The organism is Endozoicomonas sp. ALB091 (assembly GCF_049310265.1).
In the GTDB taxonomy this organism is placed as follows: Bacteria; Pseudomonadota; Gammaproteobacteria; order Pseudomonadales; family Endozoicomonadaceae; genus Endozoicomonas.
This window is the reverse complement of record NZ_JBLYNQ010000017.1, coordinates 173,015-230,685: the sequence shown is the minus strand read 5'-3', so window position 1 is coordinate 230,685 and position 57,671 is coordinate 173,015. Positions and strand designations below refer to the sequence as shown.

Annotated in this window: 50 protein-coding genes, 8 tRNA genes and 1 pseudogene (1 of these 59 cut by a window edge); 18 read left to right on the top strand and 41 right to left on the bottom strand. The window is 47.8% G+C overall.

The features are described 5' to 3' along the window. The first annotated feature begins 542 nt into the window (after positions 1-542). Positions 543-3,857, top strand: a complete 3,315-nt coding sequence (locus ACO6UX_RS25010) for a hypothetical protein (protein ID WP_422451105.1) — start codon at positions 543-545, stop codon at positions 3,855-3,857. Between the two features lie 179 nt (positions 3,858-4,036). Here ACO6UX_RS25010 and ACO6UX_RS25005 read toward each other — a convergent pair whose 3' ends face one another. From ACO6UX_RS25005 to ACO6UX_RS24990, 4 genes are all read right to left on the bottom strand, one after another. Then, positions 4,037-5,440 carry an alpha-amylase family protein gene (locus ACO6UX_RS25005; RefSeq protein ID WP_422451103.1) on the bottom strand — a complete coding sequence of 468 codons (1,404 nt, stop codon included), beginning with the start codon at positions 5,438-5,440 and terminating at the stop codon, positions 4,037-4,039. 96 nt (positions 5,441-5,536) lie between these two features. Then, positions 5,537-5,821: a zinc ribbon domain-containing protein gene (locus ACO6UX_RS25000; protein WP_422451133.1), complete on the bottom strand. Its 285-nt coding sequence runs from the start codon at positions 5,819-5,821 to the stop codon at positions 5,537-5,539. Between the two features lie 19 nt (positions 5,822-5,840). Further along, on the bottom strand, positions 5,841-5,993 hold the full coding sequence (locus ACO6UX_RS24995; RefSeq protein WP_422451102.1) for a hypothetical protein: 153 nt from the start codon (positions 5,991-5,993) through the stop codon (positions 5,841-5,843). Between the two features lie 191 nt (positions 5,994-6,184). Further along, positions 6,185-6,472, bottom strand: coding sequence for a hypothetical protein (locus ACO6UX_RS24990; protein ID WP_422451100.1), 288 nt, complete (start codon positions 6,470-6,472; stop codon positions 6,185-6,187). 157 nt (positions 6,473-6,629) lie between these two features. On the opposite strand from ACO6UX_RS24990, the gene ACO6UX_RS24985 reads away from it, so the two are divergent. Beyond that, complete coding sequence (locus tag ACO6UX_RS24985) at positions 6,630-7,307, top strand: HNH endonuclease (RefSeq protein WP_422451099.1); 678 nt, start codon at positions 6,630-6,632, stop codon at positions 7,305-7,307. Positions 7,308-8,781: 1,474 nt separating this feature from the next. Here the strand turns inward: ACO6UX_RS24985 and ACO6UX_RS24980 are convergent. Genes ACO6UX_RS24980 through ACO6UX_RS24970 form a run of 3 tightly spaced genes read right to left on the bottom strand, consistent with a single transcriptional unit; the run spans position 8,782 to position 10,579 of the window. Further along, positions 8,782-8,988 carry an RloB domain-containing protein gene (locus tag ACO6UX_RS24980; protein WP_422451131.1) on the bottom strand — a complete coding sequence of 69 codons (207 nt, stop codon included), beginning with the start codon at positions 8,986-8,988 and terminating at the stop codon, positions 8,782-8,784. A gap of 6 nt (positions 8,989-8,994) precedes the next feature. Continuing rightward, positions 8,995-9,222: a hypothetical protein gene (locus ACO6UX_RS24975; RefSeq protein WP_422451098.1), complete on the bottom strand. Its 228-nt coding sequence runs from the start codon at positions 9,220-9,222 to the stop codon at positions 8,995-8,997. Further along, on the bottom strand, positions 9,215-10,579 hold the full coding sequence (locus ACO6UX_RS24970; RefSeq protein ID WP_422451096.1) for an AAA family ATPase: 1,365 nt from the start codon (positions 10,577-10,579) through the stop codon (positions 9,215-9,217). Before ACO6UX_RS24970 ends, ACO6UX_RS24975 begins: the two co-directional genes overlap by 8 nt. A gap of 396 nt (positions 10,580-10,975) precedes the next feature. Between ACO6UX_RS24970 and ACO6UX_RS24965 the strand changes: the two genes are divergently transcribed. The 3 genes from ACO6UX_RS24965 to ACO6UX_RS24955 are packed head-to-tail and all read left to right on the top strand — an operon-like array spanning position 10,976 to position 12,017. Continuing rightward, complete coding sequence (locus ACO6UX_RS24965; RefSeq protein ID WP_422451095.1) at positions 10,976-11,419, top strand: hypothetical protein; 444 nt, start codon at positions 10,976-10,978, stop codon at positions 11,417-11,419. Beyond that, complete coding sequence (locus ACO6UX_RS24960) at positions 11,419-11,706, top strand: ankyrin repeat domain-containing protein (RefSeq protein ID WP_422451129.1); 288 nt, start codon at positions 11,419-11,421, stop codon at positions 11,704-11,706. Before ACO6UX_RS24965 ends, ACO6UX_RS24960 begins: the two co-directional genes overlap by 1 nt. Next, entirely contained in the window at positions 11,697-12,017 is a 321-nt protein-coding gene (locus ACO6UX_RS24955; protein ID WP_422451094.1) for a hypothetical protein, read from the top strand. Before ACO6UX_RS24960 ends, ACO6UX_RS24955 begins: the two co-directional genes overlap by 10 nt. A gap of 27 nt (positions 12,018-12,044) precedes the next feature. Here ACO6UX_RS24955 and ACO6UX_RS24950 read toward each other — a convergent pair whose 3' ends face one another. The 3 genes and pseudogenes from ACO6UX_RS24950 to ACO6UX_RS24940 all read right to left on the bottom strand — a co-directional run bounded on the left by ACO6UX_RS24950 (position 12,045) and on the right by ACO6UX_RS24940 (position 13,248). Beyond that, the gene (locus tag ACO6UX_RS24950) at positions 12,045-12,506 is read right to left on the bottom strand and encodes an ATP-dependent DNA helicase (RefSeq protein ID WP_422451127.1); all 462 of its coding nucleotides are present in this window, start codon (positions 12,504-12,506) and stop codon (positions 12,045-12,047) included. A 9-nt stretch (positions 12,507-12,515) separates the two neighbouring features. Continuing rightward, positions 12,516-12,677, bottom strand: coding sequence for an AAA family ATPase (locus ACO6UX_RS24945; RefSeq protein WP_422451093.1), 162 nt, complete (start codon positions 12,675-12,677; stop codon positions 12,516-12,518). A gap of 60 nt (positions 12,678-12,737) precedes the next feature. Beyond that, positions 12,738-13,248 (bottom strand): annotated as a pseudogene (locus ACO6UX_RS24940) (ISAzo13-like element transposase-related protein). A 362-nt stretch (positions 13,249-13,610) separates the two neighbouring features. On the opposite strand from ACO6UX_RS24940, the gene ACO6UX_RS24935 reads away from it, so the two are divergent. The 3 genes from ACO6UX_RS24935 to ACO6UX_RS24925 all read left to right on the top strand — a co-directional run bounded on the left by ACO6UX_RS24935 (position 13,611) and on the right by ACO6UX_RS24925 (position 15,266). After that, positions 13,611-14,657: an ankyrin repeat domain-containing protein gene (locus ACO6UX_RS24935; RefSeq protein WP_422451091.1), complete on the top strand. Its 1,047-nt coding sequence runs from the start codon at positions 13,611-13,613 to the stop codon at positions 14,655-14,657. Positions 14,658-14,761: 104 nt separating this feature from the next. Beyond that, positions 14,762-15,094, top strand: coding sequence for a hypothetical protein (locus tag ACO6UX_RS24930; RefSeq protein WP_422451089.1), 333 nt, complete (start codon positions 14,762-14,764; stop codon positions 15,092-15,094). Next, positions 15,081-15,266, top strand: a complete 186-nt coding sequence (locus tag ACO6UX_RS24925) for a hypothetical protein (protein WP_422451087.1) — start codon at positions 15,081-15,083, stop codon at positions 15,264-15,266. The genes ACO6UX_RS24930 and ACO6UX_RS24925 overlap by 14 nt, the downstream gene beginning before the upstream one ends. 315 nt (positions 15,267-15,581) lie before the next feature. Here ACO6UX_RS24925 and ACO6UX_RS24920 read toward each other — a convergent pair whose 3' ends face one another. Continuing rightward, entirely contained in the window at positions 15,582-16,277 is a 696-nt protein-coding gene (locus tag ACO6UX_RS24920; RefSeq protein ID WP_422451086.1) for an aspartate/glutamate racemase family protein, read from the bottom strand. A gap of 799 nt (positions 16,278-17,076) precedes the next feature. Between ACO6UX_RS24920 and ACO6UX_RS24915 the strand changes: the two genes are divergently transcribed. Further along, a complete protein-coding gene (locus tag ACO6UX_RS24915; RefSeq protein WP_422451084.1) occupies positions 17,077-17,616 on the top strand; it encodes a DUF6155 family protein in 540 nt (179 codons plus the stop codon). 243 nt (positions 17,617-17,859) lie between these two features. Here ACO6UX_RS24915 and ACO6UX_RS24910 read toward each other — a convergent pair whose 3' ends face one another. Further along, positions 17,860-17,991: a transposase domain-containing protein gene (locus ACO6UX_RS24910; protein ID WP_422451082.1), complete on the bottom strand. Its 132-nt coding sequence runs from the start codon at positions 17,989-17,991 to the stop codon at positions 17,860-17,862. Positions 17,992-18,116: 125 nt separating this feature from the next. Here ACO6UX_RS24910 and ACO6UX_RS24905 point away from each other — a divergent pair, with 125 nt between their 5' ends. Next, complete coding sequence (locus ACO6UX_RS24905; protein WP_422451080.1) at positions 18,117-18,395, top strand: type II toxin-antitoxin system RelB/DinJ family antitoxin; 279 nt, start codon at positions 18,117-18,119, stop codon at positions 18,393-18,395. A 282-nt stretch (positions 18,396-18,677) separates the two neighbouring features. Here the strand turns inward: ACO6UX_RS24905 and ACO6UX_RS24900 are convergent. The 7 genes from ACO6UX_RS24900 to ACO6UX_RS24870 all read right to left on the bottom strand — a co-directional run bounded on the left by ACO6UX_RS24900 (position 18,678) and on the right by ACO6UX_RS24870 (position 19,535). Next, positions 18,678-18,754, bottom strand: a tRNA-Asp gene (locus tag ACO6UX_RS24900). A gap of 38 nt (positions 18,755-18,792) precedes the next feature. Then, positions 18,793-18,868 (bottom strand) — tRNA-Val (locus tag ACO6UX_RS24895). Positions 18,869-18,912: 44 nt separating this feature from the next. Further along, a tRNA-Asp gene (locus ACO6UX_RS24890) sits at positions 18,913-18,989 on the bottom strand. 38 nt (positions 18,990-19,027) lie between these two features. Further along, positions 19,028-19,103 (bottom strand) — tRNA-Val (locus tag ACO6UX_RS24885). Between the two features lie 44 nt (positions 19,104-19,147). Beyond that, a tRNA-Asp gene (locus tag ACO6UX_RS24880) sits at positions 19,148-19,224 on the bottom strand. A gap of 120 nt (positions 19,225-19,344) precedes the next feature. Then, positions 19,345-19,421, bottom strand: a tRNA-Asp gene (locus ACO6UX_RS24875). A 38-nt stretch (positions 19,422-19,459) separates the two neighbouring features. Further along, a tRNA-Val gene (locus ACO6UX_RS24870) sits at positions 19,460-19,535 on the bottom strand. Between the two features lie 314 nt (positions 19,536-19,849). Between ACO6UX_RS24870 and rdgC the strand changes: the two genes are divergently transcribed. Further along, entirely contained in the window at positions 19,850-20,821 is a 972-nt protein-coding gene (gene rdgC / locus ACO6UX_RS24865) for a recombination-associated protein RdgC (RefSeq protein ID WP_163372131.1), read from the top strand. 126 nt (positions 20,822-20,947) lie between these two features. Here the strand turns inward: rdgC and ACO6UX_RS24860 are convergent, their stop codons facing one another. Then, positions 20,948-21,865, bottom strand: a complete 918-nt coding sequence (locus ACO6UX_RS24860; RefSeq protein ID WP_422451078.1) for a hypothetical protein — start codon at positions 21,863-21,865, stop codon at positions 20,948-20,950. A gap of 169 nt (positions 21,866-22,034) precedes the next feature. Next, positions 22,035-22,898, bottom strand: a complete 864-nt coding sequence (locus ACO6UX_RS24855; RefSeq protein ID WP_422451076.1) for a co-chaperone YbbN — start codon at positions 22,896-22,898, stop codon at positions 22,035-22,037. A gap of 775 nt (positions 22,899-23,673) precedes the next feature. On the opposite strand from ACO6UX_RS24855, the gene ACO6UX_RS24850 reads away from it, so the two are divergent. Further along, positions 23,674-24,783: a phosphoribosylaminoimidazolesuccinocarboxamide synthase gene (locus ACO6UX_RS24850; protein WP_422451074.1), complete on the top strand. Its 1,110-nt coding sequence runs from the start codon at positions 23,674-23,676 to the stop codon at positions 24,781-24,783. Between the two features lie 82 nt (positions 24,784-24,865). Here the strand turns inward: ACO6UX_RS24850 and bamC are convergent, their stop codons facing one another. After that, on the bottom strand, positions 24,866-26,053 hold the full coding sequence (gene bamC / locus ACO6UX_RS24845; protein ID WP_422451073.1) for an outer membrane protein assembly factor BamC: 1,188 nt from the start codon (positions 26,051-26,053) through the stop codon (positions 24,866-24,868). Then, on the bottom strand, positions 26,053-26,928 hold the full coding sequence (gene dapA / locus ACO6UX_RS24840) for a 4-hydroxy-tetrahydrodipicolinate synthase (protein ID WP_422451071.1): 876 nt from the start codon (positions 26,926-26,928) through the stop codon (positions 26,053-26,055). Before dapA ends, bamC begins: the two co-directional genes overlap by 1 nt. 261 nt (positions 26,929-27,189) lie before the next feature. On the opposite strand from dapA, the gene ACO6UX_RS24835 reads away from it, so the two are divergent. After that, positions 27,190-27,702, top strand: coding sequence for a peroxiredoxin (locus ACO6UX_RS24835; protein ID WP_269674951.1), 513 nt, complete (start codon positions 27,190-27,192; stop codon positions 27,700-27,702). A 60-nt stretch (positions 27,703-27,762) separates the two neighbouring features. Here the strand turns inward: ACO6UX_RS24835 and ACO6UX_RS24830 are convergent, their stop codons facing one another. Beyond that, a complete protein-coding gene (locus tag ACO6UX_RS24830; protein ID WP_422451069.1) occupies positions 27,763-28,827 on the bottom strand; it encodes an AI-2E family transporter in 1,065 nt (354 codons plus the stop codon). 58 nt (positions 28,828-28,885) lie between these two features. Further along, positions 28,886-29,113 carry a sulfurtransferase TusA family protein gene (locus ACO6UX_RS24825; protein ID WP_101746343.1) on the bottom strand — a complete coding sequence of 76 codons (228 nt, stop codon included), beginning with the start codon at positions 29,111-29,113 and terminating at the stop codon, positions 28,886-28,888. Positions 29,114-29,514: 401 nt separating this feature from the next. Between ACO6UX_RS24825 and ACO6UX_RS24820 the strand changes: the two genes are divergently transcribed. Then, positions 29,515-30,981: a M48 family metalloprotease gene (locus tag ACO6UX_RS24820; RefSeq protein WP_422451067.1), complete on the top strand. Its 1,467-nt coding sequence runs from the start codon at positions 29,515-29,517 to the stop codon at positions 30,979-30,981. Positions 30,982-31,106: 125 nt separating this feature from the next. Here the strand turns inward: ACO6UX_RS24820 and ACO6UX_RS24815 are convergent, their stop codons facing one another. Next, the gene (locus ACO6UX_RS24815) at positions 31,107-32,582 is read right to left on the bottom strand and encodes an F-box/WD repeat-containing protein (RefSeq protein WP_422451066.1); all 1,476 of its coding nucleotides are present in this window, start codon (positions 32,580-32,582) and stop codon (positions 31,107-31,109) included. 326 nt (positions 32,583-32,908) lie between these two features. Here ACO6UX_RS24815 and ACO6UX_RS24810 point away from each other — a divergent pair, with 326 nt between their 5' ends. Continuing rightward, positions 32,909-34,588: a hypothetical protein gene (locus ACO6UX_RS24810; RefSeq protein ID WP_422451064.1), complete on the top strand. Its 1,680-nt coding sequence runs from the start codon at positions 32,909-32,911 to the stop codon at positions 34,586-34,588. 595 nt (positions 34,589-35,183) lie between these two features. Next, positions 35,184-36,176, top strand: a complete 993-nt coding sequence (locus ACO6UX_RS24805) for an ankyrin repeat domain-containing protein (RefSeq protein WP_422451062.1) — start codon at positions 35,184-35,186, stop codon at positions 36,174-36,176. Between the two features lie 63 nt (positions 36,177-36,239). Here ACO6UX_RS24805 and nadA read toward each other — a convergent pair whose 3' ends face one another. The 15 genes from nadA to ruvC all read right to left on the bottom strand — a co-directional run bounded on the left by nadA (position 36,240) and on the right by ruvC (position 54,199). Then, on the bottom strand, positions 36,240-37,277 hold the full coding sequence (nadA, locus tag ACO6UX_RS24800; protein WP_422451061.1) for a quinolinate synthase NadA: 1,038 nt from the start codon (positions 37,275-37,277) through the stop codon (positions 36,240-36,242). A 256-nt stretch (positions 37,278-37,533) separates the two neighbouring features. Beyond that, positions 37,534-37,609, bottom strand: a tRNA-Lys gene (locus ACO6UX_RS24795). Positions 37,610-37,657: 48 nt separating this feature from the next. After that, a complete protein-coding gene (gene queC / locus ACO6UX_RS24790) occupies positions 37,658-38,353 on the bottom strand; it encodes a 7-cyano-7-deazaguanine synthase QueC (RefSeq protein WP_422451060.1) in 696 nt (231 codons plus the stop codon). A gap of 176 nt (positions 38,354-38,529) precedes the next feature. Then, complete coding sequence (gene queE, locus ACO6UX_RS24785; RefSeq protein WP_422451058.1) at positions 38,530-39,168, bottom strand: 7-carboxy-7-deazaguanine synthase QueE; 639 nt, start codon at positions 39,166-39,168, stop codon at positions 38,530-38,532. A 22-nt stretch (positions 39,169-39,190) separates the two neighbouring features. Continuing rightward, positions 39,191-40,039, bottom strand: a complete 849-nt coding sequence (gene ybgF, locus ACO6UX_RS24780; RefSeq protein WP_422451056.1) for a tol-pal system protein YbgF — start codon at positions 40,037-40,039, stop codon at positions 39,191-39,193. A 106-nt stretch (positions 40,040-40,145) separates the two neighbouring features. Further along, on the bottom strand, positions 40,146-40,706 hold the full coding sequence (locus ACO6UX_RS24775; protein ID WP_422451055.1) for an OmpA family protein: 561 nt from the start codon (positions 40,704-40,706) through the stop codon (positions 40,146-40,148). A 233-nt stretch (positions 40,707-40,939) separates the two neighbouring features. Further along, positions 40,940-42,274: a Tol-Pal system beta propeller repeat protein TolB gene (gene tolB, locus ACO6UX_RS24770; protein WP_422451054.1), complete on the bottom strand. Its 1,335-nt coding sequence runs from the start codon at positions 42,272-42,274 to the stop codon at positions 40,940-40,942. Then, positions 42,271-43,119 (bottom strand): TonB family protein, encoded by an 849-nt coding sequence (locus ACO6UX_RS24765; protein ID WP_422451052.1) that lies wholly within the window; start codon positions 43,117-43,119, stop codon positions 42,271-42,273. Before ACO6UX_RS24765 ends, tolB begins: the two co-directional genes overlap by 4 nt. Then, complete coding sequence (tolR, locus tag ACO6UX_RS24760; RefSeq protein ID WP_269674966.1) at positions 43,120-43,581, bottom strand: protein TolR; 462 nt, start codon at positions 43,579-43,581, stop codon at positions 43,120-43,122. 15 nt (positions 43,582-43,596) lie between these two features. Beyond that, entirely contained in the window at positions 43,597-44,265 is a 669-nt protein-coding gene (tolQ, locus tag ACO6UX_RS24755; RefSeq protein ID WP_422451051.1) for a protein TolQ, read from the bottom strand. Between the two features lie 214 nt (positions 44,266-44,479). After that, positions 44,480-47,680 carry an ATP-binding protein gene (locus ACO6UX_RS24750; protein ID WP_422451049.1) on the bottom strand — a complete coding sequence of 1,067 codons (3,201 nt, stop codon included), beginning with the start codon at positions 47,678-47,680 and terminating at the stop codon, positions 44,480-44,482. Between the two features lie 254 nt (positions 47,681-47,934). After that, positions 47,935-51,831: a hypothetical protein gene (locus ACO6UX_RS24745; RefSeq protein ID WP_422451047.1), complete on the bottom strand. Its 3,897-nt coding sequence runs from the start codon at positions 51,829-51,831 to the stop codon at positions 47,935-47,937. A 181-nt stretch (positions 51,832-52,012) separates the two neighbouring features. After that, positions 52,013-53,014 (bottom strand): Holliday junction branch migration DNA helicase RuvB, encoded by a 1,002-nt coding sequence (gene ruvB / locus ACO6UX_RS24740; protein ID WP_422451046.1) that lies wholly within the window; start codon positions 53,012-53,014, stop codon positions 52,013-52,015. Positions 53,015-53,034: 20 nt separating this feature from the next. Further along, entirely contained in the window at positions 53,035-53,652 is a 618-nt protein-coding gene (gene ruvA / locus ACO6UX_RS24735; RefSeq protein WP_422451044.1) for a Holliday junction branch migration protein RuvA, read from the bottom strand. A 22-nt stretch (positions 53,653-53,674) separates the two neighbouring features. Further along, complete coding sequence (gene ruvC, locus ACO6UX_RS24730) at positions 53,675-54,199, bottom strand: crossover junction endodeoxyribonuclease RuvC (protein ID WP_101746360.1); 525 nt, start codon at positions 54,197-54,199, stop codon at positions 53,675-53,677. A 347-nt stretch (positions 54,200-54,546) separates the two neighbouring features. On the opposite strand from ruvC, the gene ACO6UX_RS24725 reads away from it, so the two are divergent. Beyond that, the gene (locus ACO6UX_RS24725; protein ID WP_422451042.1) at positions 54,547-54,840 is read left to right on the top strand and encodes a hypothetical protein; all 294 of its coding nucleotides are present in this window, start codon (positions 54,547-54,549) and stop codon (positions 54,838-54,840) included. 195 nt (positions 54,841-55,035) lie between these two features. Beyond that, a protein-coding gene (locus ACO6UX_RS24720) for a DUF1601 domain-containing protein (protein ID WP_422451040.1) crosses the window boundary here: on the top strand, positions 55,036-57,671 show its 5' portion. The gene runs 241 nt beyond the window's last position; the window shows 2,636 of its 2,877 coding nt (coding positions 1-2,636); it begins with the start codon at positions 55,036-55,038; its stop codon lies off the right edge, out of view.

Here is a 57,671-nt window from a genome sequence, read left to right as displayed (position 1 = left end):
TACCATTTGAATCCGGTTTATCTATTAATCAACCTTCCTGACGAAGTCTCTGAACCACAAATGTCACCACCAGCTACTGCAATAACCCCACTAAACCTGAACCAGACTTCAAGTGATAACATCCAGGCAAAAAAAATAGTTGAAGCTCCCCCTTCAATAATGAAGCGCCAAAACAAGCTCAGAAGTGAGCGCCAAAAGGCGCGTTACCAGAATGATCCCGCTTTCGCAGAGCGAGAAAAGAAACGTTCCAGGGAGCAAAGAATACAGCGTCGCAAAAATCAGGGAATTAGATATCCGGGTTCGTCCGCCTGACCTGCCTGGCTCCGGATTTTAAAGAACCTTTCGGTATTTTTTTTGTCTGATGCTTATATTCGCTTGAATTCAGATTACGTTATGGTGCCCCCATGCAAAAGGCAGTGCATTGAACCGGGCAAGGGTCTTTCGGGTTTGATCAGCACGACATGCTTAAACATCAATAGACACTCTGAAACAACAATAAAATGTAAGTCGGATACGATTTTAAATGCAAGGAGATCATTGATATGTCCATACCTCAGCAGGGAACAGGCCCAGGTTCACCGGTATTTAATGAATCACAATCGGCAGGTGACAATTATCACCCTGTTACTGCATTAAACGGTCAGTTTGCCGGAATGATGGTCCGTGTTGTCAATGCGTCAAAAGAAGCGGGTTCCGGAAATCAATACAGACCGATAAGTTTATTGCGCCGGGGTTCCCGATATGCCCTAACCACTCACCATAAGCGCTTTGATGAGTTTCTGATGGGATCAGACCGGGTCCTTACTATTCTGAAACCTGAACGCGGCTGCGATATGCGCTGGGCTTTTAAACAAGATGTTGCTTCAGATGCCAATGGAGAACCCCAACATCTGCACTCGAAACGTATCAAGAAAATTACCAGTTGGGATGTGTTAACAACGAAAATGGATGAGTGGGAACGCAGATGGCATTCGTTATTTGACGGATCACCTTTTAGATTATCCTCAGGTCACATTGGCAAGAATGGCTATTTACTCCACAAAGCGCATCCCACATTCCGTACGAAAACCGGCAAATATCCCGAGATTATCTGTCAAATTAATTTTGACCGCATGCACTATGGCTATCTTCTTGACTTTGGCAGGGAACTTTCTTTTCGTCGTATTGAAGAAGTTATGGGCAATATCCTGACGCTTGAGCAAAAGAAAGGTAACCTGTCCGGTGGTGAGTTTCGTGAACCGGTTAAACTGTGCCTGTTCAACAGCTTTCAGGGCGTGGTTCACTCCCCGGTGACACTCAGCCGTGCACAGGTGCAACAGCTGCAATACCACACCCATGCTTTTTCCCGATATGGGAGCGTCATTGGTTATGAGCATAACCTTTACCAGTTATTGAGCCAGTCCGGCTGTGAGCGATTCCTGAAGCTGTTGGCAAATATCCCACAGCAGGTCAGCACGGTAGCTGTGGAGTTTGGAGAAGAGAATATTGATATCAACGCCCTCCTGACAGCCATTGAGCACTACGATTCAGCAAAATTCATGAACGCACTTTCAACCCTGGACGACAGGGTTAAAAGTCCGGTCGGTTTACCCAATCTATTGATGGAGGCGTTGATCAGGCAATGCCCGATAAAAGAACATTTTCCCGGAATCCTGTACGACGGAGCAGATAATACTTATGAACAACGGCGCGTCAAACTCAGCTGGGATTACCTCCTGCAGCAAACCAAATCCCACTTTGCGGCACAAGCTGTTATTTGTCGGGAGCTATTAAAACACAAATTGTTTGTACCATTATTATCAGGGTCACCAGAGTGTTCAGGAGTCTCCCACAATAATCCGTTGGTGTGCTGTCTTCTGATCGCATACGGTACAAGAGTCCATCTCACTCCAGCCCTGAACTTGCCTGACTGTACCTTGTTAATATCTGCCAAACATTTTCGCAGGGCGAATCTGCTGACAGCAGATGAAGCCGATATCATACGACACGAGATGCTGTGGTCACTTCTTTGCCAAAGTGACGATGGCCCCGTTACTGATCCTGACGAGATTATCAGTCGCTTGTCGACCTTAAAGAAGCTATTGCTCAGGTATCATGACAACTACAGGAGGAAGTTCGGTAGTATCCATCTTCATCAGATGGTCGATGAACTGTTTGGCATAGAGTTTTATTATCGCTTTGTTGTCAACCGATCTGATAACGGGGGTGCAGTCAGGGAATTTCTGGAACAGCGATTATCACCCCGGAGCTACAGTGATGAACAGTTACGTGCACATTTAGAGCTTATAGCGACGCGCAAATCCTCTGTTAGCGATAATGTTATTATGTTCCTGGGTAAGGCCTATTGCTTTTCTATTCCAGCTGTGGTCCGGTCAATAGAACACGGTGCAAACCAGCTTGCCTGGCTGGAGACATTTCTGGCATCCCCGCCAACCTTTGAGAGCAGGGAAAACCTGCCTGATAGCCGCTATGGGTCAATTACCCAGGTGGTCGGTCAGCATTATTACCAGTTTCCCCATCCCTACAGGGCACAAACCATCCTGACGGAGGGCATACAACCCTTTTATCGCAAATGGCACGGACTGGATCACGCCCTGCGCACCCAGCTGGCCACCGAATTCCTTATGGATCAAACGGTGTTGCCGCACTTTCATAAGCCATTCCGGGAGTTACTGCTTAAGCATCCCCAGTTGCTGGAGTTGCTGCCCATTGCCGAACTCTACCACGATGCTGTCGCTGAAGATGAGCATAAAGAGGTTGAAGAGCTTCGGGCAGCGGAACTGTTCCAGCGTGATATGACCGGGTTGCAACAGTACCCCGGGCAGCTGGTTACTCTGGTGGCCAGCGCCCTGAGAAACAAAAATTGTAAAATGATGGATGTAGATAACCCGTCGTTTACCCCTGACCACCAATGCCCGGAGGATGAGTTACTGCTGCGCCAGGTGCTGCGCTTTGGGGATATAGTGGATATCCTTCGGGTCAAACCGCCCCGGGAGGACTTTCCGACAATCAGACTGTCAACTGACTCAGCCGCAATGGACACCCTGGAAATGATCCATGATGGCCATTTTCATCCGGAAATGATCGAACTGTTGGCCGTGGTCAATAACCCGCAATTCACCCTGCTGATCCAGTCAGCTTTGTTGAGTTTTCGGGATCTGGCCAGCATTACCGGTGGCTGGCATCACCAGATGACCAATCCGTTCACCCGTAAATACCATCTCCCGGTTGATAACCATAAACGACGATTACTGATTGAACAGGCACCGAATCCCTACCAGTGTTTGCGTGAGTGTCTGGACGATCTGGTCCGGTTCGTTATCGCTGAGAAAGCCGGTATCTCAGCCTGCTTCGCAGAACACCCAAGGCGCGAAGATTCCCGGCTGCCTGACTGCTGGGATCCGGGTATCGGCTCCGGTGGCGCTTATCGAAGTCTGCACAATGAAGAGGAACTTCGACAAATCAAGTTACCCGAAGCCATGCCCCTGGCAGATAAGATCATCGTGGCGGCTGATCAACCCGGGCTGGAAGATCGGATTTCCGCTGGCATCCGTGATGCTCTGGAAACTGAGGCGTTGCGGCTCCAGCAGGAGGCTATCCTGCCCGCTGTTGGTACCCCGGCACAATCTGAACTGGAGCAGATGCTCCGACAGCCGGACTCTCCGGGTGCCCGTCTACTCAATGAGCGCGGTTATATCGTGAAGTCACGTGCACATGAAGGGAGAATTTTTTACCAAATGGTGCCCAATTCCGGGCTTGCAAGGGACTCTTTGCTCCTGCCACCACAGTATGATGACAAGACAACGGGCCCCACTGCTAACCTGCCGCCACTGGCAAACATATGCAGGTTGCTGTAGAAGACACGACCACACAGCTCAGCCGTCAGTACCAGGGCGATCTAACCGTTGCCAGACCAACCGTTTTGATGGCAGGTTCTCACAGACGTCCCCTGCCCCCATTGCACAGGCCTGAACCGCAGCCCTTTTTTCACTCTGCTGCAAAGCATATAAAAGCGAAAATTTTTCAGGTTAGACCATCACTGCCGCATCCACATTTTTGCCTTGCGCCCCGGTATGTAGAGCCGGTGAAATTGGCTGCTGACTATGAATGTGTCAGCAGGTTCCAGTACATCAAAGTAAGTTTGGTGCCAAAAGAATTTATGTTCCTGAGTGTTTACCCAGTATTCCTGGCCATGTTCACACTTGTTGATACCAACCACCCCGGTAGCGTCAGACTCTCCCCGGCTAAACAGCAGAAAACAGTCACCATGCCCTATTATTTTCATGGGTTGCCCCTGGTTGGCCCTGTGGAATTCAAGCATGGCTGTTAAGCTGCCGGACCTGTACGCTTCTGCCCAGCGGTTGTCCCCGCTCTCGTTATGATCGGAAAACACCAGGGGGACGCCACCGTCACGTCCCATGATATAGGCATAGGCCAGCTGCTCATCAGCCTCGTCCATGATCAGGTAACGAAAGCCCTGGTTATTGGGAATGTCATGGGTGGTAACAAAAGTAATGGCTCTTCCTGGCTGAAGAGCCTGACCATAGGCAAGGGGATCAACAAGAAGGTTCAGGCTTCCGCCGATTTTGAAAGCATTATACAGGCTACTGAATAGCGGGAAATCGTAAGCGGCAAAGCCTGTACCATCCAGGTAAGGTTTCAGAAACCTGTCGTATTCAGAGTTTCCCGCCCCACCACTGGTAATGATCTCTCCAAAAATGTGCATATCATGCTTGATGTCAGCTGTGATGACCTGGTTTACATGTTCAAGGGGCATATGCTTTGCTGCGTCAATCCTGAAGCCCTTAACCCCCATGTCACGCAAACTCCGAAGATAGTTTTGTTGCTGTTCAACAACCCAGTCATTGTTAACCAGGTCCGGCAGACCGGTATCCGGGGGAGCACCACAAAGCCGCCAGTTTTGAACCTCATAAGTCGAGTTATAGTTATTGATGCAGGTTGCAGGATTAAAGTCCGAGGCAGAGAAAAGGTTCTTGCCCAGGTCGCCAAAAAGCCGCAGGGAGGAGTACTTTGTGGGGCTGGCTGCGTATTGTGCAAGGATTTTTTGCCCGGGAAAATTAAGATCATCCCGTTCATAAGCTTCGTTGGCCATGTGATTCAGGACGATGTCGGCATATACGACCACATCATGCTGTTTAAGGGTATTAAGCATTTGCCTGAAGTCATTGGTGTCCCCCAAAGGGTTTTCTATCACACGATAGTCCTGGGGCTGGTAACGAGCCCACCATTCTTCACCGGTGCTTTTCAGTGGCGGGGATACCAGGACCATCTGGTAGCCCAGCTTACTTAGCTCATCAGCTTTTTCGCTGACTTCCGAGTACTTCCAGTTGAAAGCATGAAGAATAACGTTGGCGCTACTGTCTTGAAGAATAAGGAGAAAGAGAAAAAGGTAGACGAGGTGACGTATGAATTTATACATAATGGAACCAACCTGGTCGAGAGAAAGGAATGTTGAAGAATGGAGGCAGGCTTGAGGGTGACATTACCCGCCCTATCGGGCTAGACTTCTGACTTCTCAGGCTGCAACCGGCGATAAGCCGGATTTACGCAAGCCTCCATCAGCAGAAACGGAATGCCCTTCCGCCTTTAATCTAAGGATGCCTTGCTGCCGAATGTTTCCGGCAGCGTTAATATCCCTGTCGTGGATTGCTCCACAGGAACAGACCCATGACCGGACTTTCAATGGCATCTCATTTCGTTTCTGGCCACAGCAAGAACAGGCTTTTGACGATGGAAACCACTGGTCAATCTTGACCAGGTGATCTCCTGTCTGCTTTGCCTTGTACTCCAGCCTGGTGATCAGCGATGACCATCCGGCATCAGAGATAGCTTAGGCCAGTCGTCTGTTCCTGACCATGTTTGGATTTGAAGCGAGGCTTACCGGCTTCAAGTTTGAGGCTAAAGAAGTTCTGAAATGCCCTATCCAGATTAATGATGGCCTGCTGCAAGGCAATGGAATCAGCATCTTTCAACCATTCTTACCGGCGGCTTTTCCTGGCCATGGCCAACAAGGGTGATTGAATCGTAGCGGTTTTCTTGTTCACTTCCAGAGTTACTTTGCGTGCTTTACGGGCATTTCGCCCTATGTCATTCTGGTTCAAAAATCATAATCAGAGAATATAATGGTCATAGAATTGGGAGCCTCTGGTTAGTTATCTATGGATTACAACCTAAATATAGTTAAATCATATTTCTCTGCCTGCTCATCAATTAACCGCCGTATAGCCTCAACACCAATTTTTTCATCGTACCACTTCGCAAAAAACTCTTTCATATCTCCGCCACAAATTATATCAACAGCACTAATACCATACCTCTGGTAAGCATATTCATCAGCGTACTTGAGAATTTCCTGATCTCCAGAACCGTATGCCCCATCGTTATAAAATTCTGAAAACTCATCATTTACTTCTTCTATGGAAGCTTTATGCCCATCAATTAGTTTGCTCATATTTTGACCTTCTATAACTATCCCTTAACGAAAACCAGTAAGTATCATTAGCAGCTTGTAACAAGATCAATTAAAATTGTAAAATTATAGAAACTTACAACTTTTATCAAATTCAGATTACACCATTTTTACCAAATTAAATTTTAGGGAAATAACTGTGACAACAATATGGACTGAAGAAGAACTTGAAGCTTCTGTGCTTGCCTATATGGACATGCATAAAAAAGACACAAAAAACGAACATTATATTAAAAAAAATTACTACTCCGACCTATCAAAACGGTTCGGCAGAACCGAAAAAGCATTTGAGTATCGAATGCAGAATATCTCTTATGTTATGTCTCTTATGGGACGAAAATGGGTTAAAGGACTAAAACCTGCAAAGAATGTTGGCTCCAACCACATAGAACTTATCGAAAGACTGATATCAAAAGCAGAAAGCAAAAGTTATGTTGGTCAAGCGACGTTTGAAAGCCAGGTTTCTGAGTTAAAAAAGAAAAAAACACTTTCAAAACCACTTGGAGAGTTTAAGCCTCAAATTGTTACTACTCAAGTAACCCAGTACCAGCGAGACCCAAAAGTAAAAGCCTGGGTTCTTAAAGAAGCAAATGGCTATTGTGAGTGCTGTGACAGTGAAGCTCCATTTCTCACTGCTGAAGGTGAACCTTTTTTGGAAGTACATCATTTGAGACACTTGGCAGATGGAGGGTCCGATAGGGTAACTAACGCCATAGCCTTGTGCCCTAACTGCCATCGAGAATTTCATTACGGTCAGTCTATGACTACCAAACTGGTAGCTTTGTATGCTAAGCACAGCCGACTTATCCGCGAGTAACATTGCAATTTTGCGTAATTGCTGATTTTCAATAATACTCAGTCCAAATTTTAAGCACCCTATACGACTGCGTTTTCTATGGCCTGAATATCGGGATCAGCCCAAAGTGGATGGCTCATCATCTCCACCAGTTTGAGAAAGCCATCAGCCAAAGACTCATTCACAGAGGAGAGAAATGTAAGGAGTTGTCTGGAAATAACTTCCCTATTTTCATTGCCTGACTCCGTTCGGACTGAGCTTGTCAAAGTTCGGTGGCACTACCCTTCGACAAGCTTCAGGGTGAACGGAAACCGGGAACTTATTAAAAGACAATTCCTTAAAATGGACTGGCCTGCATTCAGGTGATCTCATCAAACGCCATGACTTTGCGGGAAAATATTTCCAGGCACTGCATCCATAGCCACAAGACAAGAGCAGGCAGTGCGTCTTTTTTAGCTTGATTTGCCCAAGAGCGATAGGAGATATTCAGACCCGTCAACTCGTTAAATTTACGGTGCAGATCCGCCTGGGTGTCGCAGATTCCATCACCAGAGAGGGCATCGATCAGTGAGAGAAAAAATCCAAAGGACGGATATCTCGCTGCCGTATAGTAAAACCAAGCTGTTCCGCCATACTGAGGAGTTCTGACTGATCAAAACAGGTCAGCATTTTTTTCAACTAATCTACTATTTGTAGTACTCATCTTATTCAGTCTTGATAATGGTTTCGAAGCTTTATTTTGGCTGTTCCGGATGAGTTCTGCACTGTAAGTACTGCTTTATTTGCCTTAATGTCTACCCTAAGAACAGATCTTTATGGGATTTATCTTGCCAATAAACAGACACACAGACACCGTCTCCAGAATCGTAACAACTGACAACACGATTCTGACCAAAAAGGAAGTTCAGTTTGAATCAACAGCACAAAAATGATGATCAGTCCGGACCGGCCAGAACCGCTACCCTGTTTGATGCAGAAAATATTACTTGGCAACTGGAGAGCAGGCGATTGAGCTAACCATTGATTTTGGCAACCCCATACTCAGGGCGTATGCTGACTTTTCTATAATTCATACCAGAGGTTGGGAAAAGCCGACACTAAAACATGGCATTCGTACCATTAACCAGCTCAGATATAACAGTAAAAACTCTTATGCTAACCTCTCTTTGGCCAAAAGGATCTTCTCTAAAATTAAGTCCGACCTTCACCACCCCTTGGTAACATTTTGATTTTAAACGATTAAATATCGTGCCAACCATATATTCGAATAGAATATATGCTTCAAAATCAAATGATTACGTTATTTTGGTGGTGAAAGTGGGTTAAGTAGACTCGCGTTCCCAATCCGTTAGGCCAGCGTGATGTTGGATCTTCATCCAATTTTTTTGCATATATTATTGCCTGCTCTGTCAGATCCCAAAAATCATCAATATTTGGTGCTGAAGACTGATAGGACCGAACATATTCCTTTATCTTTCGTTTAAGAGCACTTTTTTTATTGGCATATAGCTGTTCCTGTTTCTTGCGCCAATGCATACACATCCAAATGGTGCAGAAGAAGCCAGAGATCAAATGCAGGATTGCTTAATGCCAAAAGGTACTGCTTCTGATCGCAGGCCTTTGCAATTTCAGAAATGGCTTTCTCCTCCCATGCCTGCTGATCACGATCAATCACCAGACAAAGTTCGTCGTGAGTACCAATACCGAATTACTTCTTGTACGTATTCATCTGCTGCAAAACATACCTGGGAGCGCTGAGATTACCCTCCCGAGGCGGTAAAACCTTCAGTTTGAGACGTGAACCAAGCGCATCAGACTTGTCAGCCACACCCTGAAAATAGACCGGCTCAGTTGCTGCACCTTCGCAGGCAATGACGATTAAGGATGGATCACGAACACCTCGAATACGTGTGAATGGGCGGGGTTCTCTAGCCATTATTTATACCTTTGACCAGATTATTTAAGCCATCTTTAATTACAGGGACACCGCCCAAACGCCCTACCAGATAATCTTTCCGAATATCTTTGTCCGGTCTGGACTGGTACTCTTCCAACGAGTACAAACTGGATATGCCCGCTGAGCTTGTTTGTGCGAACCATATCTCATCCCGTCGTATGAGGCCCACATCCAGAAGGTTAGACTCATGAGTTGTGACAATCAGCTGGCTATGTCGACCAGTGGTTAATGATAGAAATTGACTCAGAATCGCCATCGTTATTTCTGAGTGCAAACTTCTATCTATTTCGTCTATTACATAAACCTTTTCTTGCGAAAAGAGCTCCAATAATCCGGGGGCAATATCTAAAATACGTTGACAGCCATCAGACTCCTGATTGATATCAAAATCGACAGATTCACCTTGATGATTCTTATGTGATGTCATCAGTTTAAACGTATTGATTTCACCATTCTGATTTTTAAGAATCTGATACAGGGTACTATCAGGGGTTGACACCAAAGAGGCCTCACCAGCTTCTAAGGTTGCCATAATATCCTGTTTAATATGGTCAGGAATATCATAGACATCTTTGATCAAATCGACCTGTTTCAATGACAGATCATTGATACCTGTATCGAAGCTTCTGAGTACACTTGCCAGAAGACTACTAACGGTATCATCAGAATGAACGGCCATTTCCAGACCATGATACTTTGAATCAGGAAAAACAATATTGAGTCGATGATGAAACCAATCATTAACCTCCGTTAAAGGCTTAATGTAATCTAATGCCTTGATCACATTACGATCCTGACACTCAAACAAAAACAGCCGGTGTCCGGGAGTCGCTTTGGCAGTGAATGATAAAAACTGTTCATCGTACTTGCTCTTAAACTTAAGGGCAGGAAACGAAATACTATGTTCATTTGTTCGAACAAACACAGGGGACTCACCCTTTTTATCTATTTTGTACAGCCATTCTTCCTGAATAAACTTGCTATCTGCCATAAAGCCATAAGCATAATTATTCTTGCCACATTTGATCTCAAACTCAAAACGTGATGGTTTTTGAGAGCAATCCTTATCCAGCAGGAATGGGTCATAGTTTAGATTTTTCCCCTGCGGGCTACCCTGGACAATCATCAATCGGGCAAAATGCATAGCCTTGATCAAATTAGACTTGCCTGAAGCATTGGCCCCATAGATGACAGCTGCTTTCAGGGCACCAATATCTTTTGGATTGCCAGGCGGGATAACATGACCAGAATGGGTGCGAACCCGGCTTGGAACCATGGATAGCTCCACCCTGTCCCTGAAGGATCGATAGTTTTCAACAGAGAATCGCAAAAGCATAATAAAGTCTTTAGGTGATATTTTCTCCTAAAGATTGGCATATTTCTCATAAATTCATAATTTTTTACACTAAAACAGGCCATTTCTCATGCAAAGCAATCTCTTCAAGCACACAGAGGAATACACCATATTATTTATGGCTCTGCAGCAAAACTGACAAAATCGACCAGATACTAACTCTAAAATTTTAAGCGGCCTATACGACTGCTTTTTCTATGGCCTGAATATCGGGATCAGCCCAAAGTCGATGGTTCATCATCTCCACCAGTTTGAGACAACCATCAGCCAAAGACTCATTCACAGAGGAGAGAAATATAAGAAAAACGAGAAAAACGACTGAAGGGAACTTTCTACCGGGAACCTGCTCCAATTGATAAGTTAGCACTGGAGCATATTATGAATGGTACTGGTGGTGTAATTAATCTGCCCCCGGAGAATATCCTGGGTTCCATGTATGAATCTGATAAGGCATCAGCGGTGCCTGAGTTCACTGAGTCGGCGAGCAAGTTTCTGAAGTCAGCAGAGGTAGGAACGTTTCTTAACAACGCCAGGGCCGTTGCCGCCGAGCTGCTTACCCCCGATGATCGTCTGGTTGATAGCTGGAACCTTCCCCATCAGCTTACTCCGCTCCACATTGCCTGCCTGGCAAAGGATAGGGTGCTGTTTAAGGCAGCACTTGCTGACCCTCAATGTTGGAAGATCATCGATCAATGCACCTCTGCAATTGATGTGGACGAATTGGCAATTACAAAGGATGATAAGAAAAGGCCTGCCATGAACGGTGACACTCCTTTGCATTTTGCCCTGTATAACGGCTGGGATGAGGGTGCTTTAAATTAATTCACGAACTGTCAGCTGCTGGAAAAATCAATAATACGGTAAATAATACCGGCAGTAGTTTACTAAGCCTGGCCGCCGCCTATGGCAGTCTGGATGTGGTGTCCGAGCTTTGTAACTGTCTCAGGCGAGAGTTTAGCCTGGTTTACTTTGACGACTATCTGATGCACAGCACAAACAGCCAGAGCAGTCTGCTGCATCTCGCTACACAGCAGCAAAATCCGAAGGTCTTTGAGTATCTGCTGGAAAATCAGTTGAACAGCAGTGGAGGTCAACACTGTTGCAGCTGAATAATGACGGGAAGACGCCAGCTGACCTGATTAAGGAGGTACTGCTTGATATTCGCAGAGTTGCCCTGGAATCGGATGGTAATGTCAAGAGGTTAATCTATGCAAAGCAGCTAAAAGATGATCAGGCCAAAGCATTGGAAGACTATAAGAGTCAATTGGATAGAAATGATAGTTATACACGAAAATATTTTAAGGACCTTGGCTATCCTGATGGTCCCTGGCAAGAGTTTTATATGGAGAATAAACACGAGGGTAAGCAGGCTCAGTCACCTGAAACTTCCACTTGGACGTTCCCATGTAATCTGGTCTGATTGACGAGTCATTGCGTGCTTTCTACTTTAACCCAATCGAGTCTGAAGATTAGTCAACCGGTAGTTTGATTTGCGAGTTCGGGCCGCCATCCCCACCGCCTTGGGCTGCCCAACCAGCACCACCATTTGCTTCCCCCGAGTCACTCCGGTGTAGAGCAGATGACGTTCCAGCAGAGTGAAGTGCTGCATGGCCATGGGTATCACCACACAAGGATATTCCGAACCCTGAGTTTTATGGATGGTCGTGGCATAAGCCAAGGAGACTTCATCCAACTCATTGACAGGGTAAAGCACCTCCCGCCCATCAAACTCAATCATCAGCTCGCCCTCTTCAATATCAATGCTTTTTACTTGACCAATGTCGCCATTGAACACTTCCTTGTCATAGTTATTAACGGTTTGAATCACCTTATCCCCCGGTGCATAGGTCCAGCCATACCGGGTAACCCGTGGTAGCGCATTTGGGTTCAATGCTTCCTGTAACGCCACATTACTCAATCAAATCTTCAGAATGCTGTAAACCACCGTCGTTTTGCCCACACCGGGACCACCGGTGATAATGCAAAACTTATTCTGAACCGCCAGTCCAATGGCCCCTTTCTGGGAGTCAGACAGTTGGATGTTATTTTTCTCTTCCACCCAAGGGATGGCTTTATCCATAGCAATGCCTGACCAAGCGGAATTTCCCTTTAGTAATTGTCCCGAAATAAAATCGACATTTCATTTTCCACCTGGTACAGCAGTGTAATTCCATTTTGGCAGAAATTTATCAAATTGAATGCTCATCCTCTCTTTGAAATCAGCGGCGTATTTACGCCCTTTTTCAAAGACCGTATCGATTATTTTCACGACTACTTTCAACCCTGTCGTCGTTTCAGTTTTCTCAATATAGTGCTTTGCTGTCTCGATACTTTCCAGAGGTACACCACTGCTGGCTCTTCTCATGAGGAAATACAAGATGTTCAATTGGATTGTACTTTGAGCAATAGGGTGGATAATGTGCAATACGATTTTTTAAATTCAATCGATCGGAGAGTGCTTGCAAATCCTCTTTGAACAGGTACGACGATGAACTATTACTACCGCCACCATCACACATAATTAATATCTCATCTTCATTTGGATAGTCTTTCTGTCCATGCTCAAGCCACCAGAGAGCAATGCACTCACAAGAAAATTCAGACGTGTCTTTACTGGTATTTAAATGAACCACTGACTTGTTTTTGCCCAAGTCGTATATCCCATGTGGTATAACTTTGCCATTGCCCTGACTGGGGAAATGTAGAAATTATTTCAGGACAATTACTAAGCACAGCCGACTTATCCGCGAGTAACATTGCAATTTTGCGTAATTGCTGATTTTCAATGATACTCAGTCAAAATTTTAAGCACCCTATACGTCTGCGTTTTCTATGGCCTGAATATCGGGATCAGCCCAAAGTGGATGGCTCATCATCTCCACCAGCTCGAGAAAGCCATCAGACAAAGACTCATTCACAGAGGAGAGAAAAGTAAGAAAAACGAGAAAAACGATTGAAGGGAACTTTCTACCGGGAACCTGCTCCAACTGATAAGTTAACACAGGAGCATATTATGAATGGTACTGGTGGTGTAATTAATCTGCCCCCGGAGAATGTCCTGGGCCCCATGTATGAATCTGATAAGGCATCAGCGGTGCCTGAGTTCACAGAGGCGGCGAGCAAGTTTCTGAAGTCAGCAGAGGTAGGGACGTTTCTTGACAATGCCAAGGATGTTGCTGCCGAACTACTTACCCCCAATGGTCGTCTGGTGGATAGCTGGAACCTTCCCCATCAGCTTACTCCGCTCCACATTGCCTGCCTGGCAAAGGATAAGGTGCTGCTTGAGGCAGTACTTGCTGACCCTCAATGTTCGGACATCATTGATCAATGCACCTCCGCAATTGATGTGGACGAACTGGCAATTACTACAAAGGATGGTAAGAGTATACCTGCCATGAACGCTGACACTCCTTTGCATTTTGCCCTGTTAAACAGCTGGAATGAGGGTGCTTTTATATTAATTCACGAACTGTCAGCTGCTGGAAAAATCAATAATACGGTAAATAATACCGGCGATAGCTTACTAAGCTTGGCCGCCGCGAATGGTAGCCTGGACGTGGTGTCCGAGCTTTGTGACTGTCTCAGGCGAGATTTTCGCCAGGTTTACTACGACGACCATCTGATGCACAGCACAAACAGCCAGAGCAGTCTGCTGCATCTCGCTACACAGCAGCAACATCCGAAGGTCTTTGAGTATCTGCTGGAAAATCAGCTGGACGGCACTGGAAGGTCAACACTGTTGCAGCTGGATAATGACGGGAAGACTCCAGCTGACCTGATTAAGGAGGTATTGCTTGATAAGCGCAGAGTTTTCCTAGAATCGGATGGTAATGTCAAGAGGTTAATCTATGCACAGCAGTTAAAAGATGATCAGGCCAAAGCATTGGAAGACTATGAGAGTCAATTGGATAGAAATGATAGTTATACACGAAAATATTTTAAGGACCTTGGCTATCCTGATGGTCCCTGGCAAGAGTTTTATATGGAGAAAAAACACGAGGGCGAGCAGGATCAGCCACCTGAAACTTCCACTTGGACGCTCCCATGTAATCTGGTCTGATTTCTGAGCTGGCATGGCCACGGACTGCCCAGAAATTTAAAGCACACAATGCAAGGATGCACTAATTGATGTTTGGGAGTTGCTGAATCCTTGGTGTTAAGTGTTTGCTGGAGTGCTTCCAGCTCTTTAAAGAGTGTTCTGGAAATAGCTTAAAAAACGGAAGGGCAGACGTTGGGCTTAAAGGCCGGTCGGATCAGTTTGGAGACCTGTATAAACACTATGGCCAGGCACTGACCTTTCGGTTTGCCCGTGATGAGAAAGGCTGGCGGTTGCTGGTGACAACGGCTGCGATACGAGGTCATCCGTGTACCCGCCCGGAAGCCAGTGCGATGGGTCTTGATATCAACTCCGACCACCAGGCCCTGGCGTTGATTGACCGCTACGGTAACCCGCTGAACAAATGGACCATTCCCTGTCACACCTATGGCAAAACCTAAGAGCAACGTCTGGCGGTTGGCCAGGATCAACCCGGCTTACACGTCGGTGATAGGGCGGACAAAATTCAGTGGCCAGTATGGCCTGTCGGTGCATCATGGCGCAGCCGTGGCGATAGCCCGACGTTATTTCCAGTTTCAACTGGGTCTTATTGACTTCTTTCAAAATCCGTAACGTCAACCGGGTACTGGAGACAATGCGCTGTTACGTTTCCGGGAAACAACCCGGGTATCAAACAAGGGCTTAATCGCTTGATTCTGCTGATTGGGAGTTAACGTGTTATCCAATACGTCATCCTCCTTTGTCAGCAGATCAAATAACGCCGTTCTAACCTGATCTTCCGTTTGGACCGAACAGCGAGAGCATTTCAGCAAACTTGCAAGCATAGCCCCTGAAGCCTCATCAAGCGATTGATGAGGCGCTATTTCTTCCAGCAATGCTCCGGCATACGCACTTCCGAAGCGGTCTACGATTTACCACCCGTTTATTTTATTCAACAATCGCTAACTTCACTGCCTTCTGGGTATGTATTTCTGTTGTGTCATACAGTGGTATGGTCGTATGGGTCTGTTGAACCAACAAGGCAATTTCAGTACAACCGAGAATTACTGCCTCAGCCCCTTGGTTATGCAGACTGCTAATGATCTTCAAATATTGGTTGCGGGAAGCGTTGTTGATCTGTCCAAGACAGAGTTCCGTGTAAATGACCTGATGGACTACCTCCTGTTCAGTTTCATCCGGAATAACAACGTCTATACCAAACTTGTCCGACAAGCGATTTTTATAAAACGCTTGCTCCATGGTGAAGCGAGTGCCCAATAAACCAACCCGTTTTATACCATCTTTGACAAGAAGCTCGCCGGTTGCATCAGCAATATGCACCAGAGGAATGGCAACGGATTTTTCAACAGCCTCTGCCACTTTATGCATGGTGTTAGTGCAAATTAAAAAGAAATCAGCCCCACCTGCTTCAACAGAACGAGCCGCAGCGGACAGAATCTCTGCTGTTTTATCCCACTCACCCTGGTGCTGAAGCTTCTCAATTTCAGCGAAATCGACACTGTAGAGGGCAACCTTGGCTGAATGTAACCCCCCAAGAGACGTCTTAACGCCTTCATTAATTCCCTTGTAGTAGCTTAGAGTTGACTCCCAACTCATCCCACCAATCAATCCAATCGTTTTCATTATTAATATTTACCGATATAACCAGAGAGGTTCTGCACAAACTCCACAAAAAAACGTATAAAAGTTCGCCCGCAGTCCCGAGAGCCTACCAAATGAGAGAACTGAAACCTCCATCGCGACCTCCGGCAAATTGTAACCTAACTTACTGATATTGAAATACAAAAAAAGTGGAGGACTCGAAGGGCCAATTCCTCCACTTTTTCTAAGAGGATAGAGAAAACGGTAAAAACAGGGGAAAATAGCTTGTTTGTGGGGAGTGTGAAAACTCCATCGGGGTGCTGTTAACCCTTTGTTTACAGATCCTATAAACGACAAAACCCTCACGACAGACATCGTAAGGGTCAAGGTGTATGGCGGTGGCGAGGGAAAAGGCTGCGGAATGTTTTGATAACCAACATTAACAGAACCATTGTACCTTGAAACTATCCATGCAGTGCTTTCAAAGTCCCCTTCGGATCTACCGCAAAAATTCTCAGCAGTGCTTTGGCTGGCCCCATTGGCTGCCGACGCCCTTGCTCCCAGTTTTCCAGAGTCTTTTGCTGACACCTATCAGCAAGGCAAACTTCGCCTGACTCAACCCTAACTTCTCAAGAATCGCTCTTACTTCAACCTCTGGAAACCCAGTCACTCTTGCAGCTGGCTTTTTCGTTCTCGAATATCATCCAGCTCCTGGACGCTGGCCAGCAGCTCATCAAACATTGACTTATCCATCAGACCAGAAGTGGTTGAAATTGACCATTCATAAGGCTATAAGTCACCACCCTAACATTGGCCTGTCTCTTAATGAGCGATTATACAAATGTCCAAAAAGCCAACATTGACTGAACTGAAGAAACAGTTAAGGAAAAAGAACCAGAATGAATTGGTCGAAGAAATTGCCCATCTCTATAAGAAATTTGCCAACATAAAAGAGTTCTACCAAGCCTCATTCTTTAATGACGATTCCGCAGTGTTGGAAAAATACAAAAAGATCGTCAGGGATGAATACATCCCATCGGGGCGTAGGCAATTCCCCTCCATGAGAGCATCCGTTGCCAGGAAAGCGATCTCAGACTACAAAAAAATATCCTGTTCTAATGCTGGCCTTGCCGACATCATGCTCACATTTGTGGAATCTGGCGTCTGGTGCACCCAAGAGTATGGCGACATTGATGAACCTTTTTATTGCAGTATGGAAAGCATGTATGAAAGCGCCATCAAATTCATTGTCAAAGAAGATCTCTTTCATGATTTTGATGACCGATTGCGTAGCATCTTAAGAGATACTCATGATATGGGCTGGGGCTTCCATGATACGCTATCAGAAACTTATGACACCTATTCCATCAGCGCTGATTGACGAGTCATGACGTGCTTTCTACTTTAACCTAATCGAGTCCAAACTTTTCAGGCAATATCACAAAGAATCCGCTGGCTTCGCTATGGAAAGTAACTCGCTCTACCGATCCTTGCAGATGAACCAGAGGCTGATGGTCGGTGTAGCATTGATGATTTGAAGCAGCTTCCATCAAAGCGTCGTTTATCCGTCAGAGGAATGAAGCCAATCAACAGGATATTAAGTAGCTAACCAAAGCGAATTTAATCAAACGACTACCGATATATTTACTGAAGATGCGGCTCTATCAAAGCTTGCACTTATCAAAAATTCGAACGGTTCCAGCCCATTGGCCTTCGCGCTTTCGATCAGGCTGTCATCGTTATTGTTAATGGCCATCGGATTTCCTTTTCTTTAACCAGGGAAGCGGCATCCACTGCACTTGAATATCTCCGATATCCTTCTATAACTTGTCGTACAATGTATAACAATGTAAGACATATTTAACTTATGGAGAGTGAAAAATGAGGCAGGAAATGCTCAGCGCCCGTATCGATCACGATACCAAGGCTGCCTTTACTAATATCTGCGAAGCCATTGGTTTAAGTACTTCTCAGGCCATTAAGCTCTTTGCCAAGGCGGTCATCAATCACGGTGGCATCCCGTTTGAAGTGCGAGTTCAGCAGCCCAATAAAACCTCGGTGGCGGCAATGAAAGAACTTGATGAAGGCAAAGGCCACAGCGCCGAATCTGTCAGTGCCTTAATGAATGAGCTGACTGATGGCAAGGTAAGTGATGTATAGCCTGGAATATTCCAATCAGTTCAAGATGGACTTTAAAAAGATCACCAAGCTGGCCATTGCAGATATTATTACCGTAGGTCATGTTATTGGTACTCAAACCTGATTTCTCGGAAGGGCTCAGACCACAGCTTTTCAGAGAGGAGAGAGAAAAGTAAGAAAAACGGGGAAATTAGCTTTAAAAACGAAAGGCCACAAACCACAGCATCATGTGTTTAACCCTTTGTTTACAGGTCCTATAAACGACAAAACCCTTACGACAGGTATCGTAAGGGTTAAGGTATATGGCGGACCGGACGGGACTCGAACCCGCGACCTCCGGCGTGACAGGCCGGCATTCTAACCGACTGAACTACCGGTCCGCTATCTAGTTTCTAGTATCCAGATACTAGTTTCTAGTTGGTGGGTGATGACGGGATCGAACCGCCGACCCTCTGCTTGTAAGGCAGATGCTCTCCCAGCTGAGCTAATCACCCAAATTTTTTACTCTGCTTACCTGCTTCTCAACACAGGCATAAAATGGCGGACCGGACGGGACTCGAACCCGCGACCTCCGGCGTGACAGGCCGGCATTCTAACCGACTGAACTACCGGTCCGCTATCTAGTCTCTAGTTTCAAGATACTAGTTTCTAGCTGGTGGGTGATGACGGGATCGAACCGCCGACCCTCTGCTTGTAAGGCAGATGCTCTCCCAGCTGAGCTAATCACCCAAATTTTTTGCTCTGCTCACCTGCTTCTCAACACAGGCATAAAATGGCGGACCGGACGGGACTCGAACCCGCGACCTCCGGCGTGACAGGCCGGCATTCTAACCGACTGAACTACCGGTCCGCTGAAACTTTTCAATCATCCCAGCACTGTCATCAGTACTGAGGGAGGGAGACTTTACCAGAACTCTCCCCGATATCAAGCCCCACTCAGGACTTGTTAACACCAACAACGCAATAGAAATGGCGGACCGGACGGGACTCGAACCCGCGACCTCCGGCGTGACAGGCCGGCATTCTAACCAACTGAACTACCGGTCCGCTGTCTAGTTTCTAGTCTCTAGATACTAGTTTCTAGCTGGTGGGTGATGACGGGATCGAACCGCCGACCCTCTGCTTGTAAGGCAGATGCTCTCCCAGCTGAGCTAATCACCCTGAACTCTTAATCAAAGAGATTGTTGAGAACTTTGCTTTGTTCTCTCAAGCTTCCCGAGAGCCCCTCTCAACAACGCGGCGAATTATAAGCAGCTAACCTGTTGATACGCAACAGTTATTAAAAACTTTTTTTTATACCCTCTGTTTCTTTATCAATATCAATAACTAATTTACGGTCAGGTTTTGTTAACATGTGCTTTCCATCACAGCCTTGAGCCCATACTCGGAAGTGCAGCCCGACCATATGGGAGAACAGGGATGGGACGATATGGAAAGCGGCCAAACTTCCGACCAATCAGGATTCTGAAACGATCATGTGGTTTAAAAATCTTATCTTTTACCGGTTTACCCAGCCATTCAAAACGTCCGTTGACGATCTTGAAGAGCAACTCCGCCAGAAACGCTTTCGCAGCTGTGGCAGTCAGGATATGAGCACCTATGGCTGGGTTCCTCCGTTAGGCAAACAGGGTGAACTGCTGACCCATGCCGGCAATGGGTTCGTTATGATCACCGCCCGCAAGGAAGAGAAAATTCTTCCCGCCAGCGTGATCAATGAAGCACTGGAAGAAAAAGTTGAACAGATTGAACAGGAACAGGACCGCCAGGTTTTCAGCAAAGAGAAAAAAGCATTAAAAGACGATGTACTGATGGAACTGCTGCCCAAAGCATTCAGCCGCAGCCAGAACACCTTTGCTTATATTGATCCGGCAAAAGGCTGGCTGGTGGTGGATGCCTCTTCATTCAAGAAAGCTGAAGAGCTGACTTCCTGCCTGCGTGAATGCCTTGGCAGTCTGCCGATTATTAACCCGCCACTGAAAAACATGCCATCCCATGCCATGACACGCTGGCTGGCCCAGGAGATCCCCATGCCTGACAAGCTGGTGCTCGGTGATGAGTGTGAGCTGCGTGAGCCCGGCGATGAAGGGGGACAGGTAAAAGTCAGTAAACAGGAATTGATTGGTGAAGAGGTTGAGGTTCACCTTCAGGCAGGAAAACAGGTCAGCAAAATGGCGCTGATTTGGAATGATGCCCTGAGCTTTGTGCTTGGTGATGACCTGGTCATTCGTAAACTGAAGTTCACCGACTCCGTTCAGGAACAGCTAGATGAAGTTAACGCTGAAACAGCAGCCGAACAGTTTGACGCTGACTTCGCCATCATGACGCTGACGTTGCAACAAATGCTGGATGAACTGGTGGAAAACCTTGGAGGAATAAGCGAAGAAGCACTGGAAAGACAGGAGGTGGCCAGCTTCTCGGTGGAAATCCCGGAAAAAGAGACCGTTTAAGCGGTTGAAGCAAAAAGCGCACGACGGTTAGAGAGTTTCCCTCTGTGCGCTTGATGATTTTTGCCTGTGAATTGCCTTCTGGTTTTGACGACAGCCAACGCTGCCAAGTAGCAAAAGCGCCACCTCTCAACCGCTCCCTGTTCTTTTCTGGACGCTACCAAGAAGCTGTTTTAGTTGTGGCACATCAAATTCTCTGCTGCCGGAAGGGAAGCCGCTGATAAAAATATTGTCATCGCTGAAATCTGATCCGATGACGTGTTGGAAATTACGCTTTATCTGCGCCTTAACCCCGGTAGCAAGATCCTGATAAAAAGAGGGACTCGACTTTCTTTCTTCACTGCGAATACTCGCAATAGCGTTATCCATTTTAGTGTAAACGAAATAGAGTGGGATACCCGCTTCTTTCACCTGACTTATCATAGTAGCAAGAGCATCAGAACGTACGGTGTTGAAACAATGAGGAACAATCACCGCATCATAGGCGAGGAGGCCTGAACGTTTGGCCATTGCCTCCGGGTTATAATCTGCCTTGATCTCTGGTAGTTCACACAAATAAACAGGTGTCTTATTTAGCCGGTAGCGCTTGGTATCCCGTTGCTTGGAGCGAACAACGGTTTCCCGGGCTGCGTCGGTCGCATTAACATCCACATCACGCAGAAGATTAATCAAAGCCGATTTTCCCCCGCAGTCGACCCCCAGAAACCCTATGTTGATGCACTGGGGGAAATTAACCGGTGACCCGGGATCAGGCTTCAGATTAGCATCGTGACCGGCAGCAGGTTTTGAGCGGTCAGTATTCTCGACCATTACCGATGGCTCGCCCGTCACAAGAGACTGGCCAGCCATTGGTATTGAAACCGACCGTTGGTACAGGTCAATGGTGGATGGCTGACTTTCCCCGACGGTGCCAAACAGTTTTTTTTTGACTGCTGATAATCCCGCTACAACCCGGCCGCAAAAATAGCTGATCAGGCGCAAAGGTTGTTTCAGGACGTAAGCGACAGCACTGCCGATTGCAGCTGCTCCATCGTACAAACAATTCATTATTAACCTCCTGATTCAACTGCTATCTCGACACCAATCCGGGTGAAAGAATGGCCCTCTTACTTTTTTGACCACAGGATCAATATAAAGTTCAGAAAAGATAGCACGAGCATTCCAGGAGACTGAGTCCGGGAATGCGAGTGGAGGATCAAGATTTGGTGAGACAAAATCAGTGCATTAAACCAAACAGCTTGCCGCGATAACGCTTGGCGATCGGATTACCCTGCCCCAGCTGATCAAACACCTGCAACATCAGCAGCCTGGCACCGTCTTCACGGAATTCACGGTCCCGACGAACAATCGTCAGCAAATTCTCCAGTGCCTCTTCATTCTGGTCAGCAATCACCAACCGGATCGCCAGCTGGTAGCGAGCCTCATGATCATTGTCATTATCCGCCAGCCGGGCTTCCAACTCATTCCGGGCAGGGGCGTCCGCAACCATTTCGTAGAAAGCCAGTTTGGCTTTCGGTTGGGCAATGCCTTCTGCATCGGCGGGGAGCACCGCCATCAACTGCCGGGCTTCGTCGATACGTCCCAGCTCCAGCAGCAGGTTTACCTGCAACACTTGCAGGGCATGGTTATCAGGCTCATCCTGCAAAATGTTCTGGAGCAACTCCAGTGCCTGGCCAGCTTCGCCTTCAGCCATCAGCGCTTCAACCTGCTGGCGAATCATTTCTGCCGGACTCATTGTCAACGGATCCAGCACTTCACGCAGCTGCTCTTCTGACTGAGGTCCACTGAACACCTTAACCGGTCTTCCCTGGTGCAAAACCACCTGTCCGGGTAACGCTCTTACCTGCAATTGACTCACCAGCTGCTGCGCCAGCATCTGCTCGGTTTCTGCGGCCACTTTCGCCAGTATCAGCTTCCCCTGGTAAGCAGCAGCCAACGCTTCCAGAACACCCAGCTGCGCCGAACAGGCCGGATCACTCTGCATACCTATATAGAGAAGCACGGGCTGATCTGCGGATTGCTGGAGCACTTCCTGAATATTCGCTTCTGTTACATCCACCACGAAGCTTTGCTCATTCATCACATTTGCCACCTTGAAATTCTGCTGGGATCAGGGCCTTTGCAGCAGCAATGACCACTAAACGATGAGGCAATAATAATGATACTTTCAGCTGACGATAAGGCCTTTGTCAGCATTTTTAACTCGCTGTTTTTTTTGCCCCCGGTTCCGTCTGAAGCAATGTGATTAAACACTTCACCGCAAGCCACCGGAGAATCGACCCGGCAGCACAAACTTTTTCTTTAAGAATATCTTGGAATTAACAGTACTTTGTATTAACAGACTTCAAGCCAACATCGCGATCATTACTTTACCCACAGAATCTGTGGATAAGTTTGTGGATGATCACTCACAACCCGTCACAAAGACCGATGTTTACTACCCCTTTATTAAACTGGTTATTTTTTGATCTATTTTTTTTCTATATTTTTCATGGACTTAGGATAAGTACTTACAAAATCAGTCACTTATGGCAGCGAAAAAAAATACACGTCAATCGCTTGACATTTGTGCATAAAAAAATTTTCCTCCCCCCTTGAACAAGAGCCATGAGCCATCCGCCGAAAACTCCGGGACGATGTCTAAATAACAAACAGTTATTAATAAACCCGATCCAAACTGAGCAGCCCCCTCACGATCTGCAGAGTGGTTTTGCTTCTTTTTCCTGTACAGAGAACACGGGTTATTTGCTATGATTTCCAACCGTACCTCCCCCCCCTTGCGCCGGGTAGAGCTGTATCACCATCATGGGTGATAAATCGACATTACAAAACAGAATACAGAACAGGTAGCCGCAATGAGTCTTGCTGATAAGGTCCTGGCCGTTAACAACGATCTCCCGATTCGCACCGACCTTCCTATTCACTCCGGCAAGGTACGCTCCGTTTACTGGCTTACCGAAGCGGACAGCCGACGACTGATCAACGAACAAGGCTATGATGTCGCTGCCGATGCACCACTGGCCATTATGGTTATTTCTGACCGAATCAGTGCCTTTGACTGTATCTGGCATGGTGAGGGGGGGCTGAACGGTGTCCCCGGCAAAGGCGCTGCGCTGAATGCGATCTCGAACCACTGGTTCAATCTCTTCAAACAACATGGCCTGGCGGACAGCCATATCCTGGCGATCCCTCATCCACTGGTCTGGATTGTCCAGAAAGCGCAACCGGTAATGATTGAAGCCATCGGTCGTCAATATATTACCGGCTCAATGTGGCGGGCCTACAGCAAAGGCGAACGGGAGTTCTGCGGTATACGACTTCCGGAAGGGCTGGAGAAAGATCAACCACTGCCGGGGCTACTGATTACCCCATCAACCAAGGGGGTGTTAACAGGCATTCCCGGAGTCCCTGAGGCGGATGACGTCAATATTACCCGCAAGGACCTGGAAGGTAATTACAGGGCTTTCAATTTTCGCCATCCTGATGATATTGACCGCTACGAAACCCTGCTTCAGGAAGGCTTCACGGTTATCAGCCAGTCCCTGACTGCCCTGGACCAGATGTTTGTTGATACCAAATTTGAGTTTGGTTACGTCACCGATGCCCGTGGACAGGAAAAGCTGATTTATATGGATGAGGTTGGCACGCCGGACTCTTCCAGAATCTGGGACGGTGAAGCCTATCGTCAGGGCGAGGTGATTGAAAATTCAAAAGAGAGCTTCCGGCAGTTTCTGCTTAATCACTTCCCTGAGCCTGATATCCTGCTGAATAAAGAGCGAATGCCGGAGCGGGAAGCCCTTGCCAGAGATCACGCACTGCCGGAAAGCGCATTAATGGACCTTTCCAGAACCTACACAGCGATTGCTGAAAAGATTACCGGTAAGCCTCTCAAACTTTCTGACAACCCCAAGGCCGAGATTATTGAAATTCTGGATAAGGAATATGGTTTGATCGATGCCAGATAAACCATCAAAAGGAACAACTGTCGTTCAGGGATAGATGCAATAAAGCAGGCTTACGCCTGCTTTATTTATTGAAGATCATTATTTATTGAAGATTGTCCTGAATCACCTTGAGCAGTCTCTGACTGACATCTGCAGGCGCTGAGGTATTCACATCCTTTTCTACAGAAAGCTGAACCGCCTCAGAGTAATTACTCACCCTGACCGTCAGCGTTTTCTGCTCATCAGACACATCGGAGTCTTGATCATCACTGAACCAACCTGACCAGAAGCTCTTTTTCTCTTGCTCCTGTTCCAGTTGTGGCACACTGTCAGCAAGATAGAAAAGACCGGCGGAACGGTTACGATCAACAACCTTCAGTCCAGCATTATCCATAGCGTTGGCAGCAGCGTCCCAGACACGGGCATAGGACAGGCCACGTACCGTCAGCACCGGGTTACCATTACCATCCCGGCCCGCTTCTGTGACTGAAGCAATATCAAGCCCCTGAGCCTGGAGAGAAACCGATGACTGAACATCATCCCGTGCCAGGTAAACCAGCATCTCTGAGAGCACATCGTTTGCCTTCCGCTTGCTTGGCTCTCCCAGGTTATCCCAGTTCTCAGGAGTCGCAGCCGGTTTCCCTTTTTTAGCCAATGGCCGACCCTGATGATAGACATAAACCTCCGTGGTTCCGCCTTTCAGGCCATTGCGAACCTCAAAGCGAAAGCGTTCTTCCATCGGCTCAAGATCATCAGCACCAAATAACTTACCGAATGTCCGGTACATCACACCGTGATCTTTATCCTTGCCAAAGTCATGCCACTGGGTTTCAACAATGCCTTTGTCAAACTCTGTGCTGGCAATGCCAACACCCAGCTCTTCCATCAGCCATTCAATATAGCCCAGCACACCAGGCAACACTTCACCCGGCCCACGATCAACGGACAACCATTCCTGACTGCCATCGCGTTCAAGGCTGTAATGATCACCTTCTTTTAACATCAACCGCTGGGAAGGCCTTGGAACTTCGAACTCCCGTGGCAGTTTCTGGTCAGTCAGGCCAGCCTCTGGAATCACCAGAATATCCCCCAGTTCCCTGGCCTGAGTTCCCGCCGGCAAGGTGATGGGCTCAGCGGTCTGCGCCTCGATGTAGTCTCCGGCACGATCCCGCAGATACCCCTGCTGGCCAAAAGGGTTGGCACAACCTGTCAGCACCAATGCGCTGATCACAACAGACAGGCCCAACCGGGCATGCCTTGGCAACTCACTGATCCTTTGACCTGGAACCATCAAATCAACCCCGCCTTTTGCAGTGCACTTCTAACATCGGAGTGATAACACTCCGACAGGGGCGTCAATGGTAAACGAATACCGTCCTTGATCATCCCCATCTCCTTTAATGCCCATTTTACTGGAATCGGATTGGCTTCCAGAAAGAGCTGACTGCTCAATGCTTCAATCCGGGCATTGAGCGCTTCTGCTGTACTGCGATCGCCCGCCGTGGCAGCAACACATAATTCATGCATAATCTTTGGTGCAACATTATTGACTACAGAGATAACGCCATTTGCCCCCTGGAGCATCAGCTCCATACCGGTAGCATCATCACCGGAGTAGATGGCAAAGTCTTCACCACACAACGCCCGAATCTGCTGGCCACGCTCAACAATGCCCGTGGCTTCCTTAACGCCGACAATATTGTCCAGCTGGCTCAGGCGACCAATGGTTTCCGGCAGCAGATCCACCGCCGTTCGGCCGGGAACATTATAGAGGATCTGGGGAATCGCCACCGATTCAGCCACCGTTTGGTAATGAAGGTAAAGCCCTTCCTGAGTCGGCTTGTTGTAATAAGGGGTCACCAGCAAACAGGCATCCACGCCCAGTGCCTTGGCTTCCGCCGTCAGGTGGACGGCCTCTGCGGTTGAGTTTGCCCCGGTACCGGCAATCACGGGAATCCGGCCATTCACCTGGTCCACCATGCGTTTTATGGCTTCACAATGTTCCTGCACCGTCAGAGTGGCTGACTCACCCGTGGTACCCACCACTACGATCCCATCCGTCCCCTGGTCAATATGATGCTCTACAAGGGCATGCATACTCTCCCAGTCCAGCTCACCATTGCCATACATGGGGGTAACAATAGCCACCAGGCTCCCGGTAATCATCAGTTCACTCCTAAAGGCAGAATCTTGCGTAATGTTACTAACGCCCTTTTACATTCACAAGGCCGAAATCCATCCCGGCCAGGCTGTTTATTGAACTTTGTTGAAAAACTGAAGTCGAATAAGATAAAAAGTTGGGAAAAAAAGAAGAGAAAAAGCTTAAAATTTTTGAATACCTTTTAAGACCTGCCTTTTTTTCAGTGATGGTTTAAACTAACTCCCCTGAAATTAATAATGACTAATGAGAGCGACTAAGGATAAAACATGAGCGTAACTCTGGGCCAACCCGTTCCTGACTTTACCGCCCAAGCGACCAGCGACACGACGGTCAAACTCTCTGAACTCAAAGGCCGTAAAGTCGTCCTGTTTTTCTACCCAAAAGACAATACCCCAGGCTGTACCAGTGAAGGACAGGCCTTCAGAGATCATTACAGCCAATTTCAAGAGTCAGACACGCTGGTCTTTGGCGTATCCAAAGATGGCATCAAGGCTCATGAAAACTTCCGGGCCAAACACGAGTTCCCTTTTGAGCTGATCTCCGATAAAGATGAAACGCTCTGCAAACTGTTTGACGTCATCAAGTTAAAGCAGATGTATGGCAAGGAGTATATGGGTATCGAGCGAAGCACCTTCCTGATCGATAGCAATGGTGTACTGCAACACGAGTGGCGAAAGGTTCGCATTAAAGGGCATGTTGAAGATGTTCTGCAGGCCGCACAAATGGTAGACACTCAGGCGCAGACCGACAGCAGTGACAACAGCAATGAAGAGGAGTAATAAAAACACTCTCTTGCGGACTGAAAAAGCGGGCATTGCCCACTTTTTCAGTAGTTGTCTTTAACTTAACTCCACATCCGCCACTGTCGGCCAGGCATTCATTACCGCCTTTAACAAGGTTGCCAGAGGAATGGCAAAAAAGATTCCCCAGAACCCCCACAAACCGCCAAACACCAGAACGGCAATAATAATAGCAACAGGATGAAGGTTCACCGCTTCAGAGAACAGCAGCGGCACCAGCACATTACCATCCAGCGCCTGAATGATCCCATAGCACACCATCAGAATCACAAACTGATCATCCAACCCCCATTGGAAAAAACCAATAATGGCAACGGGAATCGTCACCACGGTCGCCCCGATATAGGGCACAACAACCGAGAAACCGACCATCACCGCCAGAAGCGCAGAATAGCTTAACCCTAACAGGGCAAACAGCACATAACTGACACCCCCGACAATAACAATTTCTATCGCCTTCCCCCGGATATAGTTGGCAATCTGGTCATTCATCTCATCAGCAACCTGGTCAATCAGCCTGCGACGGCGAGGGAGAATACCGGCCATCCAGCCCAGCAAAACCTCTTTATCCTTGAGAAAAAAGAAAACCAGGATAGGCACCAGAATCAGGTAGACCAGAAGAGCAACAATACCGGGGAGCTTGGACAGCGAAAAAGACAATACCCACTGACCAAAGTCGGCCAGGTGCTTATTAATGGTTGTGACCAGCAGGCTGACCTGGTGTTCAGAAACAAAACCGGGGTATAGATCTGGCAAACTCACCAGCAACGCCTGCCCTTGGCGAACCATGCCTGGCATGGCATTTAACAGGTGTGTCACCTGTTCCCACACCAGTGGCACCACCACAAAAATCACCAGCAACAACGCGGCAACAAATCCGGTAAAAACCAGGTTAACGGCCAGAAGATGAGGCATTCGCTGTCGCTCAAGCCAGTTCACCAGGCCTTGCATCAGAAACGCAAAAATCAAAGCAGCCAATGCCGGTGCCAGCATTTTTCCCATGGTCAGCACAACAACAAAGCCAACCAGCAACAGGATCAGAAGAACAATCGCTTCCTGATCCGAGAGATAGCTGTGCAACCATCCCTTAATGACATTCAGCATCAAATGCTCCGTTAGTTATTCAACGACTCAAGATTCATTATTCAACTCAAATCCCTTACTACTTATGCTGCAATGTATGGATATAAACGCCGTGTTCTTCTTCACTGGCCAGCAGGATATGCCCGCTGATATTAGCAAAGCTGGCAAAATCCCTGACCGAACCGGGATCTGTCGCATACACTCTGATAACCTGACCTGACTGCATTCGACTGAGTGCCTGTTTGGCTTTCAGCAGTGGCAGTGGACAGTTCATACCCTTAAGATCAAGCTCCTGATCAACATCCATAATAACGACTCATTCTTTACAGGCTGCAACAGTAAAAACACCCAACGTGAATATCAACGACAGTTTAACCGTCAAAACTGTTTAAGCACTTTAGCGGGCAACTGGTTAAAAGAGGAAATATCCCGTCTATGAACAACCACTATTATGACTACTTAAGTAGCTAACCATATGAAATCATATATTTCTGACTCCTTGTTCAGGCACTCTGCTTCGTTACAACTCCGGTCACATAGCTACGGCTATGCTCCCTCCGTTGTGCCTCGCATAGCACCTGCCCAAGTAGCCAGAAATATATGATTCCATATGGCCAGCTACTTATATTACTCAACCATAAACAGATTCGTGATAAAGTGTACTGTAGAAAACACGGGTATGGATATTCTATGAAACGAGCGGGCTTTTTGTCAGTACTTATATTAGCCACAGCACTGACCGCGGTACTATCGACCTACTCCAGCGTCACCATGAGCAGCAACCTCAACCTGCCGAGCCTGGGTGATAGCACGTCGGGTATTATTTCCCAACAGGAAGAGCATGAGCTCGGACGGTCATGGTTAAAAGCCCTGCGCAATCAGACCCCCATGGTTTCTGACCCGCAACTGAAAGACTACCTGGAAAACCTTATCTTCCGACTGGCCGCTGCCAGCCAACTGCAAGATCACCGGCTGGTCCCGCTGGTGATTGACAGCCCGGTCCTGAATGCTTTTGCCGCCCCGGGCGGCATTGTTGGCGTCAACACCGGCCTGTTTCTCAATGCCGAAACCGAAGCCCAGTTTGCCGCCGTTCTGGCACACGAACTGGCACACTTGAGCCAGCGTCACTACGCCCGCAATGTTGAAGAGGCACGGAACAAAAGCATCCCCAATGCCGCCGCCATTCTTGGGTCCATACTGATCATGGCCACCGCAGGGGGAGATGCCGGTGCCGCAGCACTGACCTCAACCGTGGCTGGAATGCAAAGTGCACGGCTTCGTTTCAGTCGCCAGTTTGAACGGGAAGCGGATAACATCGGCATCACCACCCTTGCCAGGGCCGGCTTTGACCCACAGGCGATGCCTGAAATCTTTGAACAAATGAACAAAGCCAGCCGCTACGGCAGCCGTCCTCCAGAATTCCTGCTGACACACCCGGTGACAGAAAACCGTATCGCAGACTCCCGGGCACGGGCTGACCAGATGTCAGACCAGCAGTTAAAAACTATGAAAGGCTCACAAAACTACCAATTCATGCGAGTCCGTGCCGCCGTCCTGAACAGCAACAACCATCATGAAATGGCCAGACAGCTGAACAAGGAATTAGAGTCCGGATTAACCGCCACATCAGCAGCCAGCCTGGCTCCCACTCGGTATGGTTTGGTGCTGGCCAGCATGAAAACCCGAAACTTTACGGTCGCAGAGCAGCAAATGAATCTTCTGCTGCAACAATACCCTGATAACCCTTATCTGATTATGACTCAGTCCCTGGTCCAAGCCGCCTCCGGAAAAGCCAGCCAGGGTCTTAAACGCATCGACCAGGCATTGAGTACCAACCCACAAAGCTACCCGCTGCTGGCCACCCGGGCAGAAATTCTGCTGCAACAACAGGATTATGCCAGTGCCCGGGATGAGCTGCAGAAACTCAGCCGCCTCCGTCCGGACGATCCGGACATCTGGTTTGAGCTGGCGGAAGTTCAGGGGCTGGCAGAAGACATTGTCGGCCTGCATCAGTCAAGGGCTGAGTACTTCTTCCTGAATGGCAATCTGGATGATGCTATCAGACACCTGCAGTATGCATTAAAGATGTCAGGGGATAACTTCTCGCTCAAATCAAAACTTCAGCAAAAGCTGACGGATATGCAAAACTATCGCCAGAAAATGAGAAATTCATAATCAATATCCAGAAGACGCTCCTGCCTGGTCCTGAAAAATGGCTCCAGGGCAGGCCGCTGCACGGTGACTTTTAGCTCAGATAGCACTGGTATTTTTTTCATTATCAAGCAACGATTTTTCTTCTTTCAGAGGGAGAAGGAATCCAGCTGCCCGGCTATTGCCGTGACTGAGTTCACCCCGTCAGTATGCCCTTCAGCGTCGACACACATAGCCGCTGCCTTGAGATCCCACACCTTTATGGTCTTGTCTTCAGAGCAGGAAGCGAGCAGCCCATTGGGCAATTGCGTGACTGAGTTCACCCAGCTTTCATGCCCATTCAGCGTCGCCACACATTGCTGCCCATCGGGCATGCTCAGATCCCACACCTTTATGCTCTTGTCACCAGTGCCGTCACCCAAATAGACATCATGATAGCTACCAGCGCAGGAAGCCAGCCGACCATCGGCCAATACCGTGACAGATTTCACCCATTGGGTATGCCCATTCAGCGTCGCCACGCATTGCTGCCCGTCGGGCTTACTCAGATCCCACACCTTTACGGTCTTGTCAAGAGAGCTGGAAGCCAGCCGCCCATCGTCAAATGCCGCGACAGATGTCCCCCATTGGGTATGCCCATTCAGCGTCGCCACGCATTGTTGCCCGTCAGGCTTACTCAGATCCCACACCTTTACGGTATGGTCACCAGCGCAGGAAGCCAGCCGCCCATCGGGCAATTGCGTGACTGAACTCACCCCCTCGGTATGCCCACGCAGCGTCGCCACGCATTGCTGCCCGTCGGGCTTACTCAGATCCCACACCTTTACGGTTTTGTCAGTAGCGCAGGAAGCCAGCCGCCCATCGGCCAATGGTATGACTGAGCGCACGTGATAGGAATGTCCACGCAGCGTCGCCACGCATTGCTGCCCGTCGGGCTTACTCAGATCCCACACGTTTACGGTCTCATCATCAGAGCAGGAAGCCAGCCGCCCATCAGGCAATTCCGTGACTGAGTAAACAATGCCAGTATGTCCATTCAGCGTCATCACGCATTGCGACCCATCGGGCTTGCTCAGATCCCACACCCTTACGGTTTCGTCAGCAGCGCAAGAAGCCAGCCGCCCATCAGCCAGTGGCGTGACTGACATCACCTCGCCAGTATGCCCAGACAGCGTCTTCACACAGGTTTGCGAGGCATCATTTCCCAGAGAAGCCAGGTATTCATTGCTTACGTATCTGCCACAGGCAAGTCGTAAAAAAGGGTTCTTGATTTCATTGTGTGGAAGAGCAGGTATCCCCCTGTTTTCAATTATTTTTCTATAGGCTTCGGAGGGAGATCCATAATATCGAACGAATAGGATTTTCAGCCTTTCTTCGGTGTTAAAAAGTGTATTTAACCGCCTGCTGGTCAAATCCAGGCTTCGCCAATCAACAAAACTCAGATTGTCAGCAATTTTAATCAGGAGTTCATCGGGTAATGCCAATAAAGGCGACACCTGTTCCGGGGGAACAACCGAAACCCTCTCTGACGTTTTTACTCCTGCCTGATTGTGACACGGGATTGTTCTACCGCAGCTGTGAAGGGAAAAATTAGCATTATCACCAATCTCAATCTTATTGTTCATAGAACCTCTGACCGTTAACGACTCTGGAGTTTATTTCCAAGTATGAAGTAATGAATTCAAGTTATAAGACTCTGTCCGATCTTTGCCCCGATAAATAGTTAAGCAAAATTTTGCCTCCGGAAGACGCACGAATTTAACTGCACAAGCTTTTCCCGTTAATTGGACAATATTTTCTTCAGACTCTGGAATTTAGATGACAAAGAGTTTGGAACTATCCAATGAAAAAACAGTCTGCACAATGGCTACTAACGTTTATATAAAGTAGGAGGTCAAGGTCGAATATGCTCGTTCGATGCGTCCCAAAATCTGATTCAGAAATCGACAGAATGATGAACCAGCATGGTGATTTTGATATTTGTCCGGCCAGTGCCAATCTGGAAAAAGACCCCAGACATAAATCAGTACCGCTAACCAAGCCAAATTCCCGTAGCACCGCCCCGGGACATTATCTGGAGGCTAAACTTGAGCCAGATGTCGCTGGCTTTTTTCTTCTTACCTGCAATGGTCCGGGTTACACCGTCATCCCACTGAACCCTGGCAAGCGTCTTTATCTTGTTGATGAGCACAAGGGCTTTGTGCAGGGTTTGAACCTGGTTATCAAGACGCTCCAGGAGCGAGATATCTGGGTCGTGCGAAGCTGGCTTGATGTAACCCGCAAAATAGATGCTATTACTGATCCGAAAGAGCGGCGCATTAAAGATGATTCCTGTTGGATGGACCCGACGATTTGGTATGAAAATCATTGCAACGCCGGACGCTGCTCGCTGCCCAACACTACTGCTGATCGATACCAGACTTTTACCGAGCACAAGGGTGAATCTGGACTATGTCGTATGTTAGTAAACACCCCCGAGTTGCTCAGCCACTATGTTGATGAAGGCCTGTTTTTTTCCGGAAGCTATGCCTGTGATAAAGCAGCAGACAAATCCCTGCTGCAAACTCAGGCCGCAGCCCCGGGGGTCAAAGGGCTTGATGAGCGATTAACCTGCGCTTTTTGTCTGAAGAATTCACGCTTTGTCGCGGCCGGGATAACCGAGACTTTTCAAAAAGAACAGAAAAACCCTATTAAGGCAGAGAATATTACCAGAAGTTATCTGAAAACGGGGGTGCTGCAGAGGGATGGACTGCACGACTCTCGTTGTTTAAGAAACATCTATCGCGACAAGCCTCTGGTGCAGGTAATCGATGCTGAGGGCAATGTCAGAGCCACCCAAATTTACTTTATTGCGGACCCCGTACAGGAAAGCAGATCAAATGAGCCTGATAAAATGGATCGATCCTGCCCCTACCTACGGGTGTTTGTGCTCCATCCCCATGACACACAAAAAGCAGGCTCCCTGTTTGCCTCCCACAGGGAGGTAGCTGAAATCATCCATCAGGAGAACAATAGAAAGCTGAGGGAAATGATTAACAGTTCAGCCCGGGAGGCTTCTTCCGTCATCATTGATTCAGGGAGAAACAGGCTGCTGGAATTGCCTGAGCATTCCAGAACCGTCGGGAAGTTTAAAAAGAAGCTGGACAAAGCCACTTTGGCTTTTCAAGTGCAATATGCTTCATCAGCCCTTTGCCTGGAGCTGGAATCATATAAGAAATTATGGCAACAGCTGCCTCCCCCCCGATCCCCGACAGAACAGGTTGTTTCTGATTTTTTAGTAAACGCCAACAGGGCATTCTGCCAGCTGTACACATGGAGTCACCTGATGGGCGAACTGATATTGCTGAGAAACAATTTCAGTAGTCATTTGCATTTCGTACTTAAACCCATCATTCAGAAAGTAGCATTACGACGTCTGCGAGCCCGGGATTATCTTCACCAAAGCATCATTAAGCATTCATCCCCCCCTCATCCGTCCTGGCCGTTGAGTATGACCCGGCTGGCCACCCCGTTTTCCTGGGAGAAGCTGCAAAGTGGAGATCCCTGCTTTCGTCAGATCAGCGAGAGAGGCACCGAAATATTGGCGCAGTTGCAAAAATTGACATTCAAGAACATTTCACAAGGCAGGTAACAGACTTTGGGTGAGAATTGCGGATGCTGCTGCTTTCAGAACAAAGCCCTGTACCTGGACGATAAATAACGCCATTTGACCTCAAAATAATTATCAGGCTCACGTCATCCTTGGGAACTATCCGCCATCTAAACGGTCAGAAAAAGATGAATATTAACTAAGTCAAAAATTAAGAAGGACTCTAATAATGCCCAAGTTCTCCTTTACTAATTCATCAGCCACCAGAACATTTACACTGGAGTGCAGCTTAACATTTATCCGCAGGACAACTAACCGCAGGACAAATAGCAATCCTGATTCGCCCCCCTCTGGAACACACCCGGAGACCATTCGAGTCAATTTCAACGGTAAGCGGGTTCGCGAAACAACGCCTACAGGAAATCTCCCCACCGTCCAACCCCATGAATCTTTTACCCAGACCCTCTTCCAGAGAATTGCCCGGTTTTCTCCTTTTGCCAGGGAGGCGGCCTACACGCCCTGCCTTGATATCGATTTAGATGACGATGAAACTACATCTGAAAATGCCTCTGAATCATCCTTGCCCTTTCCCCAATTACCATTCAAATTACCTCTGGATGATGGACAGGAAATCAGCGTGGAGGATTTTCAGTCGTTATTCCTGTGGGCATGCTCAAACAATAATGCAAATGTCATCAACCATCTGGCGCAAGCCGTGCCTTCTTCGACGTTTATGCGCCTGACAACAACGGGTGCAGGCGAAAATCCTGCCTTAAATCCTTTTGCAAGGGCGGCCATATCGGGTAATAAGAAAGTTTTAACTTATCTGTGTGCAACTTTTCCCGATGCCAGAATACAAAAACAAGAAGCGCTACACTGGGCAGTGAAGAACAGACAATCGAAATCAGTAGAGATTCTCTGCAAAGAAGGTAAAGCTAACCCGGACTCGCCTTGCCCGAAATCGCTTTACCCGGACTCACTTTACCTGGAGTTGCTTTACCCGAATGGCCTGACAGCGCTACAGAAAAGCATGGAAATCGAAGATACCGATACAATGAGGGTACTATTATCGGCTGGAGCCAATGTCAAAAGATTTTATCATAATATCGCCAGTTCCTATTTTTATAAGGCCTTTAAGCAAGGCAATAACGATATTATCAGTATGCTGATCAGTGCCGTTCCAGATGTCAATAAGCCAATCATTACAGGCGGCATTCGACTGCTCCACCTGGCTGCCTGGTCTGGCAACCTGGAAATGATCGACCATCTGATAGAACGCAATGCCAGGATAAACCAAAGCACCGGTCGGTTGAATGGCAGCGCTACTCCCATGCATTTTGCAGCCTTAGAGGGCCACCTGCAGGCAATGTTCAAGCTTATCGACAATGGTGGCAATTTGGATGAAGGCAAAGCCAACATTGCCGGCTTTTTCTGGCACGAAGAGGGCACCTACCCCTCCACTGCTCCTTCGGCTAGACAAGATCTGCTTGAGAAAATGCCCTTCTGCCTATTTGGAGGTACGCCACTGGAACTATGTGTAGGGATACCACTTACATCGAAAGCTGAGTCACAAGCTGAGTTACAGGCCAGCTTGATAAATCACATGGAAAAACACAGGAAGAACTTATAAAACAATGCCTGGAGGCCATTCATTCTCGGACGACCTCCTCGGAAATCGGGAAGATAATTAATGTTAACCGGCCGCCGTAAAGTCCAACATGCGTTGTAAGGGCTTCAGTGCCTTATCCCGCAACTCATCACTGACTTCAATGACATTCAGGTCACCCGGAGTTTCCAGACATTCCAGCAGAGCATCAAGGGTATTCATTGCCATCCATGGGCAATGGGCACAACTGCGGCACGTGGCACCACTGCCTGCGGTGGGAGCCTCTATAAAACGTTTCTCAGGTGAAGCCTGCTGCATTTTATAGAAAATCCCACGGTCTGTAGCCACAATGAATGCGCTGTTGGGCATGTCCTGAGAAGCTTTCAATAACTGACTCGTCGAGCCCACCACATCAGCAATCTCAACCACTGAGCCAGGGGACTCCGGATGAACCAGCACGGCGGCATCAGGATAAACACGTTTCAGGTCTTCAATACCTTTCGCCTTAAACTCTTCATGAACAATACAGCTACTGTCCCAGAGCAGCATATCGGCACCGGTATTTTTTTGAATATAGCTGCCAAGGTATTTATCCGGCCCCCAGATAATGGCTTTACCCTGGGCATCAAGATCTTCGATGATATCAAGCGCACAGCTGGAGGTTACTACCCAGTCTGCCCGTGCTTTTACGGCAGCAGACGTATTGGCATAGACGACAACTTCCCGGTCAGGGTGTTGATCACAAAAAGCGGAAAATTCTTCCACAGGGCAGCCCAGATCAAGGGAACACTCCGCTTCGAGGGTCGGCATCAGCACCCGCTTTTCCGGGCTGAGAATTTTGGCGGTTTCCCCCATGAAACGAACACCAGCCACGATCAGCGTGTTGGCATCGTGCCGGGCACCAAAGCGTGCCATTTCCAATGAGTCGGCAATAAAGCCACCGGTCTCATCAGCCAGTTCCTGAACGACAGGATCTGTATAATAGTGGGCAACCAGAACCGCTCCCCTCTCTTTCAGGAGCTGTTTGATTCTGTTTTTTTTGGCATCCTTCGCAACCGGATCCACCGGTAATGGAGCCTTCTGCAAATGGCCCTGAACGAGCTCTCTGTCTATCACTGCATTCATAAAGCTTGCATCCGGCAAAGCACTTTACCCTTCCAGGATGAACTGTTTCACGGCAGGTAAGTGTCTGCAACTTCCTCTATCAATCAGCCATGAGCCGAAAATATTACGTTACCGCTCTCCCCACAATGGCAGGAAGTCCAGCTCCGCACTATTTCTGCACCGCCATTTTCTAAAAAAAATGTGGCAGTATTCTAACACAGCATCAGCACTAATAATAATTATGGTGAAGAGGTAAATAAGAGGGTTTGGCAGGAAGTGGTGGGTCGTGTAGGATTCGAACCTACGACCAATTGGTTAAAAGCCAACTGCTCTACCAACTGAGCTAACGACCCAATCCGCGAAATTATACGCGCCAGAATTCGTTTTACAAGTGATTCGAGTTAAACCGCAATGCGATAAGTCGTCGGGTCATCAACCCCTGCTTCAATAAACCCCTTTCGCCGGTAACAGCAACTATCACAAACACCGCAGGCAGCACCGTATTCATCGGCCTGGTAGCAAGAGACTGTCATCCCATAATCCACCCCCAGCCTGACGCCTTCAGAAATTATTTCAGACTTGGTTAAATTCAGCAGTGGTGCCCTGATCCGAAAAAGATCACCTTCAACGCCAGCCCGGGTGGCAAGATTCGCCATATCTTCAAATGCTTTCAGGTACTCCGGGCGACAGTCAGGATAATTCGAGTAATCAACGATATTGGCACCAATAAAAATATCACGAGCCCCCAGCACTTCTGCCCAACCAAGAGCAAGAGAGAGAAAAACTGTATTCCTTGCAGGAACATAAGTGACCGGAACCTGGCTCTGGGCCTCCTTGAGGGGATCGCCGAAATCCGGGACTGCAATATCATCATCGGTCAGCGCTGAACCGCCTATATCAGTCAACCCCAGTTTTAACACCTTGTGTTCACTAACCCCCAGGGCCTCAGCTAACTTGCGGGAAGCCTCAAGTTCACAACGGTGACGCTGCCCATAATCAAAACTGACCGAGTAACATTCGAATCCCTGTTCTAAAGCCATCGCCAGAACGGTGGCCGAATCCAGCCCTCCGGATAATAGGATTACTGCTCTGTTCATCTGCAATACCTTTTTATGAAACAAGAATTAAACTAGTGCAGCTAAGCGCTGTTACCCATACTGTTCGTCCTGAGCTTGTCGAAGGGCGAAAACTCCGGACTCTGATAGATCGTGCCAAGCACCCTTCGACTCCGCTCAGGGTGAACGTGGTGTACGGGTAATATCGCTTTTCTGCACTAGACACCCGGCTGATCACCCCAGATCATCCGGTGCAGCTGTAATTGAAATCTCACCGGCAGCCTGTCTTCAAGGATCCAACCCGCCAATACCCGGGCAGACATGGTGCCGCTGACCGGAGAAAAAAGAACATCGGAAACCCTGGTCGCCAGGTCGTATTGGATCAGTTTGGAGACTGACCATTCATAATCGCCGCGATCGGCAATCACAAATTTCAACTGGTCTTGTCTGGTCAGAAAACCGATATTTTCATACAGGTTACGATGGGACTCGCCTGAGGCTGGAGGCTTCAAATCCATTACCTTGACCACCCTGGCGTCAACCTCAGAGAGACTGATTGCGCCACTGGTTTCAAGAGAAACCTCATAACCCTGGTCAGCCAGAAGACTCAGCAACCCATGGCATGCTTTCTGGGCCAGTGGCTCACCTCCCGTCACGGTGACGTATCCGGGGTTATACTCTGATACTCTCTCCAGAATTTCTTCAGCGGATAATAACTGTCCCCCCTTAAAGGCATACTCCGTATCACACCAGCGACAACGGAGGGGACAGCCGGTTAAGCGCACAAATACCGTAGGCAACCCGGTGGTTCTGGTCTCTCCCTGCAATGAGTAAAATATCTCGGTAATTCTCAGCATTGAGGTTGACTGCCATCAGGTATCAGGAATCGCCCATGGTTCTCAAATAAGTATCGGAAAGCCTGGCTGCCGAGCTATCAGGATATTGCTGAATAACCAGCTCAAGAAGTCTCTTTGCCTCTTTCTGATTGCCGAGCAAGTCGTGCACTCGCCCAAGCTTATAGCTGGCATCCGGAACTTTCGGACTTTTTGGAAACTCATTCAAAATGATCTGGAAGGAGACTTTGGCGGCATCGTAATGCCCTTGAGCCATATCAACTTCACCCAGCCAATAATGGGCATTGTCTGCGTAACGGCCTTCAGGGTAGGTTTTCAGCTGCTCCTGGAGTGCGTTTTTCGCTTTATCAAACTGTTTGGAGCGAATCAGGTCAAATGCTGACTGGTAAGTTGCTTCCTCGGCTTTCAAAACCGGTTGGTTGTTTTTTTCTGCCACCTCTGCCACTGGCGCGCTCACCATCGGTGGCTTTACGTTGGTAACTGGAGCCGGGGGTACGGACTGATCTTTCAATCGAGAGATTCGATCATCAAGGTCAAGATACCTGTCCCGACCTTCCTGCTGCAGTTGCTCAATGCGAAAGGCCTGCTCTTCCAGCTGCCCGCGCATTTCCATCATTTCCTGTCGAAGCTGATCAATCGTATTCAGCAGATGAGCCGTACCATTGTAATCAGCATCACTATCCGATGAGGATGAAATCGTAACAGGACCATCTGAGATCTGACTGACAACCGTTTGAGATTGAGCTGAAAGCCCCAGAGGTCTCGGTTCTTCAACCGGGGCTGCGGCAATTGCCACGCCATTCAGAGCACCAGCAAGCAACACTGGAAGAGCCAGCCCCGACATCAGCTTTGGGTTAGTGTTTCCTCTACGCATTTATCCCCCGGACGAAAAATGATACCAGTCGTATTCTCCTTTATCACCGGGCTGCTTTCCAGCAAGCTTACCGGGAGAGCATCAAGAATATGACTGGTATTATTGCTTACTCAGTAACAATTACCGCACGACGGTTCAAAGCCCACGCACTTTCACTGTGCTCAGGATCCAGAGGCTTCTCAAAACCGAAGCTGATTACTTCAACACGGTTAGCTGCTACACCTTTAGCGGCCAGGTAATCCATCACCGCTTTGCCACGACGCTCACCCAGGGCCAGGTTGTATGTACGGGTACCACGCTCATCAGTATGACCCTGAATGACGATATTTTTCATGTAACCCATATCAGAAGTCAGGTAGGCAGCATGCACATCCAGAGCCTTGTATGCGTCATTATCCAGCCTGGCACTGTCAAATGGGAAGAAATAGGTGTTCTTCTCCAGAAGCGCCTGAATCTCTTCCGGAGACTCATCAATTCGGCCACTGTCAATCACTGCCTGAACTGCAGGATCCAGAACTGGCTGAACTTCAACCAGCACCTCTTCTTCAACAGTAACAACCGGTGGCTGGATTTCTGCTGTAGTTGGCTCTTTCCTGGAAGCACACCCTGCCAGCCAGAGAGCGGCTACAGCCATAGAAGCCGCTTTAACAACATTGGCGATTTGCATTTTTAACTCCAATCATTCTCTACGGGATTTCAAAGATTTGTGCAGTACACTATCAGAACTGAAGTCACCCGACTAGCCCGAATAGCAAGGGATGGTGAGGTTTCCTCAGAGAAAGGGCTACCGGAAAAAAGCAGTTTAAACGAGCATAGCAGCAAGTCGGAAAATCGGCAGGGCAAAAGTGACTGCCTGCGATCTGCTTCACAGAACTTCAGAGCGGTCACCCTGCCTGTACGTTACCTGAGTTCAATAGCCGGGCCCCATGCAGGCTCCCGGACATCACCCTTGGCAGAAGGCAATCGCTGTTTCACCCGCCCATCAGCAGAAACTATTCCCAGCTCGCCATTCTTGCCACCCTGTACAGAATAGATCAGTCTGCGCCCACCCGGGGCAATACTGGGAGAATCTTCCAGGCTGGATGACGTCAGCAGCCGCAGTCTATCGGTATCCAGGTCGAGCACCGCGATGTTAAAGTCTGCAGCTCCCTCCCCTTTATGCACCAGAGCCAGGGACTTACCATCCGGAAAGACCTTGGCCCGGGCATTGAACCGCCCTTCAAAGGTTAGACGACGGGGCTTGCCTGTTGTGATAAATTCACCATCACTTTTACGGCTGACCTCCTGCTGATAGACCTGAGGACTCCCACCCCGGTTTGAGGTAAACACGAGACTGTTGCCATCTGGCATCCAGTCCGGTTCAGTGTCTATGGCGTAATGAGTCGAGACATTACTGATTTTGTTCGTTGCCAGATCAAGAATATAAATGTCCGGATTACCATCCTTGGAAAGCACCATGGCAATGGATTTACCGTTCGGTGCCCATACCGGCGAGTTATTCAGCCCTTTAAAACCGGTCAGTTTCTTGCGAATGCCCGTTGCCAGTTCCTGCATGTAAATGGCAGGGCGACCCTGCTCGAAGGAGACATAGGTAACCCTGGTTCCATCTGGTGACCAGCTGGGCGATAAAATAGGCTCGCTGGAGCTGAACACCTTCCTGTTACGTTTACCATCCGCATCGGCATAATTCAGCTGATAATCGGTTCTTTCAGCGTCGTGCCTCTGGGCGGTTACGTAGAGAATCCGGGTGGAAAAATCGCCCTTCAGGCCCGTGATCTTTTCATAGACAACATCGCTGATGCGATGGGCCATCTCACGAAGCTGGGCACTGTTTCCGGTAAATCCCCCCTTGGCAATGCGCTTTCCCCTGACAACATCATAAAGCTGATAGTTCACGGTGTAACCTGTGCCCCTGTGTGTCACCTGCCCTGTTACCAGGTAAGAGACCCCAAGCAACCTCCAGTCACGATAATAAACTTCCTGTTCACTGGCCGGGAAGCTGAGCATACTGGTTCTTGGCAGCGCCTTGAACAGACCGCTGAGTTTCAAATCGTTATCAATGATTGCCGCCGGGTCTTCCGGCAACACTTTCCCCCCTGTCCAGCTGAAGGGGGAAACTGCCATGGACACAGCCTGGTCATTTCCCTGGGTGACCTCAATGACAAGCTCTGCCTGAGCACTCATCCCCCAGAGCAGACAGTAAAATAATAAACAGGTTTTGAATAAGTGCCTCATTTAACCAGATCCTCGGGCCTGAATCGGAAGGTAATTCGTCGGAAGTGTTGTTCAAAAATTCGCCGCTCAAGATCCTTCAACTCCGAAAAGGGCGACGCTCGGCGTATAGCCTGAATAACGGAGCGATCAAACTCATCATTACCACTGGACTTCAGCATAGTAATATCCAGCACATCCCCAAAGGGAGAAAGACTGATTCGAATTTCTGCCACCATGTTATTGCGTGCACTGGGCGGCCTGCTCCAATACCGGGAGGTCAGGTTTTTAATCAGCGCGGCATATTGTGCCTGCAGCAGCTGGTCATGCTCAAGCTGCTGAGCAGCTGCCAAAGCCTGTTGCTCCATTGCCATGGCTTGCTCAAGCGCTTGCTGCTCTTTGCGCTTTTGCTCCTTTTCCCGCTGACGCCTCTCCAGCTCCTGACGTTCCCGGGCAGCTTCTTCCTTTTTGCGAAGCTCATCTTTTTTTCTTTCCTCTTCCCGCTTCAAGGCCAGGGCTTTCTGCCGCTCCTGCTCCTTTCGCTGCTGTTCCGCTTTTTTGCGCTTTGCCTCTGCTGTTTTTTTGGCTTCTGCCCGCCTTTTTGCCTCTTCTTTGCGCTTTTGTTCCACCTGACTCTGCGCAGGCTTCCTGACAGTTTGCGGCTTTGCCGCCGGTTCAGGCAACGATACCAATGCGGCGCTGATGGGCACCGGCGGTGCTATTTTTGGATGGACGTCGGCACTCCAGTTGACTAAAAGCACACCAAACATCATGAGATGAAGAATCAGAGAGAGGGCTACAGAAAATCCATAACCTTCGGTCACCCTTGATATAAAGGCTGGAAAAGCAATATTAAACCATCTCTTCATCTACCGCTCTTCCATGCCAACCGCCACCGGATCAGTGACCAGCCCAACATGACTGATACCTGAGTTTTGCAGGCCAGCCATTAATTGAACTACTGATCCATAGGCAACGCTGGTGTCTCCTTGAATCAACACTTGAGTACCGGGTCTGGCACTCACGACCTTACTGACTTTCTCTGTCAGGGACGAAAGATTCACGGCTTTGTCATGGTCAGATCCGACGTCCATATAATAACTGCCATCCGCCTTGATAGAGATGACCAGGACTTCTTTATCTTCTGGCAGAGCAATATTATCGCTACTGGTTTTGGGCAGCTCAACTTTCACGCCCTGGGTCATCATGGGCGCAGTGATCATAAAAGCGACCAGTAGCACCATCATGATATCGATAAACGGCACCATGTTTATTTCAGACATGGGTTTACGACGACTTCTTATCTTTGCCCCACTTATCATCGGTGACATTGCGGTAAGATCCCTTTATGTCCGGCTGTAAACTTTACGGTGAAGGATACTGGAAAACTCATCCGCAAATATCTCGTAATTGGACACCAGGGCTTCAACCCTTGAAGCATAGCGGTTATAGGCGACAACCGCCGGAATAGCGGCAACCAGGCCAACAGCAGTGGTCAGCAAAGCCTCGGCAATGCCCGGTGCAACCGAAGCCAGGGTTGGCTGCTGAACCACCGCCAGCCCCCGGAAAGAGTTCATAATACCGACAACTGTGCCAAAAAGACCAAGATAAGGGCAGGTAGAACCAACGCTGGCAAGAAAGGGAAGGTTTCCTTCGAGGCGCTCCTGCTCCCTGGAAATGGCCACCCTCATGGCCCGCTGAGCACCTTCCATAACCGCATCAGGATCAACAGTCCCCTGGTTTCGCAGGCGGGTAAATTCGGCGAAGCCGGCTTTAAAGATGTGTTCCACCCCTGAGCCGGACTGTTCATTTTGTTGCACTTCCTTGTACAGCAGAATCAGATCCATTCCCGACCAGAAACGATCCTCAAACGCAATCATGGCCTGCTGCGCATTTCTCAGCAGGATTCCCCGCTGGAAAATTATCATCCATGAAACAACCGATGCAGCTACCAGTAACAATAACACCAGTAGCACAATCCAACTGGCGTTACCCACCAGAGCCCATAGAGACATGCTTTCTGCCACCGACAACCTCTCTACCCATCAATTATGAAGTCGAAAAAGGACTGATCATAACACCAAAAACCACAATGGGGATCAGAACCACCCGATAAAGGTCCAAGGTAATTGTATCCCGTGAATAACTGTTTGATAGCACGTCAGTGAGGGAGATCAAATCAGATTTACACACACCCTACAGTAGGACAGTCTTAAGTCAGACAGGCTCCTAGCCAGAATGCTCCACTAAAGCGTTATAGAGTGTCTCCAGCCCCATAACGTCCAGTAGCTTGCACAGCTCAATAACTTTTTCAGGGACGGTGCCATAACCCGGCTGCACTGACCACCCTTCGGCTTTTTCTTCCAGTGTTTTCAGGTCACCGATCTCAAGCAGGCGCTGCAAAACAGTGACCATTTCCTGCTGACAAACGCCGGAGAGCGGCAAATCAGGAGACAAGCCGTTATCATTTTCCAAATGGTCATAAATACAATTAAACAGTTCATCAAAGCGCACGGGTTTGGCAATAAAACCACAAAAACCGGAATCTGCAATTTGTACTCTCGCCTGTTCTGACACACTGGCAGATACGGCCATAATCTTAATGGATGGGTGTCGGCCGATACGGTGAATCGCCCTGGCAGCATCAAAGCCATCCAGGCCGGGCATTCTGAGATCCATCAAAATAAGGTCATAGCGAGTGGTTCTGCATTTTTCCACCGCTTCCAACCCTCCCTCTGCTGCCTCAACATGAAAAGATTTGGACTTAAGGGCCTTTACCAACATATCTCTATTATTAATGCTATCGTCAACCACCAGAATTTGATGTTGATTAAAGTGCTCTGGCTGTAAATCAGGTCCGCCGTTTCCCGGGGGTAATTCGGCTAACACTTTTCTGCTTTCCCCTTGGCTAATCTGATAGGGAATACTGAAATAAAAACGACTCCCTTTGCCAGGTTCACTCTCAGCCTGAAGCTCTCCCCCCATGGCTTCCACCAGACGATAACTGATAGACAGCCCCAAACCGGCACCGCCACATTCCTGCCCTTTTTTTAGCTGGGTGAATGGCTGAAACAGCTGCGCCAAATCCGATGAGACAATCCCCACGCCACTATCAAGCACTTCAAACTGAAGCTTGTCACCTTTGACAAACACCTTTAGATAGACACTGCCAGAATCAGTAAACTTGACGGCATTGCCAATCAAATTGATCAACACCTGGCGCAGTTTGACATTATCAGCAACAATCTCCAGTTCTACATTGGGCAGAATATCCAGCAGTAAGTTCAGGCCTTTGACTTTCGCAGTTTCGCGAAAATTGGCAAACACCATATCCAGCGTCACCTGGATATTAAAAGGCACCACCCGGGTTCTCACAATGCCGCTTTCAATCTTGGTGATATCGAGAATGTCATTAATCATGGTCAAAAGATGCAAACCACAGGCCTCAAGGGATGACAGACTTTCCCGGTATTTATCGGGAACATCTCTGTCAGCCAACAGCAGCTGGGCATAGCCAAGGACGCCATTAAGCGGGGTCCTCAGTTCATGGCTGATATGTGACAGGAATAAGGATTTTGCCTTGCTGGCCTTTTCGGCCGTTTCTTTCGCCTTCAGTAGCTCGCCTTCGATTCGCTTTCTCTGGGTAATGTCACGAAAGACAATGGAGATCAGCAAACCATCGGCTGTGGTCAGCACGTTGCTGGATATTTCCACTGGAAATCCATGGCCATACTTATCAACCCCACGGGAGAGCCTTGCCTCCAGGCAATGGCTATCGATGTCATCGGAGTCGAGTTCCTTCAGCAGCATCAGATCTGATCGGTACTCAGGGTCAATTAACAGCGCTAATGGCAGGCCCAGTAAATCACACTCATGATAACGAAAGAGATCTTCGACCCTGGGATTTACCAGGGTGATGACACCCGCCGTATCGGTGATAACAATGGCATCCGGCGAACCGGCTATCAATGCCTTGAATTTTTCCGTATCACGAACAAGGTGGGTAATATCATTTCCCATACACTCAATGCTATCGAGCTGTTGACCGGTGTTTTTCTGGGTGAGAGAGCTTTTATTGGCGTGCCCCGCACAACCCACTTCAATACAGCGTATGGAACCGTCTTTATGGAAAAATTCCAGTTCAAATGTTTCCTGCCAAACCCCTTTTGGCAACTGCTTCAGGACGCTTCTGAAGGTATCGTTAACCACCGAATCCGTTAAAAAACCCTGAATTTTTCCAGAAAACTCGTCTTCGTCGAAACCCAGTACTGAAGTAATTGATGGACTGACATAGGTAATATCCCCGGAAGTGGCCAGATGAAAATAGAAATAACGTCCTCTTAACTGCTGGACAAGGCTGGCCATATTTTGCGCCCGGGCTTTTTGCAAAGCCTCTTCCCGGTTTAACAGTCGTTCCTTTAACCGGATAAAGCTCCGGTTCAGGCTAACCGCTTCATCCTTTGAATCCTGGAAATTATCACTTGAATCACTGGGCAGAAAACCAAAGGTATTCATTTCACGCTTTAATTCATTCAGGGGACGCGTAATCCTGCCAGACACACCCCATAAGCATATAATGGCTAACACCATGGCCAGGCCAATCAGGCTTGCGCTTAAAAAGGCCTGTTTATACACCGGCTTCATGATGTCAGTTTCCATGATGCTATAGCTGAAAAACCAACCGGTGGATTTAACAGGCACAGCGGCAGACCACTTGTAGCTGCCCCTGGTTAGAATACGGACACTGACCAGCCTGCCCTCCTTAACAACATTGTGCAAAACATCTTTCATAAAGCCGCACGGCTCATCAGGCCTGGAAGGTTTAATCGGGCTGTACAGCAAATGCCTGAACGAACCGCCATTCTCTGAGGGAAAATAGAGTTCGCCACTGCCCTCACAAGGCCCAAGCCGTGAGAATTTTTCAATGGTTCTGTACTTCAGTAGTGATATGCCATTGGCGTACACAATGTGTCCGAAAGGGTCGGCAATAATCAGGCGAACCCGAAAATCCAGGTTTATCGGCATATTGACCAGCTTGGCGGCATCCAGATCGAGCCTTAGGAAGCGGCTCCGATGGTTATCATCCGAAACCCTGACCAGAAAGCTGGTATAAAACACCGGGCCGGTTAATTCAGTATTAACATACCAGTCATACTCTAAGTTATTGTTGATTGACAAATAGATTTGATCAGGAATGGAGTAATCTGAGTCCTGGTCTCCAGAAACAAATTTCTTCACCATCCAATCAAAATAAACAGACTCTTTACTTTTTATCAACACCCCGCCTTTCTTTTCAAAATCGACAATGGATAACGATTTCACATAGGGCATATCTCTGAATATTGAAATAACTTTTGCAGAGAGGTCATGATAAGAAATCTCACTGGCAGACAGGGATAAAGCCTTGCCAGCCAGGATCACTTTACTCATTCTTGTATCTACGGATGCTGCATATCGCAACGTCTCGTTGAGATGCCTTCTACCGATTTCTTCAGAGGCCGTCCGAAAGGTAAAGTATAGAAAAACAAACGTAATGATACTGTAGAACACTATCGCTGGTAGCAGATTAAACAGCGTAATCTTCTGACGGATAGATGTAGCCATAACACCATATTACATCCGGAAATATTTCATAGGTACTGCAGCCGTGTTTATCAGACAACCATCATCCAACATGCCCCACATTATCGATCACTAAAGAATCTCCCATGGGGTTCATTCAGGCACTCCATAGAACTCCTGCTGACGGGATCCCCGTTGATAAGAGAAGTATATGGTATACTGACAGATACTGATTTCAAGGCTAGATCTTTCACAGAACCAATGCGGTCTATTTCTTTGAAAAAGCCCTCATCATAACCGCTGCATACTCTGACGACTGGCGTATCATGCAGCAGAAAATAACCCGACCTGTACCCATACCCACCCTCGATAAACATAAAATCCGGTTTGGAGGATGACGTTTCATTAATACTTGCCTTAATCTTTTCCTGAAGCATATTCATGTTAAGCTCACTGGTAAAGTTCATGAATGATATGTCATTGCCATTTCTATCCTTCGTGAGACGAAGCATCCAACGAGCATACTCTCTGGTATCTTCTGAAGGTAGTGGCATCATCAGGTACACTCTTGGAGAGTGCTCCCGACCAAATTCATCTTGTATCATATCAACATAACCACGAAGCCATGGCTTTAATCGAGTCATGATACTGGACGACAATTTCATTTTGATAAAGACACGCTCAACATCCCGCTCTACCTTCCTGGTTTCTGCACAGCTGCCCGGGAGCCATACGACGAGCTTCTTAAGGAAATCCTCATCAGAGAGATTCTCACTATTTTCATTTCCCAGACTTCTTTCTTTTCTGATTTCGTATAATTCTTTCAAACCCCGAAGCACTTTTTCAAAAAATAACTTTTCACAACCATCCTGGCATGGCATGTAGGTAACCGGTAATGAGCAATTTAGCTTACTGGCCTGCTCTCCTTTGTCCTTGACGAAGATACTGGACCATGGGGTTTCACTGACATTGCCAATCAGATAGGAATTCTCCGGCTGACGATTAACAAGTATCATTGTGTCCATTGTCAAATTCTCCAGAGTATCATGAAATGCCTCAACCCCTGTGCATTCTTCCAGGCGAAGAGATTTATCCTGACACATAGACCGCCACTGATATAAAGCCGTTCGAAATTTCTTATCACGCCCATGAAAAGGCTCAACCAGGAGCACATCCACTTTTTTACCATAAATCCTTCTGACCAGTCGTTGAAAGCAAGGTATGGTGATCATTAGAGAATCACTGGTTTCGTCAAACTCGGCATCCAGCAATAACTGACGACTTAATCCCAAAACACTATCAACGCTATCGCCCTCTATGGGTTTATAGCTATGAATAGCTTCCCATTTTTTTAGCCAGGCAAAAGCAGATTCATTAAACATATCCTCTTTAGGGCAAGTAGTTGGAAAGAAATGAATAACATCACCCCTTATAGCCTTATTCATCATTGTTTCGTATTCAATTTTGGATAAGATATCTTCTTTATGGTCATCAACACCATTGCCATTCAACTTCTTCGATGATTTCTCCGCAAGACTCTTTTTTATTCGCTTCATGTGTCCAAAAGCCGCATCAGACAACTGTCGAAGCAACTCCATTCTTCTTGATAAGGGTAATGATTTTATCTTTTCTGATTCAGCCGGATCAGTCTTATCTACATACTGATCAAAATCAACCAGGGGGTTTTGTATATACCGTTCAAATAAACTCGATACAACTTGAGAAAACCGCCCCCCTGAAGACGCGTCTTCATTGTAACTGAGGCTTTCCATAGTCATTTCAGAGTCTGAGAAAAAATGGCAGGCACACCAGGATAAAAATCGATCATCTTCCGCCAGCAAAGAGGACACTTTGCTGACCACATCCCGCAGGGAAGAGGTTTCCTCTTTATGTGAATCATGACTGACCGACTCTCTTACCAGTCTGGATTGTATTTTTTCAAGTTGACGAAGATCATTGGTCAGCATCACCAGCACAAACAATTTTGACATCTGTGGATCTTCAGACATTTTGGAAATAAATTCATGGCGCTCCTTAATCCATTCCATCATAAATTGATTCCCCGGCAAAATCTGTCCATCGATGGTAACCGTTGCCGGGGCAACATCAAGATAAATAAGCTGATGTTTCTTCCGGTCATAGGCAAAATTTGCAAAATTACCATCAATAACACATTTGATTACCCAGCCATTACCTTTCTCCTCGATCATCTTGTTAAAACGGTCACACCGGTCTATCAAATCCAGAATGCCTTTAATGATTTCAAATTTAACCTCAGGTTTCTCATTAGGATCTTTCAATATACACTCAACCATCTCTTCCTGATCGTATTTCCTCTGTAATCCTAACACTGTCACCTGGTCCTGTTCATAAAACTCCGGTTTCATTGAATCGCCATTAACATCCATTGCTTCCATCCTGTAATGGTAATCGGACAAGACCGGTTCATCGCAATCTTCTCTGGGCAGGACGGGCAGGTAATCAAGATTATTGAAAGCATCGGACTCTGATGCACTGTTTCTTATCCTCCTGACCCTCACTGGATAATTAGAAGCAGCGACACCATAGGAAACATTCTTTTCTGGTAAATCAAATTCATAAACCTGATCAGCACCAATCGCACCATCCCGATACGGCACCGCTATGTATTCTATAGGACTCAGTGCAAACTTGATTTCTCCATTTTTTCCCAGCAGGGGGTCTGTCATCACACAGGAACACATTCTCTGTGTACTACACAGTGTCCTGATGGTTGCTCCAGAAGCAGCGTGATTCATGCTGTGCATGATTTTCTTTGCTGCCAATTTGTTAAACTCTGCATGGGTAAAGACACATTGCGCAATTCCTGAACCAAGATATTCACCGACAAAGCCATTTTTCTCAGGCGTAGTCTTCCTGGTATTTCTGACAATGGGTATCGACTTCTGGCGTAGAAGATCCCTGTTGGTTTTATTGTTTATACTGCCATCCGTATTTCTTTTCAGCTTATCCCTGGTTGATTTGCACTCCTTTTCGACATCAAATATTTCATCAAGATCGGGTTCAGGACAGTTAATAAACGGAGCTTGCAACTCAATAAATAATTCTCCTTTTTTCAGAGTTGTTACAGGGACACTGCAGGAGAAATACAGTTGATTCCTGTCCTCACTTCCTGTGACCAGCCGATAGTTGGCAATATCAGAAATATTCTGATCCTCAGGAATATTTTTCCGAAAGCGAATCAGGAAATTCATGCTGGATTTTTCCTCAAATGGATCCAGCAGTCTTACTCGATTAATCAATCCTGCAAACGCCCTGTCATCCTCAGCACCATCCAGTTCAATGTAGATACCATCAGGACTATACATTGGGTCAGTAACACGATCAAAGTTATGGCGACCAAAGGGATCTTCTTGATCGGGAATAATATCAGGGGTTAACAGCGTCACCGCATGTGAATGTTTCAGGTGTAAATACAGTTTATCTACATCATCCCTTGCATAAAAGCTCACCTCGTAATAAGAATTCAACGCGAGATTGTTGCTGTCGAACAACGCAACAAATTTCTCCATGACCGGATGAAGATCACTGCATAAAGATGTGCTGCCATCCTGAACTGAATGACGGGTGAACCCTAAACTTTTCGCAAACCCCATCAACACGGCCAGGTCTTCAAGTTGACTGAGAGTACTGTAATCTGATTTCGGTCTCTTGATCCCCCTGTGAGGCCAAATGACATCAGATGACGATAAACGACTTTGCGTAGCTTCAGACGTTAACCACTGAATTAACTCAGGACGCTCAACCAGACGACATCCCCTGTCTTTTACCCCTGCCAGTCTCCCCATTCCATTGTGATTAATCAATCCTTCTATCAGGTTCTCATTGAAGACATGTTCGCCTACTGTAAAAGGGATAACACGTCTTTTGATGCCGGCAGCAGTTTGTACCTCTCCTGTTGGATACTCTGACTCTGGTCTATCAATTTTCGAGCGTACCTGCATCCCGTAGGAAGTTTCAGGCGTTCCAGCTGGGAGCATATTATACATCCTGTCTGTTTAGATAGGGCCGGACTGTGGCCTGTTGAAGTTGAGTTGCATACTGAGGGTATCAGGTACTCCTGTTACGATATTTCCAAATGCCGTAAGGATAAAAAAAGAGGACTGACAGGTCCTCCGAGCATGAACTGAAGTCTAGTTCATAATACAACCTGAACAGCCCCTAGGGGTAATCATAGCCAAAATGTAGATAAGCGCTCTTAGTTAATACCCTGCCTCTGGGTGTTCTCATTATATAACCCTGTTGAATCAGGTAGGGCTCAAGCACATCTTCAATGGTGTCCCGCTCTTCACTGATGGCTGCGGCAAGGTTGTCCACGCCCACTGGACCTCCATCAAACTTTTCAATCATGGCCAGTAACAGTCGACGGTCCATATGATCAAAACCGCTGGCGTCCACATCCAGCATATTCAGGGCAGCGTCTGCCAGTTCACGGGTTACCGAACCATCGCCTTTTACTTCCGCGTAATCCCTGACTCTTCGCAGCAGCCGGTTGGCGATACGGGGTGTGCCTCTTGAACGGCGGGCAACTTCATTGGCCGCCTCGCTATTCATCGGCACTCCGAGAATACCAGCAGAACGGAGCACAATGGCACTGAGATCCGCCACATTGTAGAACTCAAGCCGCTGAACAATGCCAAACCGATCCCTTAAAGGTGAAGTCAGCAGCCCTGCTCGGGTGGTCGCGCCGACCAGGGTAAAGGGTGGCAGATCCAGTTTGATCGAACGTGCCGCTGGGCCTTCACCAATCATAATATCCAATTGATAATCTTCCATGGCCGGATAGAGCACTTCTTCAACGGCCGGGCTGAGACGATGGATCTCATCAATAAACAGGATGTCATTAGGCTCAAGGTTCGTGAGCAGGGCGGCAAGGTCTCCGGCTTTTTCAATCACTGGCCCGGAAGTCGAACGGATATTACTGCCCATTTCATTGGCAACAATATGGGAAAGCGTTGTCTTGCCCAGCCCGGGCGGACCAAATATCAACGTATGATCCAAAGCATCACCACGCTTTCGGGCCGCCTGGATAAATATCTCCATCTGCTCCCTGACTTTTGGCTGCCCGGTGTACTCACGCAACCGGACAGGTCGAATGGCCCGATCCTGGGCCTCTTCACTCGGGCGCTCACTGGCTGATATTAAGCGATCCGCTTCAATCATAATTTTTTCCGGGAATGATGTTAAATCATACTTCTTAATGCCTGCCTGATCAGTTCTTCACTGGACAGACCTTCTACTTTAATCCGCCCAATCACCTTGCTGGCTTCCTGAGGCTTATAGCCCAGGGCAACCAGGGCACTGACGGCTTCCTGTTCAGTATCCGCGGCCTGTTTTTCCAGGGCCTGCCCCAGGGGCGTTCCAGTCAAACCATCAAATTGCGCAGCAGAGCTATCCCATGTTGACAGTTTGTCTTTTAACTCCACGATCAGGCGTTCCGCGGTTTTCTTGCCAACCCCGGGTAATTTCACCAGGGTAGAACTGTCGCCATCATGGATACAACGTACAAATACAGACGCTTCTATTCCGGAGAGCAGTGTCAGGCCCAGTTTCGGACCCACTCCATTCACTTTAATCAGAGTACGGAAAAGCTCTCTCTCCCGGGCGTCGCTAAAGCCATAGAGCAGCTGTGCATCTTCTCTAACGACAAAGTGCGTATAAAGCGTTGTCTCAACACCAACCTCTGGCAGACGGTAAAACACCGACATCGGCGCTTCAACTTCATAGCCCACCCCACCAGCCTCAATCAGCAGGTATGGGGCTTTTTTTTCCAGCAAAATACCGCGAAGTCTGCCTATCATATTCAGTATCTCTTCTAACGACTTAACTACTTAATAACCGACGATTTCTTCTGCCCGTTGCTCCGGCCATTCGCACCAGGCTTGCCCGTGTGTGGGAGTGGCACAATGCCACTGCTAACGCATCAGCGGCATCGGCCTGAGGGGTTTTATCCAGCTTCAGAATTGAAGTAATCATGTGCTGTACCTGGGACTTTTCCGCAGAGCCCTTACCCACCACCGCCTGTTTCACCTGTCGTGCCGAGTACTCTGCAACTTCAAGCCCATGATTTACCGCGGCAACAATCGCCGCACCACGGGCCTGCCCAAGCTTCAGGGCAGAGTCGGCATTGCGTGCCATAAACACCTGCTCAATACCGACAGATTGCGGACTGTACATTTCAATCACCGTATTGATACCCTGAAAAATTTGGGCAAGTCTTTCTGGCAGTGGCCCATCCTGAATTCGGATACAGCCGGATGCTACGTATTTACATTGGGAGCCAATTTCCTCAATGATTCCATACCCGGTAATCCTGGACCCGGGATCAATCCCCAACAATATGGCCATTCCATTTCTGTTCCAAACCTGTCGTTAAAAAGAATACTGTATATACATACACGTTTCCAGCATTACAATTTTGAAACACGGCATTACCAAAACAGGCTACGAAACTCAGCAGTTGCGACTTACCCTTGAACATGAGTTTTGGGGAGCCAGCCTGCCAGATGAACCATCAAATGAAAACATTACTGATCATTGCCAGTGTCACTCTGGTGCTGTTTCTAATCACACTGGCCTTTAATCTTTAATGGAAGCCTAAGGCTCCCTGATAATTGTTTTGTCTGTGCTGGCCGAGTTATAAATAAAATCGGCTTTGACAAACTTCCTGTCTGAGTTTTCCAGCAGTTCTTTCGATGGTTTTCCTTACTATCAGTCGCCACACAGGCGTCAATACCTGCCTCATCCGGGCATGGGGGTCGGCAAAACTGAGTTATTTTTTTGTCGTCTATTGGCTTGTCCGGATTCAGTGCCAGCTCTCGTTCTTCAAGGTTTTTTTTGGCCTTCTGGATTTTTTCCAACCGCTGCTGTTTGAACTTCAGATCTCCCGGGATACCGTATCCGGTCTCCTGTCGGTATGCCTCATCTTCCTCTTTGTCATTGGTTTCAGCCTTTTTTATCAGGGCTCCCGGGGGGCTGTCCGAGAATAAACTGCCCTACTGCGGCGGCAGCAAATTGGTCTAAAAAACCCATTGTTGATCAAATAAAGACAAGTTTCGAATTTAATCTATAAAATTCGTCGCAAGCACCAATTAAACCAGAGTTTATAGACATTTCAGCAAGATGAACTATAAACAGAACAGTGTACACTTTTCATATTTTTTATGAATTAATGAAATATAATTATGGATAGAGGCACTGCTGGTATAAGTTGGAAATACACGACATCAGGTAATGATTATAAACCACCGGATGGTCATACCAATGCTTCAAGGAGTGGGCGATATCGGCATGACACAGTCAGACAGGTGAATACTCCACCCCCCTATATCTCAAGGTGTAATGAATTTTATCATACTTCTGACGCATGCTCTTCTCACTATCCACCAAGACATTCAGTAAAACCTGTTTATGATTTTAATGCTCTCATTACACACGAAAAAATGAGTTGCCTGGTGAGGATATCTGCTCGTTATGGTGATCGCTATGATGGTAGAAAACACAGTCAATTTGCCAGTTCAATTAAACAATACACATTAGGGTCAAAACGACCTTTAAATCATAGTGAACAAAGCCAACTGATACCATTGTTGCACGATTTTAAAGCGACACCCGGGTGGACCTGGCGAAGCCTGACGACAACGCTTCATTCCTTTACTTCAGCGGGTGTTTTGACCCCTCATAAATACATGGATGAGTTGGGAAAGGAAACTCAAGCTGCTTTACTGTCAACTTTACTTGATGCAGTAATAATACAGTGCAACCAAAAACCTGAAGTCAGAACTATTGATACACAAGGTATCGCCAACCTACTGTGGTCTGTGGCGAAACTGGTGGACAACGGGCTGGAGAAGACAGCGAAGCTCAAAGAGGCCGTAGCCGCGCTGTTGCCCCATGTGAAAACCAAAGCCGAATCAAAAGACGAGAAAGACCACTTCAACACTCAAGGTATCGCCAACCTGCTGTGGTCTGTGGCGAAACTGGTGGACAACGGGCTGGAGCTGGAGAAAACACCGAAGCTCAAAGAGGCCGTGGCCGCTCTGTTGCCCCATGTGAAAACCAAAGCCGAATCAAAAGACGAGAAAGACCACTTCATCGCTCAAGGTATCACCAACCTGCTGTGGTCCGTGGCGAAACTGGTAGACAACGGGCTGGAGATGGAGAAAACACCAAAGCTCAAAGAGGCCGTGGCCGCGCTGTTGCCCCATGTGAAAACCAAAAAAGCCGAAGCAAAAGACGAGAAAGACCACTTTATTCCTCAGCATATCGCCAACCTGCTGTGGGCCGTGGCGAAACTGGTGGAAAACGGGCTCAAGCTGGAGAAAACACCGAAGCTCAAAGAGGCCGTAGCCGCGTTGTTGCCCCATGTGAAAACCAAAGCCGAATCAAAAAAAGAGAAAGACCGCTTCACTCCTCAGCATATCGCAAACCTGCTGTGGTCTTTGGCGAAACTGGTGGACAACGGGCTGGAGCTGGAGAAGACACCGAAGCTCAAAGAGGCCGTGGCCGCGCTGTTGCCCCATGTGAAAACCAAAGCCGAATCAAAAGAAAAGAAAGAACACTTCAAGCCACAGGAGGTCGCCAACCTGTTGTGGGCGGTGACGAAACTGGTGGACAACGGGCTGGAGCTGGAGAAGGTACCGAAGCTCATAGAGGCCGTGGCTGCACTTTTGCGCCACGTGAAAACCAAAGCCGAAACAAAAGAAGATAAAGACCTCTTCAAGCCACAGGATGTCGCCAACCTGCTATGGGCCGTGGCGAAACTGGTGGACAACGGGCTGGAGCTGGAGAAGGTACCGAAGCTCATAGAGGCCGTGGCCGCACTTTTGCGCCACGTGAAAACCAAAGCCGAAACAAAAGAAGGTAAAGACCTCTTCAAGCCACAGGATGTCGCCAACCTGCTATGGGCCGTGGCGAAACTGGTGGACAATGGCCTGGAGCTGGAGAAGACACCGAAGCTGAAAGGGGCCGTGGCCGCGCTGTTGCCCCATGTGGAAACCAAGGCCGAATCAAAAGAAGAGAAAGACCAATTCAAGCCACAGGCTGTCGCCAACTTGCTGTGGGCCTTGGCGAAACTGGCGGACAATGGGCTGGTGCTGGAGCTGGAGCAAACACCGAAACTCAAAGAGGCCGTGGTCGCACTATTGCCACATGTGAAAATCAAAGCCGAATCAAAGGAAGAGAAAGACCATTTCAAGCCACAGGAAGTCGCCAACCTGCTGTGGTCCCTGGCAAAACTGGGTGAGGCTATTGAGCTGAACGCGGTTAAATCAACGTTCGATTCTCTTGTCGAGAGAATCAGTGAAAACCCTCAGCTCTCTGAGCAGGGTATATTGATGTCTCTCTGGGGAGTAATGGCATTCTGTGCCAGATTTTATCTGGACAGAGGTTGCAGTGATAAAAACTCGCTTGAAAAGCACATAGGTGAACTATTTTCTCGCCTGGAAAATACATCATCAGGCAATACAGATGATCAATACATCATTGCCATGGCTGCAAGTTGGCTAGGGAGAACGTGTCCGGTGGTCCCCCATTACCGAACAATCATTTCACAATCTCAATCCACCTTCCGCGATCACCTCCAATCAAGCTTTCCGTCGTTGAAGATTGAAGAAGAAAAGAGTCTGAACTCATTACCTCCGGTTGACCTGCGACTGCCAGATTACAACATGGTTATCGATGTTCAGGGACCTTCTCATTACGTGAGTGGTGATTTCAAAACCAGGAATGGTTCGACTTTGCTTAAAATCGCCCTGCTGCAAAAACTGGGATTTGATGTCATTGAAATCCCGGTGAACAAGCTTGATAACCAGAATTCAAT

What these genes read in the sequence shown, in the direction of transcription:
- ruvB (WP_422451046.1), bottom strand. Translation starts at nt 53,014, where the DNA reads ATGATTGAAGCGGATCGCTTAATATCAGCCAGTGAGCGCCCGAGTGAA.
- ACO6UX_RS24965 (WP_422451095.1), top strand. Translation starts at nt 10,976, where the DNA reads ATGAATGGTACTGGTGGTGTAATTAATCTGCCCCCGGAGAATATCCTG.
- bamC (WP_422451073.1), bottom strand. Translation starts at nt 26,053, where the DNA reads ATGGTTCCAGGTCAAAGGATCAGTGAGTTGCCAAGGCATGCCCGGTTG.
- ACO6UX_RS24920 (WP_422451086.1), bottom strand. Translation starts at nt 16,277, where the DNA reads ATGAAAACGATTGGATTGATTGGTGGGATGAGTTGGGAGTCAACTCTA.
- ACO6UX_RS25005 (WP_422451103.1), bottom strand. Translation starts at nt 5,440, where the DNA reads ATGTATAAATTCATACGTCACCTCGTCTACCTTTTTCTCTTTCTCCTT.
- ACO6UX_RS24850 (WP_422451074.1), top strand. Translation starts at nt 23,674, where the DNA reads ATGAGTCTTGCTGATAAGGTCCTGGCCGTTAACAACGATCTCCCGATT.
- ACO6UX_RS24830 (WP_422451069.1), bottom strand. Translation starts at nt 28,827, where the DNA reads ATGCTGAATGTCATTAAGGGATGGTTGCACAGCTATCTCTCGGATCAG.
- ACO6UX_RS24750 (WP_422451049.1), bottom strand. Translation starts at nt 47,680, where the DNA reads ATGAGTAAAGTGATCCTGGCTGGCAAGGCTTTATCCCTGTCTGCCAGT.
- ACO6UX_RS24810 (WP_422451064.1), top strand. Translation starts at nt 32,909, where the DNA reads ATGATGAACCAGCATGGTGATTTTGATATTTGTCCGGCCAGTGCCAAT.
- ACO6UX_RS24725 (WP_422451042.1), top strand. Translation starts at nt 54,547, where the DNA reads ATGGTTTTCCTTACTATCAGTCGCCACACAGGCGTCAATACCTGCCTC.
- ACO6UX_RS24975 (WP_422451098.1), bottom strand. Translation starts at nt 9,222, where the DNA reads ATGGCTAGAGAACCCCGCCCATTCACACGTATTCGAGGTGTTCGTGAT.
- ACO6UX_RS24835 (WP_269674951.1), top strand. Translation starts at nt 27,190, where the DNA reads ATGAGCGTAACTCTGGGCCAACCCGTTCCTGACTTTACCGCCCAAGCG.
- ACO6UX_RS24745 (WP_422451047.1), bottom strand. Translation starts at nt 51,831, where the DNA reads ATGCTCCCAGCTGGAACGCCTGAAACTTCCTACGGGATGCAGGTACGC.
- tolB (WP_422451054.1), bottom strand. Translation starts at nt 42,274, where the DNA reads ATGAGGCACTTATTCAAAACCTGTTTATTATTTTACTGTCTGCTCTGG.
- queC (WP_422451060.1), bottom strand. Translation starts at nt 38,353, where the DNA reads ATGAACAGAGCAGTAATCCTATTATCCGGAGGGCTGGATTCGGCCACC.
- tolR (WP_269674966.1), bottom strand. Translation starts at nt 43,581, where the DNA reads ATGTCACCGATGATAAGTGGGGCAAAGATAAGAAGTCGTCGTAAACCC.
- nadA (WP_422451061.1), bottom strand. Translation starts at nt 37,277, where the DNA reads ATGAATGCAGTGATAGACAGAGAGCTCGTTCAGGGCCATTTGCAGAAG.
- queE (WP_422451058.1), bottom strand. Translation starts at nt 39,168, where the DNA reads ATGCTGAGAATTACCGAGATATTTTACTCATTGCAGGGAGAGACCAGA.
- ACO6UX_RS24915 (WP_422451084.1), top strand. Translation starts at nt 17,077, where the DNA reads ATGTCCAAAAAGCCAACATTGACTGAACTGAAGAAACAGTTAAGGAAA.
- ACO6UX_RS24765 (WP_422451052.1), bottom strand. Translation starts at nt 43,119, where the DNA reads ATGAAGAGATGGTTTAATATTGCTTTTCCAGCCTTTATATCAAGGGTG.
- ACO6UX_RS24825 (WP_101746343.1), bottom strand. Translation starts at nt 29,113, where the DNA reads ATGGATGTTGATCAGGAGCTTGATCTTAAGGGTATGAACTGTCCACTG.
- ybgF (WP_422451056.1), bottom strand. Translation starts at nt 40,039, where the DNA reads ATGCGTAGAGGAAACACTAACCCAAAGCTGATGTCGGGGCTGGCTCTT.
- ACO6UX_RS25010 (WP_422451105.1), top strand. Translation starts at nt 543, where the DNA reads ATGTCCATACCTCAGCAGGGAACAGGCCCAGGTTCACCGGTATTTAAT.
- ACO6UX_RS24990 (WP_422451100.1), bottom strand. Translation starts at nt 6,472, where the DNA reads ATGAGCAAACTAATTGATGGGCATAAAGCTTCCATAGAAGAAGTAAAT.
- ACO6UX_RS24815 (WP_422451066.1), bottom strand. Translation starts at nt 32,582, where the DNA reads ATGAACAATAAGATTGAGATTGGTGATAATGCTAATTTTTCCCTTCAC.
- dapA (WP_422451071.1), bottom strand. Translation starts at nt 26,928, where the DNA reads ATGATTACCGGGAGCCTGGTGGCTATTGTTACCCCCATGTATGGCAAT.
- ACO6UX_RS24935 (WP_422451091.1), top strand. Translation starts at nt 13,611, where the DNA reads ATGAATGGTACTGGTGGTGTAATTAATCTGCCCCCGGAGAATGTCCTG.
- ACO6UX_RS24970 (WP_422451096.1), bottom strand. Translation starts at nt 10,579, where the DNA reads ATGCTTTTGCGATTCTCTGTTGAAAACTATCGATCCTTCAGGGACAGG.
- tolQ (WP_422451051.1), bottom strand. Translation starts at nt 44,265, where the DNA reads ATGTCTCTATGGGCTCTGGTGGGTAACGCCAGTTGGATTGTGCTACTG.
- ACO6UX_RS24775 (WP_422451055.1), bottom strand. Translation starts at nt 40,706, where the DNA reads ATGCAAATCGCCAATGTTGTTAAAGCGGCTTCTATGGCTGTAGCCGCT.
- ACO6UX_RS24855 (WP_422451076.1), bottom strand. Translation starts at nt 22,898, where the DNA reads ATGAATGAGCAAAGCTTCGTGGTGGATGTAACAGAAGCGAATATTCAG.
- ACO6UX_RS24860 (WP_422451078.1), bottom strand. Translation starts at nt 21,865, where the DNA reads ATGAATTGTTTGTACGATGGAGCAGCTGCAATCGGCAGTGCTGTCGCT.
- ruvA (WP_422451044.1), bottom strand. Translation starts at nt 53,652, where the DNA reads ATGATAGGCAGACTTCGCGGTATTTTGCTGGAAAAAAAAGCCCCATAC.
- ACO6UX_RS24910 (WP_422451082.1), bottom strand. Translation starts at nt 17,991, where the DNA reads ATGGCCATTAACAATAACGATGACAGCCTGATCGAAAGCGCGAAGGCC.
- rdgC (WP_163372131.1), top strand. Translation starts at nt 19,850, where the DNA reads ATGTGGTTTAAAAATCTTATCTTTTACCGGTTTACCCAGCCATTCAAA.
- ACO6UX_RS24925 (WP_422451087.1), top strand. Translation starts at nt 15,081, where the DNA reads ATGGCAAAACCTAAGAGCAACGTCTGGCGGTTGGCCAGGATCAACCCG.
- ACO6UX_RS24905 (WP_422451080.1), top strand. Translation starts at nt 18,117, where the DNA reads ATGAGGCAGGAAATGCTCAGCGCCCGTATCGATCACGATACCAAGGCT.
- ACO6UX_RS24945 (WP_422451093.1), bottom strand. Translation starts at nt 12,677, where the DNA reads ATGGATAAAGCCATCCCTTGGGTGGAAGAGAAAAATAACATCCAACTG.
- ruvC (WP_101746360.1), bottom strand. Translation starts at nt 54,199, where the DNA reads ATGGCCATATTGTTGGGGATTGATCCCGGGTCCAGGATTACCGGGTAT.